General features: G+C 40.7%; 60 protein-coding genes and 1 pseudogene (2 of these 61 running past the window's edge). 26 read left to right on the top strand and 35 right to left on the bottom strand.

Annotated elements, in window-relative coordinates; translation table 11 throughout:
• The 4 genes in view from AN393_RS02655 to rsmS are tightly spaced (at most 49 nt apart) and all read left to right on the top strand, a layout consistent with a single transcriptional unit that may run on beyond the window.
• A protein-coding gene (locus AN393_RS02655; protein ID WP_055017232.1) for a primosomal replication protein crosses the window boundary here: on the top strand, positions 1-449 show its 3' portion. The gene continues 160 nt to the left of window position 1, outside the view; the window shows 449 of its 609 coding nt (coding positions 161-609); its start codon lies beyond the left edge, outside the window; it ends in the stop codon at positions 447-449.
• Positions 449-1,345 carry a histone deacetylase gene (locus AN393_RS02650; protein WP_055013925.1) on the top strand — a complete coding sequence of 299 codons (897 nt, stop codon included), beginning with the start codon at positions 449-451 and terminating at the stop codon, positions 1,343-1,345. The genes AN393_RS02655 and AN393_RS02650 overlap by 1 nt, the downstream gene beginning before the upstream one ends.
• A 49-nt stretch (positions 1,346-1,394) precedes the next feature.
• Positions 1,395-1,676 (top strand): late competence development ComFB family protein, encoded by a 282-nt coding sequence (locus AN393_RS02645; RefSeq protein ID WP_055013926.1) that lies wholly within the window; start codon positions 1,395-1,397, stop codon positions 1,674-1,676.
• Positions 1,660-1,812: a pleiotropic regulatory protein RsmS gene (gene rsmS, locus AN393_RS20015; protein WP_024033713.1), complete on the top strand. Its 153-nt coding sequence runs from the start codon at positions 1,660-1,662 to the stop codon at positions 1,810-1,812. The genes AN393_RS02645 and rsmS overlap by 17 nt, the downstream gene beginning before the upstream one ends.
• A 2-nt stretch (positions 1,813-1,814) precedes the next feature.
• Here the strand turns inward: rsmS and AN393_RS02640 are convergent, their stop codons facing one another.
• The gene (locus AN393_RS02640; protein ID WP_055017231.1) at positions 1,815-2,339 is read right to left on the bottom strand and encodes a hypothetical protein; all 525 of its coding nucleotides are present in this window, start codon (positions 2,337-2,339) and stop codon (positions 1,815-1,817) included.
• A 105-nt stretch (positions 2,340-2,444) separates the two neighbouring features.
• Here AN393_RS02640 and AN393_RS02635 point away from each other — a divergent pair, with 105 nt between their 5' ends.
• Positions 2,445-3,329 carry a DMT family transporter gene (locus tag AN393_RS02635; protein WP_055017230.1) on the top strand — a complete coding sequence of 295 codons (885 nt, stop codon included), beginning with the start codon at positions 2,445-2,447 and terminating at the stop codon, positions 3,327-3,329.
• 30 nt (positions 3,330-3,359) lie between these two features.
• Here AN393_RS02635 and AN393_RS02630 read toward each other — a convergent pair whose 3' ends face one another.
• The 3 genes from AN393_RS02630 to AN393_RS02620 are packed head-to-tail and all read right to left on the bottom strand — an operon-like array spanning position 3,360 to position 5,126.
• Positions 3,360-3,872, bottom strand: a complete 513-nt coding sequence (locus AN393_RS02630) for a CC0125/CC1285 family lipoprotein (protein WP_055017229.1) — start codon at positions 3,870-3,872, stop codon at positions 3,360-3,362.
• Between the two features lie 25 nt (positions 3,873-3,897).
• Entirely contained in the window at positions 3,898-4,638 is a 741-nt protein-coding gene (locus AN393_RS02625) for an anti-sigma factor (protein WP_055017228.1), read from the bottom strand.
• Positions 4,635-5,126: an RNA polymerase sigma factor gene (locus AN393_RS02620; RefSeq protein ID WP_055017227.1), complete on the bottom strand. Its 492-nt coding sequence runs from the start codon at positions 5,124-5,126 to the stop codon at positions 4,635-4,637. Before AN393_RS02620 ends, AN393_RS02625 begins: the two co-directional genes overlap by 4 nt.
• A 140-nt stretch (positions 5,127-5,266) precedes the next feature.
• Here AN393_RS02620 and AN393_RS02615 point away from each other — a divergent pair, with 140 nt between their 5' ends.
• Positions 5,267-6,613, top strand: coding sequence for a S8 family serine peptidase (locus tag AN393_RS02615; RefSeq protein ID WP_055017226.1), 1,347 nt, complete (start codon positions 5,267-5,269; stop codon positions 6,611-6,613).
• On the opposite strand, the gene AN393_RS02610 is transcribed toward AN393_RS02615, so the two are convergent.
• The 3 genes from AN393_RS02610 to AN393_RS02600 form a co-directional block, all read right to left on the bottom strand.
• Positions 6,597-7,550 carry a hypothetical protein gene (locus tag AN393_RS02610; RefSeq protein ID WP_055017225.1) on the bottom strand — a complete coding sequence of 318 codons (954 nt, stop codon included), beginning with the start codon at positions 7,548-7,550 and terminating at the stop codon, positions 6,597-6,599. The genes AN393_RS02615 and AN393_RS02610 overlap by 17 nt on opposite strands.
• Before the next feature lie 66 nt (positions 7,551-7,616).
• Positions 7,617-8,498: a hypothetical protein gene (locus tag AN393_RS02605; protein ID WP_055017224.1), complete on the bottom strand. Its 882-nt coding sequence runs from the start codon at positions 8,496-8,498 to the stop codon at positions 7,617-7,619.
• A gap of 136 nt (positions 8,499-8,634) precedes the next feature.
• A complete protein-coding gene (locus AN393_RS02600) occupies positions 8,635-10,872 on the bottom strand; it encodes an exonuclease domain-containing protein (protein ID WP_055017223.1) in 2,238 nt (745 codons plus the stop codon).
• An 89-nt stretch (positions 10,873-10,961) separates the two neighbouring features.
• Between AN393_RS02600 and AN393_RS02595 the strand changes: the two genes are divergently transcribed.
• Positions 10,962-11,456, top strand: coding sequence for a dual specificity protein phosphatase family protein (locus AN393_RS02595; protein ID WP_055017222.1), 495 nt, complete (start codon positions 10,962-10,964; stop codon positions 11,454-11,456).
• A gap of 350 nt (positions 11,457-11,806) precedes the next feature.
• Here AN393_RS02595 and AN393_RS02590 read toward each other — a convergent pair whose 3' ends face one another.
• Positions 11,807-12,226 (bottom strand): N-acetyltransferase, encoded by a 420-nt coding sequence (locus AN393_RS02590; RefSeq protein WP_055017221.1) that lies wholly within the window; start codon positions 12,224-12,226, stop codon positions 11,807-11,809.
• Positions 12,227-12,412: 186 nt separating this feature from the next.
• Between AN393_RS02590 and AN393_RS20505 the strand changes: the two are divergent.
• Positions 12,413-12,535, top strand: a pseudogene (locus tag AN393_RS20505) (protein phosphatase); the annotation flags it as partial.
• Between the two features lie 106 nt (positions 12,536-12,641).
• On the opposite strand, the gene AN393_RS02585 reads toward AN393_RS20505, so the two are convergent.
• Both AN393_RS02585 and AN393_RS02580 read right to left on the bottom strand, forming a co-directional pair.
• On the bottom strand, positions 12,642-13,043 hold the full coding sequence (locus tag AN393_RS02585; protein ID WP_055017220.1) for a hypothetical protein: 402 nt from the start codon (positions 13,041-13,043) through the stop codon (positions 12,642-12,644).
• 120 nt (positions 13,044-13,163) lie between these two features.
• Positions 13,164-15,611, bottom strand: a complete 2,448-nt coding sequence (locus AN393_RS02580; protein ID WP_055017219.1) for an SEC-C metal-binding domain-containing protein — start codon at positions 15,609-15,611, stop codon at positions 13,164-13,166.
• A 457-nt stretch (positions 15,612-16,068) separates the two neighbouring features.
• On the opposite strand from AN393_RS02580, the gene AN393_RS02575 reads away from it, so the two are divergent.
• Both AN393_RS02575 and AN393_RS20655 read left to right on the top strand, forming a co-directional pair.
• The gene (locus tag AN393_RS02575; protein ID WP_055017218.1) at positions 16,069-17,493 is read left to right on the top strand and encodes a sugar porter family MFS transporter; all 1,425 of its coding nucleotides are present in this window, start codon (positions 16,069-16,071) and stop codon (positions 17,491-17,493) included.
• A 100-nt stretch (positions 17,494-17,593) separates the two neighbouring features.
• Positions 17,594-17,716, top strand: a complete 123-nt coding sequence (locus AN393_RS20655; protein ID WP_268796309.1) for a hypothetical protein — start codon at positions 17,594-17,596, stop codon at positions 17,714-17,716.
• Between the two features lie 29 nt (positions 17,717-17,745).
• Here the strand turns inward: AN393_RS20655 and AN393_RS02570 are convergent, their stop codons facing one another.
• Positions 17,746-19,881, bottom strand: coding sequence for a TonB-dependent siderophore receptor (locus AN393_RS02570; RefSeq protein ID WP_055017217.1), 2,136 nt, complete (start codon positions 19,879-19,881; stop codon positions 17,746-17,748).
• 244 nt (positions 19,882-20,125) lie between these two features.
• On the opposite strand from AN393_RS02570, the gene AN393_RS02565 reads away from it, so the two are divergent.
• Positions 20,126-20,578 carry a DUF302 domain-containing protein gene (locus tag AN393_RS02565; protein ID WP_055017216.1) on the top strand — a complete coding sequence of 151 codons (453 nt, stop codon included), beginning with the start codon at positions 20,126-20,128 and terminating at the stop codon, positions 20,576-20,578.
• Between the two features lie 136 nt (positions 20,579-20,714).
• On the opposite strand, the gene AN393_RS02560 is transcribed toward AN393_RS02565, so the two are convergent.
• The 3 genes from AN393_RS02560 to AN393_RS02550 form a co-directional block, all read right to left on the bottom strand.
• Positions 20,715-21,191, bottom strand: a complete 477-nt coding sequence (locus AN393_RS02560; RefSeq protein ID WP_055013956.1) for an FKBP-type peptidyl-prolyl cis-trans isomerase — start codon at positions 21,189-21,191, stop codon at positions 20,715-20,717.
• The gene (locus AN393_RS02555; protein ID WP_235576182.1) at positions 21,192-23,615 is read right to left on the bottom strand and encodes a Lon protease family protein; all 2,424 of its coding nucleotides are present in this window, start codon (positions 23,613-23,615) and stop codon (positions 21,192-21,194) included.
• A gap of 77 nt (positions 23,616-23,692) precedes the next feature.
• Positions 23,693-24,151 carry a zinc ribbon-containing protein gene (locus tag AN393_RS02550; RefSeq protein ID WP_055013958.1) on the bottom strand — a complete coding sequence of 153 codons (459 nt, stop codon included), beginning with the start codon at positions 24,149-24,151 and terminating at the stop codon, positions 23,693-23,695.
• Positions 24,152-24,325: 174 nt separating this feature from the next.
• Here AN393_RS02550 and leuS point away from each other — a divergent pair, with 174 nt between their 5' ends.
• The 13 genes from leuS (at position 24,326) to lipA (ending at position 37,288) form a co-directional block, all read left to right on the top strand.
• Entirely contained in the window at positions 24,326-26,914 is a 2,589-nt protein-coding gene (gene leuS, locus AN393_RS02545; RefSeq protein ID WP_055017215.1) for a leucine--tRNA ligase, read from the top strand.
• Entirely contained in the window at positions 26,915-27,406 is a 492-nt protein-coding gene (lptE, locus tag AN393_RS02540) for an LPS assembly lipoprotein LptE (RefSeq protein ID WP_055013960.1), read from the top strand.
• Positions 27,406-28,443 carry a DNA polymerase III subunit delta gene (gene holA, locus AN393_RS02535; protein ID WP_055017214.1) on the top strand — a complete coding sequence of 346 codons (1,038 nt, stop codon included), beginning with the start codon at positions 27,406-27,408 and terminating at the stop codon, positions 28,441-28,443. Before lptE ends, holA begins: the two co-directional genes overlap by 1 nt.
• 11 nt (positions 28,444-28,454) lie before the next feature.
• Complete coding sequence (gene nadD / locus AN393_RS02530) at positions 28,455-29,090, top strand: nicotinate-nucleotide adenylyltransferase (RefSeq protein WP_055013962.1); 636 nt, start codon at positions 28,455-28,457, stop codon at positions 29,088-29,090.
• 54 nt (positions 29,091-29,144) lie between these two features.
• On the top strand, positions 29,145-29,462 hold the full coding sequence (gene rsfS / locus AN393_RS02525) for a ribosome silencing factor (RefSeq protein WP_024033760.1): 318 nt from the start codon (positions 29,145-29,147) through the stop codon (positions 29,460-29,462).
• Positions 29,463-29,498: 36 nt separating this feature from the next.
• Complete coding sequence (gene rlmH / locus AN393_RS02520) at positions 29,499-29,969, top strand: 23S rRNA (pseudouridine(1915)-N(3))-methyltransferase RlmH (protein WP_004585918.1); 471 nt, start codon at positions 29,499-29,501, stop codon at positions 29,967-29,969.
• A 9-nt stretch (positions 29,970-29,978) separates the two neighbouring features.
• A complete protein-coding gene (gene mrdA, locus AN393_RS02515) occupies positions 29,979-31,859 on the top strand; it encodes a penicillin-binding protein 2 (RefSeq protein WP_055017213.1) in 1,881 nt (626 codons plus the stop codon).
• Complete coding sequence (rodA, locus tag AN393_RS02510; protein ID WP_055013964.1) at positions 31,856-32,962, top strand: rod shape-determining protein RodA; 1,107 nt, start codon at positions 31,856-31,858, stop codon at positions 32,960-32,962. Before mrdA ends, rodA begins: the two co-directional genes overlap by 4 nt.
• Entirely contained in the window at positions 32,962-33,726 is a 765-nt protein-coding gene (locus AN393_RS02505; protein ID WP_055013965.1) for a septal ring lytic transglycosylase RlpA family protein, read from the top strand. Before rodA ends, AN393_RS02505 begins: the two co-directional genes overlap by 1 nt.
• A 308-nt stretch (positions 33,727-34,034) precedes the next feature.
• On the top strand, positions 34,035-35,195 hold the full coding sequence (locus AN393_RS02500) for a serine hydrolase (protein WP_004585914.1): 1,161 nt from the start codon (positions 34,035-34,037) through the stop codon (positions 35,193-35,195).
• A 179-nt stretch (positions 35,196-35,374) separates the two neighbouring features.
• A complete protein-coding gene (gene ybeD, locus AN393_RS02495) occupies positions 35,375-35,653 on the top strand; it encodes a DUF493 family protein YbeD (protein WP_055013966.1) in 279 nt (92 codons plus the stop codon).
• 19 nt (positions 35,654-35,672) lie between these two features.
• Positions 35,673-36,326, top strand: a complete 654-nt coding sequence (lipB, locus tag AN393_RS02490; protein WP_055017212.1) for a lipoyl(octanoyl) transferase LipB — start codon at positions 35,673-35,675, stop codon at positions 36,324-36,326.
• Entirely contained in the window at positions 36,323-37,288 is a 966-nt protein-coding gene (gene lipA / locus AN393_RS02485) for a lipoyl synthase (RefSeq protein WP_004585911.1), read from the top strand. The genes lipB and lipA overlap by 4 nt, the downstream gene beginning before the upstream one ends.
• Positions 37,289-37,372: 84 nt before the next feature.
• On the opposite strand, the gene AN393_RS02480 is transcribed toward lipA, so the two are convergent.
• Positions 37,373-38,650: a VCBS domain-containing protein gene (locus tag AN393_RS02480; RefSeq protein ID WP_055017290.1), complete on the bottom strand. Its 1,278-nt coding sequence runs from the start codon at positions 38,648-38,650 to the stop codon at positions 37,373-37,375.
• A 214-nt stretch (positions 38,651-38,864) separates the two neighbouring features.
• The gene (locus tag AN393_RS02475; protein WP_055013968.1) at positions 38,865-39,119 is read right to left on the bottom strand and encodes a hypothetical protein; all 255 of its coding nucleotides are present in this window, start codon (positions 39,117-39,119) and stop codon (positions 38,865-38,867) included.
• A gap of 161 nt (positions 39,120-39,280) precedes the next feature.
• On the opposite strand from AN393_RS02475, the gene AN393_RS02470 reads away from it, so the two are divergent.
• A complete protein-coding gene (locus AN393_RS02470) occupies positions 39,281-39,520 on the top strand; it encodes an RNA recognition motif containing protein (protein WP_055013969.1) in 240 nt (79 codons plus the stop codon).
• A 110-nt stretch (positions 39,521-39,630) separates the two neighbouring features.
• Here AN393_RS02470 and AN393_RS20395 read toward each other — a convergent pair whose 3' ends face one another.
• The gene (locus AN393_RS20395; RefSeq protein WP_162838338.1) at positions 39,631-39,783 is read right to left on the bottom strand and encodes a hypothetical protein; all 153 of its coding nucleotides are present in this window, start codon (positions 39,781-39,783) and stop codon (positions 39,631-39,633) included.
• 155 nt (positions 39,784-39,938) lie between these two features.
• On the opposite strand from AN393_RS20395, the gene AN393_RS02465 reads away from it, so the two are divergent.
• Positions 39,939-41,561: a M28 family metallopeptidase gene (locus AN393_RS02465; protein WP_055017211.1), complete on the top strand. Its 1,623-nt coding sequence runs from the start codon at positions 39,939-39,941 to the stop codon at positions 41,559-41,561.
• Positions 41,562-41,613: 52 nt separating this feature from the next.
• On the opposite strand, the gene AN393_RS02460 is transcribed toward AN393_RS02465, so the two are convergent.
• The 18 genes from AN393_RS02460 to pnp all read right to left on the bottom strand — a co-directional run.
• A complete protein-coding gene (locus AN393_RS02460) occupies positions 41,614-42,558 on the bottom strand; it encodes a PDC sensor domain-containing protein (RefSeq protein ID WP_055017210.1) in 945 nt (314 codons plus the stop codon).
• Between the two features lie 242 nt (positions 42,559-42,800).
• Complete coding sequence (locus AN393_RS02455; RefSeq protein ID WP_055017209.1) at positions 42,801-43,016, bottom strand: EF-hand domain-containing protein; 216 nt, start codon at positions 43,014-43,016, stop codon at positions 42,801-42,803.
• Between the two features lie 72 nt (positions 43,017-43,088).
• Positions 43,089-43,289, bottom strand: a complete 201-nt coding sequence (locus AN393_RS02450) for a hypothetical protein (RefSeq protein ID WP_055013973.1) — start codon at positions 43,287-43,289, stop codon at positions 43,089-43,091.
• 422 nt (positions 43,290-43,711) lie between these two features.
• Positions 43,712-43,924, bottom strand: coding sequence for a calmodulin-like protein (locus tag AN393_RS02445; RefSeq protein WP_004585903.1), 213 nt, complete (start codon positions 43,922-43,924; stop codon positions 43,712-43,714).
• A gap of 541 nt (positions 43,925-44,465) precedes the next feature.
• Positions 44,466-44,681, bottom strand: a complete 216-nt coding sequence (locus AN393_RS02440) for a TIGR02450 family Trp-rich protein (RefSeq protein WP_055017208.1) — start codon at positions 44,679-44,681, stop codon at positions 44,466-44,468.
• Between the two features lie 102 nt (positions 44,682-44,783).
• Complete coding sequence (locus tag AN393_RS02435; RefSeq protein WP_055013975.1) at positions 44,784-45,134, bottom strand: cupredoxin domain-containing protein; 351 nt, start codon at positions 45,132-45,134, stop codon at positions 44,784-44,786.
• A 10-nt stretch (positions 45,135-45,144) separates the two neighbouring features.
• On the bottom strand, positions 45,145-47,388 hold the full coding sequence (locus AN393_RS02430; RefSeq protein ID WP_055017207.1) for a heavy metal translocating P-type ATPase: 2,244 nt from the start codon (positions 47,386-47,388) through the stop codon (positions 45,145-45,147).
• A complete protein-coding gene (locus tag AN393_RS02425; protein WP_055013977.1) occupies positions 47,385-47,822 on the bottom strand; it encodes a MerR family transcriptional regulator in 438 nt (145 codons plus the stop codon). The genes AN393_RS02430 and AN393_RS02425 overlap by 4 nt, the downstream gene beginning before the upstream one ends.
• A 157-nt stretch (positions 47,823-47,979) precedes the next feature.
• Positions 47,980-48,477, bottom strand: a complete 498-nt coding sequence (locus AN393_RS02420; RefSeq protein WP_055017206.1) for a DUF2059 domain-containing protein — start codon at positions 48,475-48,477, stop codon at positions 47,980-47,982.
• A gap of 284 nt (positions 48,478-48,761) precedes the next feature.
• The gene (locus tag AN393_RS02415) at positions 48,762-49,094 is read right to left on the bottom strand and encodes a Na+/H+ antiporter subunit G (RefSeq protein ID WP_055013979.1); all 333 of its coding nucleotides are present in this window, start codon (positions 49,092-49,094) and stop codon (positions 48,762-48,764) included.
• A gap of 9 nt (positions 49,095-49,103) precedes the next feature.
• Positions 49,104-49,373: a K+/H+ antiporter subunit F gene (locus tag AN393_RS02410; RefSeq protein WP_055013980.1), complete on the bottom strand. Its 270-nt coding sequence runs from the start codon at positions 49,371-49,373 to the stop codon at positions 49,104-49,106.
• A complete protein-coding gene (locus tag AN393_RS02405; protein ID WP_055013981.1) occupies positions 49,367-49,903 on the bottom strand; it encodes a Na+/H+ antiporter subunit E in 537 nt (178 codons plus the stop codon). Before AN393_RS02405 ends, AN393_RS02410 begins: the two co-directional genes overlap by 7 nt.
• On the bottom strand, positions 49,903-51,420 hold the full coding sequence (locus AN393_RS02400; protein WP_055013982.1) for a monovalent cation/H+ antiporter subunit D: 1,518 nt from the start codon (positions 51,418-51,420) through the stop codon (positions 49,903-49,905). Before AN393_RS02400 ends, AN393_RS02405 begins: the two co-directional genes overlap by 1 nt.
• Complete coding sequence (locus AN393_RS02395) at positions 51,417-51,770, bottom strand: Na+/H+ antiporter subunit C (protein WP_055013983.1); 354 nt, start codon at positions 51,768-51,770, stop codon at positions 51,417-51,419. The genes AN393_RS02400 and AN393_RS02395 overlap by 4 nt, the downstream gene beginning before the upstream one ends.
• On the bottom strand, positions 51,770-54,562 hold the full coding sequence (locus tag AN393_RS02390) for a monovalent cation/H+ antiporter subunit A (RefSeq protein ID WP_055013984.1): 2,793 nt from the start codon (positions 54,560-54,562) through the stop codon (positions 51,770-51,772). The genes AN393_RS02395 and AN393_RS02390 overlap by 1 nt, the downstream gene beginning before the upstream one ends.
• Before the next feature lie 154 nt (positions 54,563-54,716).
• Positions 54,717-55,850 carry a hypothetical protein gene (locus AN393_RS02385; RefSeq protein WP_055017205.1) on the bottom strand — a complete coding sequence of 378 codons (1,134 nt, stop codon included), beginning with the start codon at positions 55,848-55,850 and terminating at the stop codon, positions 54,717-54,719.
• Positions 55,834-56,712, bottom strand: a complete 879-nt coding sequence (nlpI, locus tag AN393_RS02380; protein ID WP_055013986.1) for a lipoprotein NlpI — start codon at positions 56,710-56,712, stop codon at positions 55,834-55,836. The genes AN393_RS02385 and nlpI overlap by 17 nt, the downstream gene beginning before the upstream one ends.
• Before the next feature lie 141 nt (positions 56,713-56,853).
• Positions 56,854-57,671: the 3' portion of a polyribonucleotide nucleotidyltransferase gene (pnp, locus tag AN393_RS02375; RefSeq protein ID WP_055017204.1), read on the bottom strand. Its footprint extends 1,309 nt past the window's final position; only the last 818 of its 2,127 coding nucleotides appear in the window; its start codon lies beyond the right edge, outside the window; its stop codon occupies positions 56,854-56,856.

Genomic DNA, 57,671 nt, shown 5'->3' with positions numbered 1-57,671 from the left:
TAACTGACTACGTAACAGAAATTGAAGACGAAATTACCAGCTTACCACCCAGTGAACACCGCCATGCTTATGCTTATGCACTTGAGCGTATAGGTAATCAAGTACACGCTGTATTTAATGTTATTAAATCGACTCCTATTTGGGCAAAAGAAAACAAAAGCCAGTACAAACCTAGGCCAAAAAATACAGTTTATAAGCAAGCCGTAAAAAAAATTATGCAATCATCGCACGAGCTATACGACGAGCTTAAACAAAACCATGAGTTTGAACGACGCTTAGTGTTAATGATTGAAGAGCGCAAACTACAAATGGAAAAGGCTACCCCAGCGCAAGCACAAAAGCTTAATATGGAAATTTTAACCACGCATGCGCGTTTAGGGCGTTGCCGTAAAGCAATTTCGGCCACCGAAGATAAAATTCAACAAGTCGAAAAACAACAATTACGCTAATGCCGCTTTTTTACCACCCGCTCTACAGTGCTTTAACGCTTCCTGAGCGCCACCGTTTTCCTATTCAAAAATACCAAATGCTAAAAGCAGAAATAGAACGCTTAGGCTTTGGTACTACACAGTTTAATACACCAACCAAAGCAACGCCCGAGCAGCTCGCACTGTGCCATAGCCAAGACTACATAAATGATTTTTTAAACGCCACGCTCAGTAATAAAGCAATTAAAAAAATGGGTTTCCCGTATTCACGCGAATTAGTAGAGCGTACGCTGCTTTCAGTTGGGGCAAGTATTCAAGGCAGCGAATACGCACTAAAACATGGCTTTTGCGCTAATTTAAGTGGAGGCTATCATCATGCATATAGTGATTACGGCAGTGGCTTTTGTATTTTTAACGATTTAGCTGTGGCTGGCGCGCATTTAATCAACACAAACCAAGTCGATACCGTATTAATATTTGATTGTGATGTACACCAAGGCGATGGCACGGCTCAAATTACGCAACATAATAACGCTATTATTACTTGCTCTATTCATTGTGAGCAAAATTTTCCGCGCTTAAAGCAGCAATCCGATTACGACTTCGCTCTGCCTGCCAACACCTCAGACACCGAATACTTAACAACGGTACAACAAGCTCTCGAATTTTGCGTGCGTATTCATAACCCCGATATTATTTTATATAACGCAGGGGCTGATATTTACAAAAAAGACGAGCTTGGTCTATTTAATGTATCCCTTGGAGGTGTTTACAAGCGCGATCACTTTATACTCAATTTTTGTAAAGAGAACAATTTACCTGTTATGTGCGCGCTTGGTGGGGGCTATCAACGCAACGTAGAGTCGTTAATAAATGTGCATAAACAACTATTTAAAGCGGCTATCGATTTATTTTAGTGCTTAGTATACACTCAAATAAACGGACCCCATAAAAGGCGCTAGCACGATGCGACTGCACGACGACATACATAACTTTTACGAAAAAATTGTGGTTGAAGAGATCATTAAACGTAAACTAGATAAAGTTTACAGTGAAGATGTAATGGCCGATTTTTGTTGTACGGTGCTCAATCAACTTCCCCCTCGCTATATTCGCTACGATGTAGATATGGCATTTTATTTACCGCAAAGTGAACGTATTCACATGGAAGAGCGCGTACAAACCGCTATTGATGTAGCCATTACTCAAATTTCAAAAAAGAAAGACTTAAATGACCAGCCCACTTGATAACGCCCCTACACATGTAAAACTTGCGGTGGATTTAATTATGCTGCTGGAGCAGCACGAGGTTGCTCCAGAGGATGTATTAAAAGCACTCGAAATTGTAAAAAGTGACTTTGAGCAAAAACAAGCTACAGCTTAGCATTACTCTTTTGTTTGCACATCGTATTTAGTCACAGTGCCCTCGTGTTTGTTACAGTCTATTTTAATTTCGCCAAACGTGCGTTTTGGGGTAGTCGAGCGACGGCACGTCATTTTTTGTGCTTTACTACCATACTGGCTTATGTACAACGCAACGGTTTCGTCTATTTGTTGCTGTTGCGCCGAAGTAGCCGCGTTATAAAACGTATTGTATTGCGCCTGCCAACTTTCAACTCCAGCCTCTTTTGCAACCCCTAGCCACCCCATCCCCATGTTAGTGGATTGTGTTAAGTACTGCCCTTTTAAAAACATAAACGACAATGTGTATTGCGCACTTTTATAACCAAGCGCAGCAGGGTCTTTTAGGTACATAAAAGCTTGTTTAAAATCTCCTTTTTTATATGCTTTTATGCCGTTGTACTCATGTTTTTTCATGGTGGTGTCATCGTATAAATTAACAGGCGTAGACCCACAACCACTTAATAAACCCACTCCCATTATTGCTGTGATCAGTAAATACCGGCTCATGACTATTCCTTTTTTATTATTTTTATATGCGAGTACCGAATCTGGCTTACAGTTATTGCCAAGCCTGTTACTCTATAAATTAATTTGTATAATTAAAATACTATCATGAGCTTAGCAAGTTTACTTCGGTTATTTTTTCTGGCTGCAATTTGGGGCGCCTCATTTTTATTTATGCGAATGGCGGCAAATAGCCTAGGCCCAGCGGTGTTAATAGAATTTAGAGTCGGCTTTGCCGCACTCACCCTTTTTATAGTGGCGCTGTATTTAAAACGCCACTTGGCGTTTACTAAGCACACCAAGCACTTTTTTATAATTGGTGCGCTTAATTCTGCCCTTCCCTTTTTACTTTTTGCATACGCAGCGCAAACTATTAGCGCCTCTACTTTATCGATTTTAAATTCAACAACCCCTATTTGGGGCGCAGTGGTAGGTATTATTTGGAGTAAAATCAAACCGACTAAAAGTATGGTTTTAGGTTTGATGCTTGGTTTAATAGGCGTGGCAATTTTAGTTGGGCAAAATCATCTTGTATTAAATACTCATTCACTTATTGCGATTGCAGCAGCGCTAAGCGCCTCTCTGTGTTATGCCATTGCATCACATTATACAAAAAATGCCCCTAAGCTTGCACCGTTCGATAACGCACACGGCTCTATGTGGGCAGCCAGTTTTATAGTACTACCCCTTATACTTTTTATGCCTATTCGCGAAGTACCTAGTACCGACGTTATGCTTGGCGTGTTAGCCCTTGGCGTGGTGTGTACCGCACTTGCTTATATTTTATTTTTTAAACTTATTGACGATATAGGCCCAACTTCAGCTTTAACGGTCACGTTTTTAATTCCGTTATTTGGCATTTTTTGGGGGCATGTAATTTTAGATGAGCAAATAGGGCCAAATACGTTACTCGGCGCATTATTTGTTATTATGGGCACTATGCTGGTTACTGGTTTTTTACCACGAAAAAAGCACTTAGCTAAAACAAGCTAAGTGCTTATATCAAGAACTTTTACCAAACGCTTACTTTTGAGCCTTTTTGCTTAAATTTTCAATTAAGTCTTGAGCGCTATAGCTGTTATCGCTGGGTTTAATGCCTTTGCCCATTTTAATGTCAATCAGGGTGTGTACTTCTTTGCGTTTATCATTATTGCTCACTTGTACTCCTACGCTATTGCTCGGACGTACACGTGTTTCGCAGGTTAAAAAACCACAGTTTCGCTCATATTGCTGACTGTGTGATGCACTAATAGATGATGCGGGCGCTTGCGATTTAGACTCAACAAAGGTTTCTTTATTTGTTACAACAAACCAGTCGTAGCCTTGTGCTTGGGTAAGCTCAGCCGCGCGCAATAATGCATAGTCACCGGCATCGGCTACGTTGTTTGATACACTTTTAAACTCGACGCGGTATTGATCGTCACTAATTTTTTGCTCGCTATAACCTTGTGAGCCATTATTAGCTGGGCGGTAGTCGGGTTTTGATGCGCAACCCGCCATAAGTAAAATACTGATAATTAAAATAGATGTTTTCATCATTCACCTCGTTTTATAAAAACTATTATTGGTTTAACTGCCACTTTACACTAATTGCTTGCTGCTCTTGCGCTCTATCTAGTGGTGCGCCGCTGATCATGCTGTCTATAACAGCATCTAACTCATTGTTGTTAGACGCTGTTTGATATTGCGCGCCGTTATTACTTTGCTGCGCGACTGTTTGCGCTTTAATTTGCCAACCGCTTTGTGTTTTACAAGCAATGCTTGTTTGCGTTGTATTGTTTGAGCTTAGTGCATACTGCCTACAAAGCTCACCTTGCTGATTTTTAAAACTAAGCTGCGCGCTAAATACTGAGCCATCACTTTGCTCATATTTACCACTACTTAGCTGTGTATTAAGGGCTGAAGCTATGTTACTGGCTACTAAATTTTGCGACTCATTGGGTTGTAAGTAACTCGTCATTGCTATCCCAAATACCACGGCAACGCTTGCAGCTATTGCTAAGCTTTTATTAGCCGATTGCTTAACCTTTTGCCAAGGCGTTAACGTTACTACATTGCTATTTAACGTGTTTTTTGTTGTTGCTGTATCAAGCTTTGCAACCGTTTTAGCTAATGAGTCACTAAGGGGGGCGTCATCAATACTTGAAGCGTGCTCTTTCACGAGCATGTCTACTTCGCTTAGCTCTGCAAGTCGCATTACTAGTTCATCATCGGTTTCAAGGACTTTGCGCACTTGCTCCATTTCGTGCTCGCTGAGTTCTGAGTCTAAAAAGGCGCTAAGTGTTTCGTCGTTAATGTTCATACTTGCTCCTTTTTAAAGTCGGGTTTTATTAAATTATAAAGTGTACTGCGTGCGCGCGATAATTTACTCATTACACTGCCTATAGGTATATCGAGCGTTTGTGCGACTTCTTTATAGGCCATGCCCTGCACTGCCACCAGCGATACAATGGCCCGTTGCTCTTCGGGTAATTGCCCAAGTGCTGTATTTACATTTTTAAGCATTTGTTTATTTTCGAGTGTTTGGTGCTCATTACTTGTAATTGGCTCTGGTAATATATCGGCCTGAGCCGTATTTTGCCTTACTTTGCGTGAGCGGTACTCGTCTATCCACACATTACGGCAAATTTTAAACGCCCATTTAGCAGGCTCAACGTCATCCGGAATACCTTTTACTAATAGTTTTTCAATTGTTATTTGCACTACATCGTCTGCATCTGCTTTACTACCCGTTAGCGAATAGGCAAAGCGCCTAAGCATGGGCAATAAGGTTTTTAGAGTTTCGTTCATTGATTTTTACCCCTTTTATAAAGAAGACGATTCAAAAAAACATTTATTCCCAAATAATCAAAATAATTTGAATAATGAAATATTTCTATGTGTTAAACGTTAACTAAGCAGCATGATAAATTTAATAGAAGTAACCCACTATGAATATTAAAAACACACGCGTTAAACACATAATAGCCACTTCGCTTTGCGTATTTAGCGCAACGAGCTCAGCTAATATAGTAAAAGTTGATCAGGTGCTTGGGCAGTTAAACCCTATAGAGCAGCGTATTGAGCAAACTATAGAGCGAGCACAGCACCTGCCGCTTCCAGTGCCTGTACCACAAGTTTCGATTGATGAACTAAAAGCGCAGATAAGTGAGCCTATTAGCAGCTTACCTAATGTGCTTAACATTAATATAAATAGCCAAAACACTGCATTTGTTGAGGTAGAGCTTGAAAACGGCTTTAGAGCAATAGAGCGACAATGGTTATTAATGGCAAATAGCCAACAACTTAATGCCCTAAAGCAGCAAAATGTAACTATTGTGTCGGTAAAAAATTACAACGCACTTAATATGAGCTTAGTGCGCTTTAACGCACCCCAAGGTCTTAATTCTAAAAGTGAGTTATTAAAAGCACTTAACCTAGATAAGTCTGTAATACTTGACCGAAACCACATTTACCAAGCGCAAACAGGCGAGCCTACCTTAAAAGTAACGCAAAATAAGCCTATTGCGTCCTACTGCATACAAAGCGTAAAAATTGGCATGATCGACAGCGCCATTAATACCAAACACAGTGCATTTAAAGGCGCAAATATCACTACGCAAAGCTTTTTACCACAAGGATTAAGCTCGCCAAATTTACACGGCACCGCCATTGCAGGGCTAATTACAGGTAAAGGCGCAAAACTTAGCCCGCTTTTAGGCAGTGCCAAGCTTTACAGTGCCGAGGTGTTTTATAGGCAATCTGACTATGCACAAGGGGCTACATTATTTGCCATAGTAGAAGCACTTAACTGGCTAGTTAGTAATAAAATACCCGTAATAAATATGAGCCTAACAGGGCCAAATAACGCAGTTTTAGAAGCAAGTATTACTGCTGCAATAAAACAAAACGTGTTAATTGTAGCTGCTGCAGGTAACCAAGGGCCGGCGTCGCAGCCATTATACCCAGGTGCATATAAAAGCGTGATAGCGGTAAGTGCTATTGATGCAAATAACCAAATTTATAGGTGGTCAAATAAAGGTGATTACATAGACTTTGCAGCCCTTGGTGTAAATGTTGTTACAAGCCAAGGCAATGGAAAATTTGGTAGGGAGTCGGGTACGTCAATGGCGGCGCCGCATGTAAGCGCGGCATTAAGTTGTTTATTGTTAAAGCATGGTAATAATAAAACCAAAGCACTTAACGAGCTTACATCGCTGGCCGTCGATTTAGGCGAGCAAGGCAAAGACACCACCTTTGGTTATGGTGCCATTTACCCACCTAAAAGTGCACTTTAACTGACGCCGATAAAACCGACTGCGTATAGGTATTACTACTAAGCTTTGATTGATAATCGCCATATTCAGCCTCAGCTATGAGTGTTACGTGCTCAAACACAGCTAGGTTATAAAACGCATTAACTACATTTCGATGCTCATCTCGCGACGGTATTTGCTCAAAGAAATCATCCGTAGTTTGCTCATCGTAATCTTTATTTTGATAACGCCAGCCTGCCCCCACTTTGTTAGCCATATTAAAGGCCGTAAATTTGTGCGTAACTTTAGTAGTAAAACCGTAGCCGTTAAAGTCGTATTGGTTGTCGTCGGCGTTTTCTTTATCGGCACTTAGCGCTGCCATTAGCATGGTTTGACCATTATTTATAAAATGATAAAGCGCTACATCGCCGCCTACACCGTCGGCATTACGTGCTTTTGCAGTAGTAAAACGTTTAGCTTTGGTTTTTATGCTCATACGCAAATACGTATACGGGTTTAAAAAATGACCATAATAAACACTGGCTTGATTAAAATGTAAAAATGGTTCGCCATCTACATTTGCTTTTGCACCATCGTAACGACCCCCTACCTCATGGTTATTAAAGCTGTAGCTGCCATCTAAACCATATTGATGCAGGCCTAAATCGTATTGATCAAACTCATCGTAGTCTTGTTGTTCAAACTTATAGCTTGATGTTAATTTAGCGCCTTTGGTTAATTGCCATTTTGCATTAACACCGGCTGCGGTTTTTATGCCGCTGTCGCTTTGCGACGAAATATCGTCAAGTTCCTGGACAGAGAGCGCCGAGTTACTTAATACCCCAACTTCTGCATCTGCATTTACCTCGAGGCTGCTTTTAAAAGGTTTAGTTTGCTCAGGTGTTTTAACGTGGTTAGTTTGTGCAAGCACCGCTTGGGCACTAAAAACACACAATGTGGCGGTTATAACTGCTTTCATATTTATTCTCCAACAGGCCGAATAGGTTTCCCTATTCGGCATTTGTGCAAACACACTTAGGGCGTATTAAAGACCTAGGTCTAAATCGTTAGTAATGTTGGTTACTACTTCACTTGCGGTGCTAAGTGCTACATCGTTACTAATTTGATCTGTGACCGCCGCACTCACCTGCCCACTAACACTTTGCTGTACCGTGCTTTGTAAACTGCTAACCGTACTGTCTTGCACACTGGCAATTAGAGATTGCTGAACACTGCTTACTACTTCATTACTGGTATTAATTGCATCACCCACTTGCAGTGCAGAACTCACTGAGTTTGCAGCCGTATTAGTAATTGCTAACTGGTTTGTAAGCTCACCCGCATTAAGCGCATTTGTTGCATCAGCTTGTGTTACTGAATCGCTAGCGCTACTCATATTTGAAACTAAAGAGGCACCTGTTGATGTATCGGTAGTGCCTTCCTGTGCAGCTTGTTCAGAGGTAACAGAAAGTAATGATGACTGGCTCGCAGCGGCTGTTAAGTTACCCGCCGATGAGGTTAACTGCGCTGTTGTATCAAGCGCTGTATTAACTGTGGTATTGCTTGTGGCATTTAAAGACGAAGCCGATGCGTTCAATGAGTTATTTAAAGATGAGCCGGCAGATGCAACTAATGAATTTGCAGGCTCTACAGCCTCGCTGCTTTCTTGCGCTGGAGTTTGTGAATTATTAGCCGTTGAATCTGTATTTTGCGAGTCATCAGCCGTTACTTGTGTATCGTTAGATACGTTTGTGTTATTGCTACCACTGGCTGTTAAACCGTTTTGTGAAAACGAAATAGATGTAGCTGTTTGTTGCTGCGCCGACGTTGACTGAGATAGTTCAATATCAGCGGCGTGCACTGCACCTGTAAAAGTACACACACCGCTTAACATCATTACGCTTACAATTTTATTTAATTTAGTCATTGTTTTGTCCTCTAGTTTGTCGGATTGACATAAAGAAGACGATTTACAAAAACCCTTTATTCCAAAAACAAATAAAAATTTGTAGTAACGTTAATTAATTACTTAATTTTCATATTCTTAAATATAAGTTACTCGTTTACTGCGTGTGCGTTTCGCTGTTTTGGATCAGCAATAACAGCTCGGCAGTGGCGGTAGCATCGGCCAATGCGCGGTGATGGCTGGTTAAATTTAAATTAAAATGCGCGCTAAGGTTACCTAGCGAATACGACTTTAGCCCTTTAAACGCTTTGCGCGATTCAACCACGGTGCACATTTTTGGCATTTTAAAAAAGTGCCCTGCAACCTCGCATTCTTTTTTTATAAAACCGTAATCAAAGTTTACGTTATGGGCTACAAAAATACTGCCTGCGAGTTTATCTAGTAGTGGCTGTGCTATATCGGCAAATACAGGCGCGTTGTAAACCATGCCATCGCTTATGCCGGTTAGTTTAGTAATAAAGCTTGGGATATGGCGCTGCGGATTAATAAGTGTCGTCCAGGTATCTATTACTTTACCGTGCTGCACTTTAACAATGCCAATTTCGGTAATGCGGTTACCGCCTTTTAAGCCGCCCGTGGTTTCTATATCAACCACACTGTAAATACGGTTTGGGTCTACAAACCACTTAACTGCAGCAATATGTACTGTAAAACCTACATTTTTTAAATTATCAATAGTGGTAAGTTGGTTACGCCTAAGTTTATCGCCTGGGGCTTTTACCTCTTCAAAATGTACTTGGCCATTATTAATAACCATTAAATCGGGGTAGCCGTCTTTTAACTGTAAATAATGTTTGCTCATGGCCGTTAAGTGCGCAATTAACGCCTCAAGCGGGCTGTTTAAAATAAGCGCCTCTAGTGGCTCTAATAAATTGCTGCGCCATCTAAATAACCCATTGGGCTGCTCAAAGTATTGCGCGGCATGCTTACATACCAAATTAAGCAGCGCCTGATTAGTGCTAAAGCTTTTTAAACGTGCGTTAATTTGCGTGCTTTGTGCTTCATAAAAATTACCAAGCTGCAAAACTTGCGGGTAAATATCAAATTCATTACACGGCGGGTATGGCGACTCTATAAATAACTCGTGCCAAAATACTAAACCAAATAAGCTTTGCCATAAGGTGTTTTCGGTATTAAAAACCGTTAACCCTTTTGCGGTGTAATGCTCATTTACGCCTTGCTCTACATCCCCTCGGTAAATTTCGTCAATTTCAAGTACACATTGGGTGTCGGCTAGCATAGTGCTTAAGCGCGAACGCGTTTGTTTATTAAACTTACGCATTAAAAAGTCGTCCGCAAAGTACAGTAGGTCGTCGGTGAGCGGATTTTCTATTATTTGCTCTAGCTGCGCTTTTACCCACTCTTTATTACCTAAACGGTATTGCTCTCTTATTTGAATCTCTTGGGCTTCGGCGTAATCGGTGCAGTCTTCTAGTAGGCTAAAGGCAAGTTCGCTATTGGTATTTTTAAGTTGTTTATACAGCCTAACCAGCAGCTTGTTTTTAATATCGTGCGCTTGTGCACCGTTCGCCGGTTGCGCTAAAACTAAATGCGCAAGCTCGGTGTAAGGTGTTTTATCATCCAAGGTTTCAGCTTTTGTATTACCGGCTGTTTTGCCAATGTTTTTAAACGCTAAACGGTAACGGTTTAAAACATAATTAGATTGCGCCTCAGCGAGTGTATTAAAGCGCGACAAGCTCTCGCTGTGCCCTTCGCGGGTAGCGGTTAACCCTAAATCGCGCATAACAAAGCGGTTTTGATGATTTACATCGCCACTACTTAAGCGCCCTGCAAATAAAAACTCAAAATACTCGTAATAATCTTCTCGGTTATTAATGACATACTGGCTATATAAAGAGGCTAAATCATCTGCGCGCCCACTAAAAAATTGGCACGCAATAGTGACCAACTCCCCTTTAGCTGCGCTTTTTTTAAAGCTTACTTGCTCACTGTAATTACTGAGCAACTCCACCAGCATGGGCTTAGTTAAATGCGCTATAAGTAGCTTGTAATGCTGCGCGTTTGGCTCATATAAAATACCCGCTGTTTTTAGCGTATAAATAGCCTGATGCGGCGAGGTTATTTCTTCATAATTGAGCGATTGCGCCTGCACTAAATAAGGCTTGCGCGAATACACACGTGCCAACATGCATTGGCTTTGCTCATCAAGCTGGTTAATTTTACTAATAAATTGGCTGTGTTTGGGCTCAAGTAAATGCATACATTTACTTGTTACAAACTCAATAAGCTCTCTAAAATGCGCTAAATAGTATTTTGCTGGTAATTCTTTTTTCATAACATCGCCACAACTGTATATAAAAACAGTATCTAGCATTTGTGCTTATTATTCAATCTTAAACTTGCAACTAAAACACGCTATAGTGATCGTATAAAAGTAAATTCATTAAAAATAAAGGACTTACCATGAGCGCGCACCCGTACGATGTTTTATCACTCAATAACGGCGCAAATATTATTTTTACGCCTTGCCCTGGTACAAAAACACAAAACCTAGCGGATTCAATTGCCACATTAAAAGCCGCTGACACTCACATGCTGCTATCGCTTATGCCGCAAAAGGAGCTTGAAAAAAACAACGTAGAAAGCATTAATAGTGAGTGCAAAAAGCACGATATAACCTGGTTTCATTTACCTATAAATGACGACGAAGCACCCAAACAGCCTTTTACATCAAGCTGGAACACCCACAAAACCGACATACTTCAAGCCATACAGCAAAAACAAACCATTGCCATACATTGTAAAGGCGGCACTGGCCGCACAGGGTTGATGGCTGCACTTATTTTAAATTCGGCAGGTTACACAAAAGAAGAGGTATATAGCTTAGTACAAAGTATTCGCCCTAAAGCACTGACTATAGAGCTGCAAAAAGAGTACTTTAATAACTTTGAGGTATGAGGGAGAAACTGGGGAATATGTTAACGCTCATTCTTAGTTACCCTTTATAAGCTTAGCCACTTATTAACGGTAACTAATCGTAATTATGTAAACCAAAAAAACACCAAATAGGAATGAGCCAAAACCTGCAGGCCTAAATGTACTTTTAAATTTTTGAGCAGACCACATAGCAAATTGTCGATGACGGCAATTAAGTACACCTCACTCTCCTTAAAACTAATGCCTGCATAAGGTAGTCGCACTTTACTAAAGTTAGCTAAAGAATCGCGAAAGCTAAGTGCTTTGCGCCTCTTTGATACCAATCCGCTTAATTAAGTGAGCTGTTTTAAGGATTGGTAATACAGTTGCTATTAGACTTGAAAACTCATGTAGTAAAAACGATCGTCTTTTCTATCGACTGCAAATCCGATGCGGCTATATAACTTAAATGCAGGGCTACGCTGAAATACTTTGAGATCTATGAATTTGACACTTTGTTGACGAGCCACATCAACCACTTTAGCAATAACATGAGCACCATAACCTTTGTTTTGATAAGTAGCTGCAATTTGAATGTCGCGAAGCTGGCATCGCCCTTCTTCAAACGATAAGCGTACAACACCTATGTGTTCACCCTTACACAAAATATCAAAATTTTTAAGGTTTTTGGTAGCTTGATAAACGTCTTCTACATCCCAATCTACCGCAAACATTTCGTAATAGGGTTTCATATTGTTAAATGTTAAGTGTGCGGCAGCCTTTAAGTCCTTAGTAGCAACAAGCTCTAGCATCCATCTAGCCTCCAAAAAAATTAATACTCAAAAAACTAAGTAACCACTTTAATTGAATACGCTAAACTGCGCTATATATTACGCGTGTTAATTGGTTGTTTAGTTTTAGCCAGCTTTCAGGAGATATATTCAACTTTTAATGTATAAGAAAATGGGCAATATCCATATGACAGCACAGGGTTCACTGCACTTATTTTAAAATCGGCAGGTTATACAAAGGAAGAAGTGTACAGCTTAGTACAAGGTATTAACCCTAAAGCACTCACTATAGAATTGCAAAATGAGTACTTTGAGAGCTTTGGGGTGTAAGGCAGTGATTGGGTAGGATTTAGCACTATGAATAGTGTTAATAATATTTTTATGCTAGTTATAGATTAGCAGTTGATGGGATTAACCACTTGTTATGTTACCAACACTACAGGCACACCGTCGCTTCACCCATATGAATACAACGATATAAACTTTTTGTAGTATTATTTTTAAAGCTAGGGCTTTGGCAGACTTTATGTGGCTTACCTATTTTTGCCTTAATTTCATCTAAATGTTGCCATGTTTCCATCGCAACTCTGTCATGCACAGCTAAGAAGTAGTCTAGCTTTTCTTTCGTGTAATACTTAGCTAGCTCTTGCTTTGAAATGTACATTTCCAGTGCTTTTGACGAGTTGATAATTTGCAAATTGTCCTCGCAGGCCAAGGCTGTTCCCATTAATGAGCCTGCATTTTTATACCTACGCTCAACTTCAGTTTCATTTGTTACATAAGAACATGCGGATAAAAGTAGTAATGTTAAAAGAAAAAAACTCTTAACCTTTGCCATCGTATCTCCTTTTAACGCCGTTTTAAGCGGCAAATTGCTGTGGGCTAAAATAAGTGAGGCACGAACAAAAAGCCAACTGTAATTTGTTCAACTTGAAAACCTTTCTTATACGGGTTGATATCACGAGAGATTCAAATCAATACAGCACTTTTTATATTTTTTTCCACTACCACAACTGCATGGATCATTACGTCCTAGTTTACCTGCTTTCTGATTTCTCGACTTTTTTAAATTATTCGCTAACTCATTTAATCTATCTAGTTCCAAACTTGGTATTTCATCTATCGAGATATCACTCCATTCTACCTTTTCGAGTATTGATTCATTAGAATAAAATAATTCGATTACCAATCTAGTAGCATCATTTACAGCTAGCATAGCCGAGCGAGAGTGCTCCAAAACAAACGTTTCATTTCTAGGGAAACATGACTCTTGCCAGCAAAATACTGTTAACTTGACATCGCCATATAGTGAAAGAGGAAATGGACGTTGAGTTTCTTTTTGTTTCACTAACACTAAATCGATATTATCAATAATTGTTTTTCTACACTCTTCAGCGCAATCTAGTAAATAGCTCGAAATACGAGTTCTACCTTTTTGTTGATTGGTGGATAATACTTTTATTATTTCCATTAAACGCACAGGCATTTTTTGGATAAGTGGAGAAGCCAACTCGGGGTTATTAAGCTTATCAGCAAAATAATTATCTATATCTAATCTATAACCGTGGAAATTAACCCTTGTTTCAGGTGTATCTTTAATACTATTTGCATAAGAAACATAATTATTATGCTTTAGGTACATCCCTAAATGATCAAGTTCATCATCACTTTGGATCACTTCAGAAAGAAATGAATTCATTCTCTGCTCTAAGAAATGTATGAATATAAGTGGGTTAGTAAAAACGTCCGAATATACCCTTAGGTCATCAACAGATATAGACCATGTAGGGGTTTTACCCATTTCAATACCGATAGACTTTAAGTGCTGTATCTGAGCTGCTATTTCAGTAAAACTATCAAGTGTGACAGGCAAAATTGTTATTTTTCTATAGTCAGAATGGGAAAGAACACCAATTTCCCTATGATTTTCATCAAAGATCGAAACTGACGATTCACTCAATAAATAATCAACAAAACGTTGTGCCTGCATAGATGGGTTCAGGACTAATCCTTTTATTGATTTAACATAAGCAGGAAGATCATTTGCTGGCGAAGTATATGTAAAAGCTCCCGCTTTTACTTCAATAACAAATAAATGGTCATCATAGCTAACCAAGCCATCAGCTTCACACCATTCCATCCTTCCTTTTTTACCAACACCTGAGCGATAATAAACAGAGCGATATTCTTGAGAACCTGGAATAAGTTTATTTAAGTATTTAAATGGAAGTTCTTCAGAAATGTTCTTTTGTTTCTCATTCCAGTCAGCCTTGTAAAGAGGAGCATGAGAAAATATAACTCTTTGCATAACCCTATAGAAATTGTCAAAAAGGCTATTTAAATCGAAGCAATAATATTTACTATTTAACTTAACAAAAGGCCTTTTAAATACAGGCCAAATTCTTAATGGCCAACCTCGATATTCACCTTCAGCAAAAAACTCTGTATCCTCACCTCGACCGAAAGATAGTGAAGAAAGCAATTTTTCAGGGATATTAGTTACTTTAGCCACATCAAATAAATCAAGCCCTAATAACCGACCGCATATTTCTTCATTGCGGCTACCCCAGTTATTTTCATCGATAACTAACCGAAGGAATTCGCCAACATCTTCTCCCTCATCAAATTTTTCTCCTTGCATAATTCTATCTTCTGCACATGCCATAACTTCTTTTTGAAACAACTGCATGTCTTTCATGGCATTTCCCATGCCATACATTAATGAATCTTGTATTTTCATTAATTCAGAAATTAACTGTTTGGTACTTATTCCAAAATGTTCTTCAATTACACCTGAGTGGGTTAGCAAAAGGTCTGATAAATGAGCTTCTTGAAATTGATGATATCGTTCACCACGAACATTGCACCAATACATTTGCGTTTTGAAATAGAATTCTTCTTCATCCATATCTATATCAGGGTTTAATAATTTTCTTTTTGCTGTATGGCATATATGGTATTTACAATTAATTAGATTAAATAGTTCTTTAACAGCATTGTTTAGTTCAATCCAATCACTTTCAGATACTTCCGGTTTTAATGTTGAATTTGGTAAAACTGATACAATAATGCTCTGTAAGTAGTCAAGCATTCTTACCGATAGAACGTTCTCTGAATTGGTTTCAATTTCTGACTTTACCCCAATATGTAGCATTGCCATTTCAGTCCAAGCACGCTGTAAAATTGGCTCCGCGGGAAGCTCACTAACCATTAAAGATATTTTATCCACCAATTTATCAATCTGAATTACAATATCATCAAAATCACTAGCTAATTTCTTCTGCAAATCTACAAATTGATTTTCATAAAAATTAGACTGATAAATGGTTTTATCGCCAAATCTAGCCATCTTTAAAGGCCCAACTTGATAATACTCATCTGCTTTTACTTGTTTATTTTTTTTCATGAGGTGCTCACAGTTGGGGATTTAGAGTGCCCGTGGAATAACTTTGTCTACGACATTTGTCTTTTTATAAACTGATAATGTCCCTATATTCAATGCATTCACTTTAACCACCAAATAACCGCATGTAAACAATTACCTAACCTCCAATTAATTTATGTAATTGCAAAAACATACTTAAATGAACAGAGCATTGATATTGTTTCAAGAGGCACTATCCATACAAAGTACATTGTTTATTAAAATTCAGCCTGTGTTATTTAAAAGGCGCTACTTAACTTCAAAGTATTGAATCTAAAGTTTTTAAATTAATACCTTTAAATTAAAGCCCTTAAATTAAAACCTTAAAAACGGCTTAATTTATATTCGCCAACCCCTTTATACCCGCACAAGCATATTCAGCCATAGCACTTTACGATATTATGCTCCTTTATATTCAATTTAACTTTCAGGGCACATAATGACAACGCACACACCGCCTTCCCACTCAGCCAACACAGCTGAAAGCACCTCTCTTTTTTACGTAATTTTTATCTCTGCCGTGGCTGCTATTGGTGGCTTTTTATTTGGTTTTGACTCGGGCGTTATTAACGGCACGGTGTCGGCGCTCGGTAATGCATTTAATTCAAGCAGTGTGGCTACGGGGTTCAATGTAGCCTCGGTATTATTAGGGTGCGCCGTGGGGGCACTTGCAGCGGGGCCGCTGGCTGATAAGTTTGGCCGCCGTGCAATTATGATCATCACCGCAATTATTTTCGCCATTAGCGCGTTTGGTTCGGGCATTAGCGAAAGCTCGGCCGAGTTTATTTTTTACCGCTTATTTGGTGGGTTAGGTATTGGTGCGGCATCGGTATTGGCGCCAGCTTATATTGCAGAGGTTGCACCACCCGCGCTTCGTGGTCGTCTAGCCACATTACAACAGCTTGCTATTGTATTGGGTTTATTTGCTGCGTTTTTAAGTAACTATTTAATTGCTGATGCAGCTGGTAGTGCGCAAAATATTTTAATGCTTGATATAGCCGCTTGGCGCTGGATGTTTTGGGCTGAGCTGGTGCCTGCAATACTGTTTTTAGTGGGTGTGTTGTTTATTCCTGAGTCGCCTCGTTATTTAGTGGCGCAAGGTAAATTGGACGATGCAAAAACAGTATTTAGTAAAATTTCGAACGACAACCTTGATTCGCAAATAAGTGATGTTAAAAGCTCTTTGCAAAGCGATAAAAAGCCGAGTATTCGCGATTTATTTATTGATGGCAGTAAAAAAGTGCACCCGATTGTATGGGCGGGTGTTGCGCTGAGTGTGTTTCAGCAATTTGTAGGTATTAATGTGGTGTTTTATTACGGCTCTGAGCTTTGGCAAGCCGCTGGGTTTGACGAGTCGCAATCGCTATTTATAAATGTATTAGCGGGTACTACTAATATTGTATCGACCTTTATTGCTATTGCCCTAGTTGACAAAATTGGCCGTAAACCACTGCTATTAGTAGGCAGTGTGGGTATGTTTATAAGCTTAAGTGCGCTTACTTATATATTTGGCAGCGCAGGCCTCGATGAAGCAGGCAAGCTTGCACTTAGCGATAACATGGGTACGTTTGCGCTTATAATGGCTAACTTATTTGTGGTATTTTTTGGCTTAAGCTGGGGCCCTGTTGTGTGGGTGTTATTAGGTGAGATGTTTAATAACCGTATTCGCGGCGCAGCGCTTGCTGTTGCAGCAAGCGCACAGTGGATTGCTAACTTTGCCATTACCATGACCTTTCCTATTATGCTGGCTAACATTGGCCTTGCAGGTGCGTACGGCTTTTATGCGTTATCGGCACTTATTAGCATATTTTTTGTGGCTAAATACATTACAGAAACCCGAGGTAAAACACTTGAGTCTATGTAATCGACTTTAATATTTAATCATTCTAGCGTGCTAAATAGCCTAAAAACTTAACACAATAGGTATCATTCAAAATTTAATTAACCTGAGCTGCACATAAGAAATGGAACTAAATGCCCTTGCGGTGATCAGATCTTTCGACCAAGAAGGTATTGTGATCCCCTTCCCTATTACAGCTATTAACACAGTGCAAGAAGCGGCTAATTTTAATAGCGAAAAAAAATAAGCGCGAGATAAGCTCGCGCTTAAATTGCTTTAAAATTTATAGGTTACTTGGCCTACTATTTCACGTGGGCTGCCTGGGAAGTGGCCGTTACGCTCACTAAAGCCACTTACAGCGTATTCTTTATCAAAAATATTATTAAGATTTACGCTTAATAACACATCGTCAAAGCGAGTAGTCCAGCTCATATCAAATACGGTAAAGGGTTTTACTTTTTGGCCATCTTGGCTTATTTGCTCGCTTACGTAATTAGCACCAAATGCTATAGACGAGTCGATACTATCAAGCGCAAAGCGCGACCATAAACCAGCTTGGTGACGCGGCGCATTAGCAAAGCGAGTACCGTCACCGTAGGTGCTTGAAATGGTATCGCCCGTTACACCTTCAACAACTAGTGTATCGTTGTAGGCGTAGTTTGCGGTGAGTGTCCAGTACTCGGTTAAATCGCCCACCAGCGTTGTTTCAAACCCACGGCTTTCTACTTCACCAATATTTAAAAGCGCTGCAATGCCATCGCCCGCCCCCGTGTCGTCTGGGTTACTCATTACTACGTTTTCTTTATTAATTTGGTAAATAGCAAAAGTGCTCATAATTTTGCCATTAAGCCATTGGTTTTTCATACCAATTTCGGTTTGTTTACCGGTCTCTGGGGTTAAGTCACCCTCGCCTTCTACATCTTCTTGGTCGCCCGACGATGCGGGGTTAAAGCTTTCTGAGTAATTTATGTATACCGATGTATTTTCAACGGGTTGGTATGTAACAGCCACTCGCGGCGTTACATCGTTATCAGAGTAACTGTAACCAGTTTCTTTATTTAGCTCTTTAAAGTAATCGTAACGCAGGCCGGCAATCACGGTCCACTGATCGTTAATGCTTACAACATCTTGTACGTATACGCCAAAACGGTCGGTTTCAACACCATCGCGGTTCATGTCGGTAAGGTTATAAGTACTTGGGTCGGTTTCGCCGTAATTTAAGTCAAATATGTTTAAATTAGCCACGCCGTCTGCTTCATAGCGGGCGCGTAAGTAATCGTACTCGGTATCAACTATGTGGTAGTCGCCGCCAAATAATACTTGGTGTGTTAATTGGTCTTGCTCAAAGCTGTAAACAAAGTCGGTGGTTAAGCTTGTTTCTTCGTTGGCGCGGTATTGCTTACGGTATTCGCGTTTAATGGTTTCGTCATCAATGTTTGCTTCACCATCGCCGTTTACATCTACCCAGCTTTGCGACTCATGGTAGGCTTGGTCGCGTTCGTTATCCATGTAACGCAGTGTGCTACTTACAGAAAAATCAGCATTAAAGTAATGCTTTAGCTCAGCTTGCAGCACTAACGCTTCCATGTCTTGGTAATCAAATGCTTCATTTGCGTTGTAACTAGGGTCAACCAAAAAGTTGCCGTTGTCATCTACCGGTACACCACGTAAACGGTTACCGCCTAAGTCTTGTTTGATGTAATCAACAGTGGTGGTGAGCGTGGTTGAATCGGTTAAATCAAATAATAAACCACCGGTAAACTCACTGTTTTTTGAATCTGCATTATTACGAAAGCTGTCTTGCTCTTCGTAATAACCACCTACTCTGTATGCCATGGTGTCGGTTAAACCGCCGGTCATATCGAGTGATGCGCCGTGTGTGTTGTAATTGCCAAGCGTTAGTTTTAGCTCTTTACTATGCGTATAACTTGGCTTTTTAGTTACGTAGTTGATCATACCGCCAGGCTCACCGCCACCATATAACGCAGAGGCTGGGCCTTTTAATACTTCTACACGCGCTACATTAAATAATTGCGGTACACCAAAGCCCGAGTACGGGTCACCACGTACGCCATCGTAAAATACATTGGCATCATCTCTAAAACCACGAAAAGTAACACCCGAATAACTGTACTCGCTTACCCCAGCTATTGAGCGGTATAAATCGGTGATATCGCGCGCGGCTTGGTCAATAATAAGTTGCTCGGTTAATACCTGCGCAGATTGCGGTAATTTAATAAGATCTAAATCCGTTTTAGTCCCAATTTTACTTTCGGTTTCAAGGTAGAACTGCTGAGCGCGCCCTGTTACTTCTATTGTTTCAATTTCGTTATTTTGCTCGGCAAATGCCACATTAGAAAAAGCAGAAAAAGACGCAGCAATACTCAGCGCCAAGTATTTTTGGTTAAACATATTGATCCTGGAAAGAGGTGTATAAAACGCCGCGAATGATAACGACTATCATTACCATGTGCAATGCAAATAATTTCATATTCATCCTTATTTTTCGAATTAATCGCAACTAAAGTAGGTACTTAAAAATGTGTGTGCTGATGTTTTACACAAACCCCCTTTGCGCAGTGTTGAACCAAATAAAGAACTCAGATAGTGTGTATTTTTCATACGCTTTATAAGCCGTTTTTATGAGGAGCAAACTATGTTAAACCGACTAGTTTTAGGTATTATTTTACTATTACCCACATGCGTGGTGAGTGCCAATGACAGCTTAGTGCATTTTCAAAGTAATTATTCTGTAAAGGAAACGGCTAACCGTTTTGAAAAAATAGCCAATAGCAAAGGGATAACCATTTTTGCACGGGTAGACCATCAAAAAAATGCTCAAAATGTTGATATGGAATTGGCGCCAAGTGAAGTGATTATTTTTGGTAACCCAAAGGTAGGTACACCGCTGATGCAGTGCCAGCAAAGTGTGGCGATAGATTTACCGCAAAAAGTTCATATATCTCAAGATAATAATGGCCAAGTTTGGCTTGCCTATAATAGCCCCACTTATTTGCAAGAACGTCATAATATAAAAGGCTGCGAAGAAACACTTAACAAAATAGCTGTGGTACTTAATAAGCTTTCTATGGCAACGGTGGCCAAATAATTAAAGTGATACCAATGAACAATAATACTTAATTAAGCGAATAAGTATTAATATTAAATAACTTAAAATACACGTAATAAAAAACCCGCTGATAAGTTAGCGGGTTTTATAAAATTTATAACACTCAGCGCCTGAATTAAGACTCAATAGCCAAAAGCTCTACTTCAAAAATCAGCAGTGATGCAGGTGGAATACTGCCCACTCGCTTTTCACCGTAGGCTAACTGATGCGGTACATAAAATATGTATTTATCGCCTGGGCTCATAAGTTGTAAGCCTTCGGTCCAGCCTTTAATAACCTGATTTAAACCAAAGCTTATTGGCGTTTTACGCTCTACTGAGCTGTCAAATACGGTGCCATCTATTAACGTGCCATGGTAATGCACGTTTACTTTACTAGTAGGGTTAGGTGTATTTTCGCTTTCACCTTTGTGCAGCACTTTGTACTGTAGGCCTGAAGCGGTTTCTATTACGCCCTCTAATTTTGCGTTAGCGACAAGGTAGTCGGCTTCAATTTGCGCGTTAATGCCAGCTTGTTGCTTTGCTTTTTTACTATTTTGAAAAATTAAAAAACAAAATATAGCGATGATCACCGCTAAAATTATATTGATCATTTAGTGTTTGTCCTCATCTTCATCGGCTTCTTTATCTTCTTCGCTATCGCCATTAACTATGTCGGCTATGTCTTTTAAGCGTGCTAAAGCAATACCATTAACAGAACCCTCTGGGTATTGCCCGTCAATAATATCGCCTGCCTCAATATCCATTAATAAGTTAAGTGCTTGGTCTACCGTTTCTACTGCGTAAATATTAAATTTACCACGCTCAACCGCTTCAAGTATTTCATCATCAAGTACTAAGTTAACTTGGTTTGATTTAGGAATAATAACGCCCTGTTCGCCTGTTAAGCCGCGCATTTTACACAGCTTAAAAAAGCCTTCTATTTTTTCGTTTACACCTCCAATGGCTTGCACATCACCATGTTGGTTAATGGAGCCTGTAAGAGCAATAGACTGGCTAATAGGCAAACTGGTAATAGCCGAAATAAGCGCACATAACTCAGCCAATGAAGCGCTATCGCCATCTATATAACCGTAACTTTGCTCTATAGCTATATTAGCGCTTAACGTTAAGCTAAAGTGCTGGGCGTATTTGTTACCTAAATAACCGGTAAGTAGCATTACACCTTTTGAGTGAATTGCTTTACCTAGCTCGGCTTCGCGTTCTACATCTATTACACCATCGGCGCCAGCGTATACGGTGGCGGTAATACGCGCGGGTGTACCAAACGACGTATCGCCAATGTGCAGCACTGTTAAGCCGTTAACTTTACCAATGGCTTGGCCTTGTGTGGCAATAAGCGTGTGGCCTTCTTTTATATCGCTTAGCATGTTTTCGCTTATTTGGCCGGTGCGGTACTGCTTACCTTCAATGGCTTCATCAATATGATGCGCATCAATCAGTGTTTGCTTATCTTGCTTGGCGTAAAAGCTGGCCTCAGCCACCAATTCAAGTACATCGGCAAAACGCGCCGATAATTTATTATGGTGCTCTGCTTGGCGGTAGCTAAATTTAAGTAACCGCACCATGGCGGCCTCTGTGGTTGTGCACTTTAACGTTTGCTGGCAGTACTCACTCACTTTAGTAATAAATTGGTACTGAAGTTTATCGCTACTAGGTAAATAGTAATCAAAGTCGGCAAGTACTCTAAACAGCTCTGCAAATTCTTCATCGTACTCACCTATGGTGTAATACAAATCGCGCGAGCCTAATAAAATAATTTTTACATCAAGAGGAATTAATTGCGGGCGCAGCGTAAAACTGCTGCCTACGGAACTGTCTTGATATGGTAGGTCGTTTTTAATTTGGTGAGTTTTAAGCGAAAGCTTTAATCCATCCCACACTTGCGGGTTGGCCATCACTTTTTCGGCATCCATAATTAAGTAGCCGCCATTTGCACGGTGCAATGCACCAGGCTGTATAGAGCGGTAACTAGTTATAAGCGAGCCTTGCGATGTTGAATACTCAATTTTGCCAAATATATTGCCAAAGGTTGGGTTTGGCTCATACACCACAGGTGCGGCATCGTCTTCTTTAAATTCAACTAAAATGTTAGGCGCAAAAAAGTCGGTAAGCATGCCTTTACGATCAAAGTCTTCTTTGCTTTCTTCGCTTTCATCTTCGTCGTCTAGCCATTCAAGTACTGCGTCAATTATTTCTACGCGAATGTCTTTTAAGTAGCGCAGAACACCAATATGTGCAGCGTATTTATGCTCTAAATCTTTTAATAGCGGCTTAGTTGCTTGCTCGGCTGTGGCTTTTTTAAGGTTACGCTGTTTTTCTTTTGATTCGCGTTTCCAGCGTGGCAGCTCAATTAGCGCTTCAATTAAGGCATCTTCTAGTTTTTCTATTTTTTCAAAAAACTCATCGCGGAGCGCTTCATCTAGAGCGGCAAATTCGTTATCGCTTAACTGCCTACCATCAACTAAAGGTGCAAAACCTACGGCGTTTTTCTCTTCTATTAGCGCTACGCTTTGCTCAAGCGCCATTTCTTCTACTGCGGTGATAGCGCTGTCGTAAGCATCGTTAAACTCGCTCTCGATTGACTTTTTTTTGCGTTGATAAGCTGGGTTATCAAAAGCTGCCGGAAAGGTGTCGAGTACTTCATCTAAAAATGAGTCTATGTCGTCACTTAATTGCTTACTTTGCCCCGCTTGCATAAATAGCGCAATCGGCTCGCGGTGGTCGTCGTAGTTATTAACATACAACCACTCGTTAGGTGTGGGGCGATCTTTTGCGTGTTGTTTAAGTTTGTCTTTTACGAGTGTAAATCGGCCATGGGCGGCCTCACCCATTACATACACATTATAACCGGGTAAATCCATTCCTAATGAAAAGTCGAGGGCACTTTGGGCACGTTGTTGCCCTATAAAGGTAAGTTGCTCTGGGTATGGATTGCTCATACACGTGCTAACGTGATTAGTAGAAATGCTCGGAGCGAGCTGTGAAACAGATAATGGCAGCAGTTTTTTCGTCATTCTAACTTCTTTTTGTACCAACATACTCGCTGGCTTTGGGCGTATTAAGTGGCCTACAAGCCACTTAATACATATATTTAGGGTTGTAATGCCTTACGGCTAAAATAAATACCATCACATTCAATGCACGGTGTAATTTGTGTAGCGTGATAAATATCAAAACTATGGGTGCAATTCTTACATACTAATGTGCCCATGGCTATCCATTCGCCAGCGTGGTACACCCCATTGTGCTTAAAATCTTGGCTAAGAGACTGCCATTCAAGCTGGGTTTTGTCTTCTATGTGCGAAAGTTCATACCATAGCGACTCTTTAAGCTCTTGCCATGCAAGCGAATTATAGTGCGATTCGTTTTCTTGAACGTGTTCTATGTCACGCTGCAAATAACTTTTATAGAGTCCGTATTTTTCTTTTCCTAGGTTTTTAAGTGCTTGCTCAGATTCAACAAATCGGGTCATTGCATCTTTTACTTCGTGATCTTTTACATCTTTTAACCACGTGGTGAGCTCGTTAAGCCATGTTTTATAATCTGCCATTTTATACTCCATCAAAATCAAGGGCGTGTTGGCCTTTAACATAGATAAGTATAGGTTAACCTGCACTGAAAGTGTGATTTTAACAAAACCGTGCTTATACGCTGTGATTAGGCTTTTATTTGGGGTATCCTATCGGCAATTTTTTATTAGTTTGCAAGAAGTCTGGAATCATAGATGCAAGAGCAATATAACCCGCAAGACATAGAGTCAAAAGTCCAAAGTTACTGGGAAGAAAACCAGGTATTTAAAGTCACCGAAGATGAGAGCAAAGAAAAGTATTACTGTCTTTCTATGTTCCCGTACCCAAGTGGCCGACTGCATATGGGTCATGTGCGTAATTACACCATTGGTGATGTTGTTTCTCGTTTCCAGCGCCTGCAAGGCAAAAACGTAATGCAACCAATGGGTTGGGATGCGTTTGGTTTACCTGCAGAAAACGCCGCTATCAAAAACAAAACAGCGCCAGCTAAGTGGACATACGAAAACATTAATTACATGCGTAACCAACTTAAGCAACTAGGCTTTGGTTACGACTGGGATCGTGAAATTGCAACCTGTCACCCAGAGTATTACAAGTGGGAACAATGGTTTTTCACTAAGCTTTACGAAAAAGGCCTAGTGTATAAAAAAATGTCGACGGTTAACTGGGATCCGGTTGATCAAACTGTACTTGCTAACGAACAAGTAATAGATGGCCGTGGTTGGCGCTCTGGTGCAGTGGTTGAGCAAAAAGAAATTCCACAGTGGTTTATTAAAATTACCGACTACGCACAAGAGCTTTTAGACGATTTAGACAAGCTAGAAGACTGGCCTGAGCAAGTTAAAACCATGCAGCGCAACTGGATTGGTCGCTCTGAAGGGTTAGACATTGAGTTTACACGTACCGACAACAACGAAAAGTTTAGCGTATACACTACGCGCCCAGATACCTTTATGGGTGTAACTTACCTAGCCGTTGCCGGTGGCCACCCTATTGCACAAGAAGCCGCTAAAAACAGCGATGCAATTGCAATGTTTGTTGAAGAATGCAAAAACACCAAAGTTGCCGAAGCAGACATGGCCACAATGGAGAAAAAAGGCATTGCAACCGGCTTTTACGCGACTCACCCATTAACGGGCGAGCAAGTACCAATTTGGGTTGCTAACTTTGTATTAATGCATTACGGCTCAGGCGCGGTTATGGCAGTACCTGCACACGACCAACGCGACTATGAATTTGCCACAGCATACGGCCTAGACATAAAACAAGTAATTGCACCGGTTGAAGGCTCAGAGCTTGAAGTAAATTTAAAAGAAGAAGCATTCACTGAAAAAGGCGTGTTAGTTAATTCTGGCGAATTTGATGGCCTTGATTTTGAAGGTGCATTTAACGCGATTGCCAGTGTGCTGGAAGTACTAGGTGTTGGCAAGCGTAAAGTTAACTTCCGCTTACGCGACTGGGGTGTTAGCCGCCAGCGTTACTGGGGCTCACCAATCCCAATGCTGAGCGATGAAGACGGCAACGAATTAGCCGCCACCGAAGAAATGCTGCCAGTACGTTTACCAGAAGATGTAGTAATGAATGGCGTTACTTCGCCAATTAAAGCAGACCCAGAATGGGCAAAAGCAACGGTAAATGGCGTACCTGCAACACACGAAACAGATACCTTTGATACCTTTATGGAGTCGTCTTGGTACTATGCACGTTACTGTAGCCCACGTCATGACGAAGGCATGCTAGACCCAGCAGCAGCTAACTACTGGCTACCAGTAAACCAATACATAGGTGGTATTGAGCACGCTATTTTACATTTATTGTACTCACGTTTTTTCCATAAGTTATTACGTGACTTTGGTTTAGTAAATTCAGACGAGCCATTCGATCGCTTACTTTGTCAGGGCATGGTACTTGCCGAAACGTTCTACCGTAAAGATGAAAAAGGCGGTGACGTATGGATTTCGCCAAGCGATGTAAATACCGAAACTGACGAAAAAGGCCGCGTAACGAAAGCATGGCACAAAGAAGATGGTGAACCTGTGTTCTCATCGGGCATGAGCAAAATGTCTAAGTCTAAAAACAACGGTATAGACCCACAAGAAGTAATTGCTCAATACGGTGCAGATACTGTGCGTTTATTTATGATGTTTACCGCACCACCAGAGCAAACGCTTGAATGGTCAGACTCAGGCGTAGAAGGCGCGCACCGCTTCTTAAAACGTATTTGGAAATACGCAGTAGATGTGAAAACAGTTGGCTACCAAGCTCTTGATAAATCAGCGCTTAGTAACCCACAAAAAGTACTGCGTCGTGAGCTACATAAAGCCATTGCAAAAGTGAGCGATGATATTGAGCGTCGTCAAACGTTTAACACTGCAATTGCTGCCATTATGGAGCTCTCAAATAAGTTATTAAAAGCGCCGTTAAACGATACGCAAGATGTTGCCATTGCTAACGAAGCTTTAGAAGCCCTACTTATTATGCTTGCGCCAATTACACCGCATTTATCACACCAGTTATGGCAAGATCTTGGTAAAGAGGGCGACATTTTAGATGCAGCATGGCCTAAAGTTGATGAGTCTGCCCTTGTTGAAGATGAAAAATTAATCATCGTACAAGTAAATGGCAAACTACGCGCTAAGCTAACTGTAGCCGCCGATGCCACACAAGAGCAGGTAGAGGCACTTGCGTTTGCTGAGTCTAACGTAACTAAATTTACTGATGGTGCAACCATTCGTAAAATTATTTACGTACCGGGTAAACTACTTAATGTGGTAGCTAACTAAATGGTTAGCTTTAACACCCTTAAAAACACATTAGCCTTAGTGCTAATGTGTTTTGTGTTATCTAGCTGTGGCTTTCATTTAAAGAAAGCCTCTAGCCTGCCTGATAACCTTAAAACGCTTACACTTAAAGGTGATGATGAAAAATCATCGTTATTTTTAAACCTTGAAAAAGAGCTTAAAGCCAGTAACGTAGAACTGACGCCTTCGGCTAAAAATGTTGCCCAGCTGTACTTACGCAAAGAAAGCATTGAGCGCCAAACCTTATCGTTGTTTCAAAATGGTCAGGTGGCTGAATACGAGCTTGCCTACGGGGTTAGCTATGTTGTTAAACGCCCGGGCGAGAAAGCCATTGAAAAACGCTTTGAGCTTTATCGTAACTACCAAGACGACCCCGATCATGCGCTTGCAAAAGCAAAAGAGCTTGAGCTGCTTATTAGCGAAATTCGTCAGCAAGCCAGTCGTCGTATTGTTAGAGAGCTGTCGCAACTATAATGCGCTGTTATGCTAATCAGTTACCGAGTGAATTAAATAAAGGTTTAAAACCTTTTTATTTAGTGTTTGGTGAAGAACCGTTTCAAGAAGCGCAATGTGTGCAGCAAATACGCAACACGGCAAAAGCCCAAGGCTTTGATGAGGTAATAAAATTTACCCTAATGCAAGGGTTTGATTGGCAAGAAATTATAGCTCAATATCAAAGCATGTCTTTGTTTAGTGCGCGCACTATTATTGAGCTTGATTTAAACCAACAAAAACCTGGCACCCCAGGTAGTAATGCCTTTAAAAAAATAGTCGATTTAATCAATCCCGACACCATTTTAATTGTAAAAGGGGCTAAAGCCAGCCAAGACGTACAACGTGGCGCTTGGTTTAAAGCGCTCGATAAACACGGTGTATTTGTACCGTGCTACCCGCTTGCAGGAAACCATTTAAAACGCTGGTTAGATGACCAAGTAGCGCGCCTTTCTCTGAATATGCAAAACGAAGCAAAACTGAGCTTAATTAACGCCACCGAAGGCAATTTGTTAGCGTGCTTTCAGGAGCTCGAAAAGCTCTCGCTACTGCATGGTAATGCCTTAATAACCCAGCAACTAGTGATGCAAGGGCTATTAAATCAAGCCAAGTTTGATATTTTTGACTTAAGCGATGCCCTATTAAATGGTCACGCCAAGCAAGCAATTAAAGTACTTAATAAACTGGCCAGCGACAACACCGAAGTGGTGAGTATTTTGTGGGCTATAAATAAAGAGCTCACCAGTTTGCTTACTATTCAGCAAGGGCTTTTAAGTGGCGAGCCTATCGCACAGTTATTTAAAAAAAATGGTATTTGGAAAAACCAGCAAGGCCCAGTGCAAAATGCGATTAACCGCTTAAATATTAATACCCTTGAGCAAATAAGCAGTGAGCTTGCACTGTTTGATTCAAGCTACAAACAAGGTAACTTAATTGCGCCTTACCAAGCGCTTGCCCATATTTGTATTAAGTTTTGCCAGCCGCTTGATATTCCAATGCCTTGCCACGCACTTAACTAAAGATTTTTAACATGATTGCAATTTTTGGCGGCACCTTCGACCCTGTGCATTTAGGCCACCTCAATATGGCCTCGCAGTGTGTAAATACATTTAACTTATCTACGTTATATTTTATGCCCTGTGCTCTACCCGCGCACAAAGCTGCGCCGGGTATAACTACAGCGCACCGTATTAACATGCTCAATGCCGCTATAGCCCCTTACCCTCATTTTGCACTTGATTTAAGAGAGCTTAATCGTAGTGGGCCCTCGTATTCATTGTTGAGTTTACAAGAACTAAGAGCAGAGCACCCAGATACGCCCATTCTTTTTTTAATGGGCATGGACTCGTTTAATAACCTCGACAAATGGTACGAATGGCAGGCCATTACACAGCTTTGCCATATTGTTGTATACCAACGCCCGGGGCAAACGTGTAACCCAAATAAAGCGCTTAAAAGCTATATCAGCAATGCCCACACTGAAGCGCCACAGCAACTTGCCACACACAACTTTGGTAAGCTTTATTTTTTACCGGGTGAAACCCTTGATGCCGCCTCAAGCACTATTCGAGAGCAATTAAAAAAATCCAATAAAAATAATGAACTATTACCCGAACCTGTCAGTCACTACATTAAGCAACACCAGCTTTATCAAAGTGATGATTAAAACCCCCTAGCATGTTAAAATGCACGCTATTAAATTTAAAATTGAGACAATACCTTGGATTCGAAACAACTACTTGCCTTTGCACTAGACAAAATTGACGATATGAAAGCACGCGACGTGGTACAACTTGACGTACGTGACAGCTCAGACATTACCGATTACATGGTTGTGTGTTCGGGTACTTCTAAGCGTCATGTGCAATCAATTGCTGATAACGTAGCAAAAGAAGCTCGCCACGCTGGCGAAGAACCTTTAGGTTACGAAGGTCAAGACGAAGGCGAATGGGTACTGGTAGATTTAGGTGATGTAGTTGTACACGTGATGCAAGATCACGCACGTAGCTATTACGATCTAGAAAAACTGTGGGGCTAAGCGCCACTCTTTTTTAATTGAGCTTGGAAGTATTACGTGAAAATACAAATGATTGCCGTTGGCACAAAAATGCCAGCGTGGGTGGAAACCGGATTTGCAGAGTACCAACGCCGTTTTCCTAAAGATATGGCGCTTGAGTTAATAGAAATTCCGGCCGGTAAACGCGGTAAAAATGCCGATATTAAACGCATTTTACATACCGAAGGTGAAAAAACCTTAGCCGCTATTCCAAAAGGTAATCGTATTGTTACTCTAGAAGTAACAGGTAAACCACTTGATACTCACCAGCTTGCTAAAAATATGGAAAAATGGCAGCTCGATGGCCGCGACGTTAGTTTGCTTATTGGTGGCCCTGAAGGGTTAGCCCCTGAGTGCATTGCCGCCTCTGAGCAAAAATGGTCGTTATCTAACCTAACGTTGCCGCACCCTTTAGTGCGTATTATTGTTGCCGAAAGCCTATACCGAGGCTGGAGCTTAAATAACAACCATCCTTATCATCGCGAGTAACGCCTTGTTATGATTAAGCAAAGACCCACAATACGCGACCATTCCGCTGAGGCAAACCTATTTGCACGGCGCGCATTTGTGGGTTTTATTTTTGTTTTAGGCTTAGTGGCAATTTTGCTCTCTAACCTCTATACCATTCAGGTAAAAGAACACACCGACTATCAAACCCGCTCTAACGATAACCGTATTAAAGTCATTCCTATTGCGCCGAACCGTGGCCTTATATACGACCGCAACGGTGTACTGCTTGCTGAAAACAAACCCGTTTATAACCTTGAGGTTATTCCTGAAGACGTCGACGATTTAGCTGAGTCACTCGAGCAAGTTAGCAAAATAATTACGATTACCGAGCAGCAAAAAAAAGACTTTATCGATGATATAAAGCATACACGCCGCTTTAAGTCGCAAGTACTAAAAGCCCGCTTAGATGAAACTGAAGTGGCCAAGTTTGCGGTTAACCAGCATAAATTTCCAGGTTTTAGTATTGAAGCCCGCCTTGCTCGCTTTTACCCGTATGGCGATACACTCACCCATGCACTAGGCTACGTGGCAAAATTAAACCGCAAAGAACTTAATAAACTAGAACAAGAAGACCAAGCCACAAATTACCGTGCTACACATGATATTGGAAAGCTTGGTATAGAAAAGTATTATGAGCAGCTTTTGCATGGCCAAGTAGGCTCTCAACGCGTTGAAGTAAATAACCGCGGCCGTGTTATTCGTACATTAAGTATGACCCCCCCGCAGCCTGGCAGCGATTTAGTACTTACCTTAGATATCGGTTTACAACAAATAGCCCAACATGCGCTTAAAGATATGCGCGGCGCGGTTGTAGTAATGGATGCCAAAGATGGCGGCGTATTGGCACTTTATTCAAACCCAAGTTACGACCCTAATTTATTTGTGCACGGTATTAGCAGTAAAGATTATAAAGCACTGCTAAACCCCGACCGCCCCCTTATTAACCGTGCCACTCAAGGGCGCTATGCACCGGCTTCCACAGTAAAACCCCATATGGCCATACTGGCACTTGAAGAAAACATTGTCAGTGAAAGTACTTCAGTGTGGGACCCTGGTTTTTTTCAAATACCCAATGTTGAACATAAATGGCGCGATTGGAAACGCTGGGGCCATGGCCACGTAGATGTTTACAAAGCGATTGAAGAGTCGTGCGACACTTACTTTTACGATGCAGCATACCGCTTAGGCATTACAAAAATTAGTAATTTTATGGCCCGCTTTGGCTTTGGTGACTTATCCGGAATAGACATACACGAAGAAACCACGGCCATATTGCCCTCAAAAGAGTGGAAAGAAGGCCGCTTTAAAGAGTCGTGGTGGCGTGGCGACACGATTTCCGTAGGGATTGGGCAAGGCTACTGGACAGCCACCCCCATTCAAATAGCTAACGCGACTAATATATTGGTTAATAAAGGCATAAACCACCCGCCGCATTTAGCGCAAGTGGCTAAAAAAGAAGACCAAGTGACGCAAATTAATAACGAAGAAAAGCCGCCAGTGGTACTTAATAACCCAGATAACTGGCGTATTGCGCTCGATGCGATGCACAATACCGTGAAAAAAGTAACAGGGACTGCGCACCGTGCATTTAAAGGCGCTAATTATGATCCGGCGGGTAAAACAGGTACCGCGCAAGTAGTGAGTATTGCCCAAGGTGAGCGTTACGATGCCAAGTCATTAAAAGAACGCCAACGCGATAACGCGATTTATATTGGTTTTGCTCCGTATGACGACCCTAAAATTGTGGTTTCGATTGTAGTTGAAAACACCGGTGGCGGCAGCTCGGTGGGTGCCCCAATTGCACGTGAGCTAATGGATTATTATTTTGCAGCTAACCCAATAGAACTTGCTAGGAATACCGCGCAATGACCGTACTTCATAACAAGCGCTCTATATGGATGCGCATGCATCTAGACTTACCGTTACTGATTGCTTTATTACTCATGATGGCTGGCAGTATTACTATCGTATATAGCGCAAGCGGCCAAGATTCAGCCATGATGATCCGCCATATTACCCGTATGGGTGGCGCTATTATAGGCATGATAGTGCTTGCTCAGTTCTCTCCCGCGACACTTAAACGCTTAGTGATCCCCCTTTATTGTGTTGGGTTACTCATGTTGGTCGGCGTATTGCTATTTGGCGTGAGCTCAAAAGGTGCTCAGCGTTGGTTAAATTTAGGCATTACTCGTTTTCAGCCCTCAGAGCTCATGAAACTGGCTGTCCCTATGATGGTGGCTTGGTATATTGGCCGAAATCAACTCCCCCCTCGCCCGTTACACCTAATTATTGGCTTTGTCATAGTGATGATGCCTACCTTATTAATCAAAGAACAGCCCGACTTAGGCACCTCAATTTTAATTGCCAGCTCAGGAATATTTGTGTTGTTTTTATCCGGTTTAAGCTGGCGTTTAATTGGCTTTTTAAGCTCGGTTGTCGCACTGGCTGCATGGCCATTTTGGCACTACGGTATGCACGACTACCAAAAGCAGCGGGTATTAACGTTTTTAGATCCAGAGAGCGATCCGCTTGGCTCGGGGTATCATATTATTCAATCTAAAATAGCTATCGGCTCTGGCGGCATAGAAGGTAAAGGTTGGCTTCAAGGCACGCAATCACAACTCGAATTTTTACCAGAGCGCCATACCGACTTTATTTTTTCGGTATTAAGTGAAGAGTTTGGCTTATTTGGTGTGTGTGTTTTATTGAGCCTGTACTTATTTATTATTGGTCGAGGTTTATACATTGCGGTAAACGCGCAAGATGCGTTTGGCAAATTATTGGCCGGCGCCCTAACCCTCACCTTTTTTGTATATATTTTTGTAAATATAGGCATGGTATCGGGGTTGTTGCCTGTTGTAGGTGTACCTTTACCCCTTATTAGTTATGGCGGCACCTCTATGGTGACGTTAATGGCCGGATTTGGCATTATTATGTCAATTGCGACAGATAAAAGGATGCTTTTAAAATAATGAATAAGCCTACCCAGCTGTTATTTATTTCAGCCTTAATATTTATATTAAGCGCATGTAGTAGCGGCTCTAATAGTCGTTATCATATGGAGCACGATGCCGCACCACTTCGCGCGCCAACCGCACTTGAAATGCAAGATGCCGTTGTGGTGGATGTTAAAAAAAGTGCCAGTGCAAGTCGCCCCTACGAGGTATTAGGCAAGCGTTATACGCCAATGCTTGATGAAAAAGGGTATACAGAAGAAGGGATCGCTTCGTGGTACGGCCGTAAGTTTCATGGTTACCACACCTCAAACGGTGAAATTTACGATATGTTTGCCATGAGCGCTGCGCATAAAACCTTACCCCTGCCAAGCTTTGTACGCGTTACTAATATTGCCAACAATAAATCGGTGATTGTACGTGTAAACGACCGTGGCCCGTTTCATGATGACAGAATAATAGATCTTTCGTACGCTGCTGCTTATAAATTAGGCTATCACACTCACGGTACAGCCAAGGTTAAGCTAGAGGCGATTACGCTCGACAGCATTCCTGCACGTAAAACATATATACAGGTAGCTGCGGGTAGTACGCTTAGCAATATAGAAGCATTAGCTTCTACATTACGCCTGCAATATCAAGTGCCTACTAATATAGTAAAAGCAGACAACATATATCGTTTGCATTTGGGCCCGATTAAAGATGCCCAGCATGCACAAGACGTATTAAAAAAATTAAAACAAAACCAATTTCAAAACGCGTTCTTGCTTTACACTCAGTAAGACTAATAACTAAACCATCCCAAGGTGCAAATTAAGCGTTGCGCAGGGGCTTAAATCTAGGTGTTACTTTTTAAATGGTTGGCCCTTTTAAAAAAACATTACAGAGAGTAGGTGCTAGTAAAACGTGCTTAGTGTTGGTTTAAAAACGTTTAAGACTAGGTTATTGATTTAAACAATGGAGTGACTATTATTGACAATCAATGCCTTGCCTAAGTAATTTTTAATACCAACGATGCTCGCATCTTGGGCTAGTTTGGGTATAAGATGGACATAACGCGAATTTTTAACTTTAACCATTAATGAGTATGATGAAATCAATTAAACATAAAATCCTCAAAGGTGTATGCGGCTTAGTTTGCACAGCCGCCGTATTTTCAGCCAGCGCCCAAATTATTCCGGCACCACCTCAAATTAATGCAAAAGGTTATTTTTTAGTAGACTTTACAACCGGTAAAGTTATTGCTGAAGGCGAAGCTGATACAAAGCTAGCCCCAGCAAGCTTAACTAAAATGATGACCAGTTATGTAATTGGTACTGAAATTAACGCCGGTAACATTGCGCCAACCGATATGGTTACAGTGAGCGAAAAAGCCTGGGCTAAAAACTTTCCTGAATCGTCAAAAATGTTTATTGAAGTCGGCAAGCAAATAAGTGTTGATGAGCTTAACCACGGTATTATTATTCAATCAGGTAATGATGCGTGTGTAGCCATGGCCGAGCACATTGCAGGAAGCGAAAGCGCATTTGCTGATTTAATGAATGCCCATGCTGCTAAATTAGGCATGAGCAACAGCCACTTTATTAATAGCCACGGCCTAGATACAGATGAGCATTACACTACCCCACGTGATATGGCAACGCTCGGCGCTGCACTTATACGTGATGTACCTGATGAATACGCACTTTATAAGCAAAAATCGTTTACGTATAACGGCATTAAGCAATATAACCGCAACTCTTTGTTATGGGATGAAAGCCTAGATGTTGATGGCATTAAAACGGGTCATACATCCGAAGCTGGATACAGCTTAGTAACGTCTGCGACTAAAAACGACATGCGCTTAATTGCGGTAGTTATGGGCACATCAAGCGAACGCGCACGTAAAGTAGAAAGCAAAAAGTTACTTAACTACGGATTTCGCTTTTTTGAAACAATTACACCTTACAAAGCCGGCGACAGCTTTGCAGAACAACGTATTTGGATGGGTAATAAAGAAAATGTATCGTTAGGTATTTTAGAAGATACACCAATTACTATCCCACGTGGTCAACATAAAAACCTTAAAGCTAACTTTGAGCTAGATAATACGCTTGAAGCACCACTAGCTAAAGGCACTAAAGTAGGTACCTTATTCTTACAACTAGAGGGTGAAGACATTGCACAATACCCACTGGTTACACTTGAAGAAGTGGAAGAAGGCAGCTTCTTTAGCAAAATTTACGACTACTTACGTTTACAAATTATGTAAACGTAAAAATAACCCGACAATCGTTGGGTTGTTAAACAAAGCGCCTCTGTTATGAGGCGTTTTTTTTTGCTTGAAAAATGCTAGAATGCGCCCCATATATGCAACACTGCTAATTGCCTATCTGTATTAAGCTTCGTGCTTTGCATAGAGTCCACACTTTTGTATGAGGAGTCACCGTCGTGGTTCAACCTGTTAAAAATACTAAATTTGATGAGTACCTTGAGTACCCATGTCCGTTCACGTTTAAAGTTATGGGTTTAGCAAACGTAAACTTAACGGAGCAAATTTTAGCAAAATTACAACCTATTGCCCCTGGTGACTACGCACCAAAAGTAAAGCCAAGCAGTAAAGGCAATTATGAATCTGTTACCTTAGTGGCTACGGTTACCAGCGGTAAGCATATAGAAGAAATTTACAACGTGATCAGCAGCATTGATGACGTACGCCACATGCTTTAAGCCATAGTTGAGACTTATCGTGAACGAAAATACGTTAATCGTACGCCAACTAGGCCGCCAGCGTTACATGCCAATTTGGCAAAAAATGCAAGCCTATACCGACACCCGTGATGACAGCTCGCCAGATGAAATTTGGCTTGTAGAGCACGAGAGTGTATTTACACAAGGCCAAGCAGGTAAAGATGAGCATTTACTTGCCCCCGGTGATATAGAAGTCATTAAGGTAGACCGTGGCGGGCAAGTTACTTACCACGGCCCTGGCCAACAAATGATGTACGTATTATTTAATTTGCGCCGCTTAAAAATTGGCGTGCGTGAGCTTGTTACGTGGCTTGAAGAGTGCATTATTGATACCCTTAGCGAGTATAATATTAAAGCCTATGCAAAAGCCGATGCACCCGGTGTGTACGTAAACGACAGTAAAATTGCATCGTTAGGATTACGTGTTCGTCGTGGTTGCTCGTTTCATGGATTAGCATTAAATGTTAACATGGACTTAAGCCCGTTTTTACGCATCAACCCATGCGGTTATGCCGGCATGAACATGGTGCAAACGAAAGAATTAAACGGTCCTCAAAACTTAGCACAAGCAGGTGAAGGGCTAGTAAAACACATGATAAAGAAGCTTAATGCAACACAGGTTAAGCATACTGAAGGGTTTGAAAACGAATGAATAAACCAGTCAAAATGGAACCAGGTGTAAAACTACGCGACGCAGAAAAAATGGCGTTGATCCCCGTTAAAGTTTTACCAACAGAAAAAACTGAAATGTTGCGCAAGCCAGAGTGGCTTAAAATCCGCTTACCAAAATCAACAGAGCGTATTGATGGTATTAAACAAGCAATGCGTAAGCACGGCTTGCACTCTGTATGTGAAGAGGCCTCGTGCCCTAACCTTTCTGAGTGTTTTAACCACGGTACTGCTACCTTTATGATTTTAGGGGCTATTTGTACTCGTCGTTGCCCATTTTGTGATGTTGCCCATGGTCGTCCATTAAAACCTGATGCAGCAGAGCCTGAAAAGCTTGCACTAACAATTAAAGACATGAAGCTTAGCTACGTGGTTATTACCTCGGTTGACCGTGATGATTTACGTGATGGCGGCGCACAGCACTTTGCCGATTGTATTCGCGAAATTCGTAAGCACAACCCAACCATTACCATTGAAATTTTAGTACCTGATTTCCGTGGCCGTATGGACCGTGCACTGGAGATTTTAATTGAGACACCACCTGATGTGTTTAACCACAACCTAGAAACAGCGCCGCGTTTATACAAACTTGCGCGCCCAGGTGCCGATTATAAATGGTCATTAGAGTTACTTCGTCGCTTTAAAGAAGCGCATCCAGAAGTTAAAACCAAATCTGGCTTAATGGTTGGTTTAGGTGAAGAAATTAGCGAAATTGAAGAAGTACTGCGCGACTTACGTGCGCATAACGTAGATATGCTTACCGTTGGCCAATACTTACAACCTTCTAAGCATCACTTGCCAGTTAAACGCTACGTGCCACCAGCGGAATTTGACGCATTAAAAGAATACGCTGATGAAATTGGCTTTACGCATGCAGCCTCTGGCCCATTTGTTCGTTCCAGCTATCACGCTGACCAACAAGCTGCAGGTAAAGAAGTAAAATAATTACTTTTTAAAACGCATTAAAAAAGCCCTTAGCAATTAATTTGCTAAGGGCTTTTTTCATACTAAATTATAAATCACTGCAAATCACTGCGCTAAAACGCCTTTTTTAATCACAAAATCAGCAAACCGTACTTGTTCTTCATCAGCGCGAAGGCTATCGGTTTCGACTATTGAACGATAGATACCCCATTTAGGACGGGCAAAGTCATCATCGCTAAAGCCACGCCACATATCTATGTTTTGCTCGCTAATGCTAAATAGCTCTTCGTTGTCACTTAAGCGCCTTAGGGTCATTTCAAATTGCCCCGCTTCACTAAAAGTGGCTTGTACGAATACTGCTACCCATTCATCAGTAATAAGTGACCAGTCAGTTTCGATCAAGTTTTTATCAAGCCCCGTGCTGTTACCGTTTTCGTCAAAGCCTGCGCTATAACGTACTTGCAACTGATCACCTGTACTGTTTTTTTGTGCCCCAGAGAGCGTAATAATAGGCTGGTCGTCGTTGCCATTGGTATTATCGTTGCTGTCATTGCGAGCTTTTATTTGAAAAAAATGACTGAATTTACTACTTAGCTCAAGTTCGCTAGAGACTTTAAACTTCCAATAGTACTGTACTGTTTCGTCTTTAAACGCTAGTGTTTCTGCGGGTGATTTGTCATATGATTTAATTTCGTTGCGCTGGCGGTCGGTTGCGCCTTTGTCTTTATCTTGGTCTTCATCGCGATGCGCTAAAAATACAAAGTGGTTACCTACTATTGAGTCAGTATCTTCAATAATATGCACAACATCTTGATGATTTCCGCTGTACATATCAGGTGATTCTATTGACCCTTCTCCAAACACATTTTCTATTAGTGTATAAGCAGTTACCCCTGTATTTTCGCCATCGGCATTGAGGGTTGTTTCTTGCGTTACTGTAAAATCATCACCCCGTGCAGTGCCTATAATGGTGATAGACACTTTCGCTTCGGTGCCATCTGCCGATGCGACGGTTATTTCATCAAGTAAGGTTTCATTTTCGTTTAGTGCAATCACAGCGGCATGGTCGCTATTAAGCATATATGACCAATTCCCATCCTCAGCTAAGTTAAATAAACCATAAACTGTCGTGGTATTACTTTGTGCTTTAAATACTGCTTCGCTGGCTTGTGCATCGGTTATAGATAACGCTCCTGTTATTGCAATATCACGAGTGTTTTCAATACTTACAGCCATTTCACCACTAATTACTGCAGCGCTTTGTGCGACTACCGATGCATTCACAGGCTCACTTTTTGATCCTGAGCTACCGCACCCTACAGCTAAAATACCCAAAGAACAAACAGAAGAAATAGTTAAAACACGCAAGCCAAATTTCGACATAAACAACCAACCCAAGTTAATGGTAAGTAAATAAAGTAAAATATAACTTACCAATTATTTGTTTTAATAACTAGATCTTTATTACCGGAATAACGAAATCGGTTTTAACTTAATAAGGAGATAACTTGATTTTAGCAGTATACTTGGAAGGGTGGCTTTATTGGACAAGGAAGGTACAAAATGAAAAAGCCGATTATCTACCGGCTTTTATAAGTTAACCTTCACAAGTAGCTAATTTAAAACCACTAACATGTGATGACCTATTTGCAACAGAGTTGCGAGCCCATTCAGCTTTACTTCTAATGTCTTGCAAAATTTTTGCAGATTGACACTCTTTATATGTTTTATGATAACTAATAGCATTTGTTTTATCAGCGTTTAGCAAAACAATAGTATCATTATTTGAACTTGTGGTGGAATTACAAGCTGTTAACAATAAAGCAGAAATACAAACTAGTACTTTTATCATAATCGTCCCTCTTAATTTAAACTTATTTTTAATTTAGTATATTTTTTATGCATTGTAAATATTTGCTCTTTTCTCCCAAATTAAATAAAAGGCTAAATAAAATTAGGTTAAAGGCAAGTTACTTGAGATAATCCACAGCGAACCCCTTATTTAGGTTATATATGAAATTATTAGTTCGTAATTTGTCTCGCGCTACCACAGAGCAAGACCTTCGCACGTTGTTTGCAGCACACGGTAAAGTAACTACCTGTAACTTGGTGCTTGATAAAGAGACTGGTTTATCAAAAGGCTTTGCCTTTGTAGAAATGCCAAATGACATAGAAAGTAGAGGCGCTATTAAAGCTCTTAATCAAACAAGCGTTGATAAAAGCAAAATTCGCGTAAAATACGCAGATGAATAATTAGCTACTTGCTATATATGATTAAAACCAGCTATTTGCTGGTTTTTTACGTTTTAAGGTACGCTATAGGACAGATTAATATTAGCGCGACGCTTTAAAACATTAATCGCCTAGGGTGCCGCTTTTTTTATACTAATTGTACCTAACACTACAAAGGATGCAGCTAAAGCAAAAAACATCGCTTGCTGTGCGAGCAAAGCTGCTGCAAAAAATGCTACACCGCTGCCTATAAACAGGTATCCGCTTTTTTTAGATTGGTTCATTGTGTGTGCTCCATTTATTGTTGTTGATTATTTATACACCCCATACCAAATATTTTCAATTTTTCAAAAATAGAACAGGCAAAGTGATAAATATTCGACTCAAATTAATGCATCCTTTATATTAAAAGCCAATTTTAAAAACTATTCAGAAAACTATGGCATCATCTCTTTTAAAAAGCGCTAGCCTAAGCCTGCTAGTCGCTCTCTTTGGTTGCTCTGAACCTGCAAGCGAGCATTCTTCTTTAGAAAATACCCCAGACGTTAGCCTAAATAACGTTAAACAGCATATAAAAACGCTCGCCTCTGATGACTTTCAAGGTCGTGGTCCACTTACCCATGGTGAAGTAAAAACAGTGGGTTACTTGAGCGAGCAATACGAAGCAATGGGTTTAACTGGGGCCTATAATGGCAAGTATTTACAGCCAGTAAAAATGGCCATGGTCACGGCTAATCAAAACATGCAATTACAGGTAGGCGACTTAAAGTTTAAAGCAGGTAACGATTTTACCGCCCGCACAGAGCAATTACAGCCACTAATTGATGTACGAAACTCTGACATTGTATTTGTGGGCTACGGTATTAATGCCCCCGAATACAACTGGAACGATTACGAAAACATTAATGTTGAAGGTAAAACCGTTATTGTATTGGTAAACGACCCAGGCTTTGCTACACAAAACGATGCGTTATTTGCAGGTAATGCTATGACCTACTACGGCCGCTGGACTTACAAATACGAAGAAGCCGCACGCCAAGGTGCCAAAGCGGTATTTATTGTGCACGAAACGGCCCCTGCTGCTTACCCTTGGGGTGTGGTTGAAAGTTCAAACACGGGGACTAAATACACCCTAATGGACAATAACCTAAACGCCTCTAAGCTCCCTGTTATGGGTTGGCTAACACTTAATACTACAGAGCAAATTTTTAATGCCGCACAGCTTAACTATGAAAATTTAAAACAAAAGGCTTTAAGTGATGACTTTAAAGCCACAGCGCTTAATTTAACAGCCAACCTTTCATTTAAAAATGAAGTATCGCATGCCAAATCACATAACGTGGTTGCGCAAATTACGGGAAGCGACGCCCCTAATGAGTACGTGGTAATAGGTGCGCATTGGGATCATTTTGGTACCAAACAAACCGACAGTGGCCCTAAAATTTATAACGGCGCAGTAGATAATGCTTCTGGCACAGCGGCAACACTTGAAATTGCCCGCATTATGAATCAAATCCACCAGCAAACACCGTTTAAGCGCTCTATTTTATTTGCTAATTTTACCGCTGAGGAAACTGGCCTCATTGGCTCACAAGAGTTTGCAACCGGTGGTGTTGTGCCCACTAAACAAATGGTTGCTCTATTAAATATTGACGGGATGAACGTGTTAGATGGCACTGATTACATTTTGCAATACGGTAAAGATTTATCCACCCTAGAGAGCTACCTAGCAAAAGCCGCAAAAGCACAAGGTCGTGTTGTTAAAATGGACCCTCGCCCGCAAAACGGTTTGTTTTTTAGATCGGATCATTTTTCTTTAGCTAAGCAAGGTGTGCCGAGTTTATTGTTTATGAGCCTTGGCGATACCGACCCTGATTACATTGCGCAAAAATACCATAAAGAAGCCGACGATTACTCGCCGCAATGGTCATTAGGTGGTGTGAAACAAGACATAGAGCTTATTGTTGATATAGCCACAAAACTTGCCAACAATGGCGATTGGCCTACATGGACGAGTGACTCAGACTTTAAAACAAAGCGCGAGCAAGATAAGGCGCATTAGTAAGCAATGTTTAAAGCTAAATAGCAATTATACCCATCGTATTAAAATCCTCCTACTTGGAGGATTTTAATTTTGAGCGCGCCCGCATTAGTAAGGTTTCGGCTTTAGCACCTAAATACACATAAATAGCCAATGCGATTAAAAGCCCTACCACCGCAAGCATCATCGCAATGGCCGGTAATAAGTATTCAGCTTGCCCGAGCGCCGCTTTAAACATGGTTAATAGCGCCTCAATAGATATTGCAATTAGCACGGTAGATATAAACCGAGTAATTGTGCGCCGTGTAGATGAGTGCCTAAATATATCCTTATGCATTAAAATCTCTTCTTCGAGAATGGTTTTTCCTAAATCAAACACGGCCAACGCTAAAGTAATATATATAATAATGCTAAAGGGCTCAAGGGGATCAGAGGCTGAGTCAAAGTGGGTTAATAATGCATATATATCGTTAAATACGATGCTCAGTAAAAAGAGTACCAAAGTAAATAAACACGCCACAATCACCCCATAACCCGCTTTAAAATAAGGCGAAATACCAGCACGCGCGCTGTCTCCCATTACAAACTCAATTAACTGGGTTAAGCATACGTCTAGCACTAAATAATGCTGCTGGTTAATTGGCTTTTTCAGCTCTTTAATAGCCGAAATACATAAATGATTAGTTGCGATAGAAATATACGGATCGGTAAAGAACACCGAGTCGGTTTGTTTAGATTGTAAAAAGTAAGGGCGCTCACTTAAATCTTGCTGATTACCTTGCTCGGCTAATTTTTTATAGGCACGCTTAAAGCACACATTATTGCCTTGCTGAAGCCCAGATTCGTTTAAACAATATTGCAGCTCTAAAAAGGGATATTGCTTTACTAAAAAACGCGTATCTCGATTTTTGTTAAGCCCATCTTCAATACTCATTAAAATAGAGTCAAGCAAGCTGTGTATTACTTGCTCATACTCATGGTAGCGCTCAACGCTACTTATATAACTCATTCGCGCCATAATTGTTTACTCACTCAGTTGCTCTAGCGTTAACTAAGCAAGTTTAAAACCACTTAAATATATTATTTAAAATCAATAGCTTATTAATTAACATAATTGAAATTGCACCCTTTTGGTGATAAAACGGCATTTATATTTTATTCGGCGCACAAAAAAGCAGCTAAGTATTAAATACTTAGCTGCTTGGTGAGTATGATCTTTAAACGTTTGGTTAGTGCGTAAACCTACGTATGCGCCTAATTTTATTGTACCTTTGAAAACTCTTGCTGAGAAAGCTCACCATTTCCATCTGTATCTAACTTATCAAATAGCTCAATTAACTGAGCATTAGCCTGTGCTTCTGATTTGCTAATAACGCCATCGCTGTCGGCATCAAAAGAGTTAAAATCTACCGCAGCAAAGGCTGCTGAAGATGATAAAAGAGCAACAAGTGCTAGCGTTTTATTTACTGTTTTCATAATCGTTCCTTAGGCATAATACCCAGATTAAGGGTGAGAAATCCTTTTCGAAGATCCATTAAGAGGTAATTGTTAATATTCAAAAAAGTCATTTTCGGTAACGCCATTTCGGCTTTGCATATTTAATTGCTGCATTATTTGTTCTGCTGAATGATCACTTTGGTTTGCTAAATCACCTTCGCCTTGCATAGGTGTTTTAAACTCTGTATTTGCCAATACCACCGATGATGACACCAAGGTGATAAGTACAAATGTTGTTTTGAGCTTAGTCATAATGTAATCCTTCAATAATATGCATTACCTGTATAAATTTGCGCTGAGGTGGTTACAATTCACTTCCTTGTTATTCTTTTTAATAGGCTCCCTTGCCTATTTAGGTTGTCTTTGGCAACTCAGAACTATGCTTACACCACAGCGCATTAACCGTCTGCGCTTGTAAAACCTTTGCTTAAAAAAGTTTACCGTTTGTGTTGGTATCAAACTTTGCAAATGTGCCAGAAAATACCAGCGCTATTGCAAGCAAAGTTGGGTATCGCTTTTAAATAACGATTCCTTCGCTATGCGTTTATAATAAAATGCCCTGTGTATTACACTGTCCTTGTTATTCTTTATGGTAAGCTCCCTTGCCTACTTAGGTTGTCTTTGGCAACTCAGAATTAACGTGCCACTGGGCGTTAACTACTCAAAGCACTCACTTATGCTTTGTCGAACTCACTCTTAGATAGCTCGTTGTTTTTGTCAGTATCAAGTTTTGTAAACTGACTCATTAATTCAGCATCAGCAGATGCTTCTAACGGACTTAATGTGCCACTGCCATCTTTATCGAGTGTGTCAAAATCAGTTACTGCAAAAGCCGCTGATGAAGAGGCTAAAGCCATTAATACCAATGTTGATTGTGCCTTTTTCATAATGAAATCCTTCATAGGGTTGGTGGTGTAACCAATTAACGTTACCCACGTTTTGCTTAATACAGCTTAGTTATTACAACTTCAGTGCCATCTTTTATTTTTAATTGATAAACAATGAGTTACATGAAAAGTGCATGTATAGATGAAGTTTCGAGAGGTATTTTGTTGCTTTTTAGCAACAACTAGATGAGCCAATTACTATAAACCTTTAAAATCAATAATTTATAATTTATAAAAAAGCCACACATGAGCTAAAGGCTAACTAAAAACATAATGTGGGGAAGTTTAAGAATAAACTAGAGCTGAACAGCTTAATTAAAACAATTAAACACTATAAAACCTAAATTATAAGCAATTGAAATATAATAATATTTGCAAAGTATTGGTGTTTATTTTCTAAAAGCACGGCAAGCCTGTAAAAAACAGGCATTTGTTGCCAAATGGCGAATTTAGTAAAAAACAGGGATCAAAAAAAGGATGCGCATAGCATTTATTTGGGGATAACAAATTGGCGTTTTTTTAAAGTATAAAAACAATTTAACTACTTCCACCCTTGACGCCATTTTTGAGTGTCTTTTAAATCTCGCCAGCGTATTGGGTACTGATTTTTAGAAAACACCGACTCGGTAATACATTCAATTACATTACCTTCTTCATCGTATTCTACTTCTACAATTATAAAGTGTTTTTCTTTATTAATAGCTGGGGTAGCAGTCCACTTACTGTTTAGTAATTTTTTAGGGTTTAAGTTATTCATTAAATAATCTAATTTTCTTTAAATAACAGTAATACGACATAACCCGTTGTTTAGCTCAACAAAAAGTTAGGCCGTATTAATGTTACTTCAGCAACTTAGTGGTTAGGCAGCGATTAACTTACCTTTATACATTTTCATTTGGCATTGAAAGTCATACTCACCTGCTTTGAGTGCAGGCAAAGTGATTTTATTCTCTCCCATTGCAAGGCTTTCACTTACATCAAGCTGCGGAAACACCACCGTTTCGGTGCACGGTGCACTGTCTTTTCTATCAAATGTAAGTGTTACTTTTTTATTGGCAGCCACCTTTATATGGCTTGGTTGATAAACGCCGTTATCTACTATTATGGTTTGCGTATTGTCATTACTGTGTATTTGCTTTGGCTTATAAAGCCAAAACCAATAAATAATGGCCACAATTAATACTGCACCCAGTAAATTTATGATTAACATTATCGACTCCTCAGCGCTTATTAGGTTTATAAAAACGCAAGCGATTAGCATTGGTGACTACTGTCAGTGATGAAAGCGCCATAGCTGCGCCCGCCACTACAGGATTTAGCAGCACACCAATAAAGGGATACAACACACCGGCAGCAATAGGAATGCCCGCAACGTTATAAATAAAGGCACCAAACAAGTTTTGTTTAATGTTTTTAATTGTTGCGCTGCTAATGGCAATAGCATCGGCAAGACCATGCAGTGAGCCACGCATTAAGGTAATATCGGCGCTTTCTATGGCTACATCTGTACCTGTGCCAATTGCAAAACCGACATCTGCTTTAGCAAGCGCGGGGGCATCATTGATCCCATCTCCCGTCATACCTACAATTTCGCCTTGCTGCTGGCGTTTAGTAACTTCATTTACTTTATCCTCTGGCAACACTTCTGCGATAAAATCATCAATACCTACTTTTTTAGCCACAGCGTGTGCAGTCGCCTTGTTATCGCCAGTGAGCATTACTAGATGAATATCTTTATTTTGCAGGCGCTTAATTGCCTGTACTGAGTCTTCTTTTAGCGGATCCGCCACCGCGATTAAGGCCATTAGTTGATTATTACAGGCAAAGTACATCGGGGTTTTTGCATCATTTGCAAAGGTATGTGCTTGCTCAAAGGCCTCATCAACAGCAATCTTGTATTTATCCATAAGCGCTTTATTGCCAAATAACAATGTTTGCCCATTCACCACTCCACTTACACCTTTACCGGTAATCGCATCAAAGTCAGTCGCTTTACTCAAGGTGACGTTTTGTTTTTTAGCGTGCTGCATAATAGCCTCTGCCAGAGGGTGCTCAGAGCTACTTTCGAGGCTTGCAACTAATTGCATTACGTTATTTTCATCTGCGTTATTAAACGTTACAACATCTGTTACCTGGGGTGCACCTTGGGTGATGGTGCCGGTTTTATCTAAAATCATGGTAGTAATTTTGGAGGTAGTTTGCAGTGACTCGCCATTGCGAATTAATATGCCAAACTCGGCGGCTTTACCTATTCCCACCATTACCGACATAGGCGTTGCTAAACCCAGCGCACACGGGCATGCAATAATCAGCACGGTGGTTAACGCTACCACCGCATAAGCAATTGAAGGGGCTGGACCAAAATTTAGCCATGCAAGGGCTGCTAATATCGCAATTATCATTACTGTGGGCACAAATATGCCTGAAATAACATCGGCTAATCGCCCTATTGAAGGCTTAGAGTTTTGCGCACGTTTTACCATATTTATAATATTGGCAAGGGTTGTTTCTTGGCCTATATGTGTGGCTTCAAATAATAATGTGCCGCTTTTATTAATGCTGCCAGCAACTACTTTGTCGCCGGTTTGTTTACTCACAGGCATAGGCTCACCCGTGAGCATAGATTCATCTAATCTGCTGCTACCTTCGAGCACATCACCATCTACCGGGATTTTTTCGCCTGGGCGTACCCGTACATGGTCGCCCTTTTGCACATCACTAATGTCTATATCTTGCTCTTTGCCGTCGCGTATTACACGGGCTGTTTTTGCTTGTAAGCCAATTAAACGCTTAATAGCCTGCGAAGTACGTCCACGCGCTTTCACTTCAAAAGCCAAGCCTAAACTAATTAACCCAATTATCATTGAAGAAGCTTCAAAATAAACGTGCCTTGCAACCTCAGGTAGTAAGCTAGGCGCAAGTACAACACACATTGAATATAACCACGCAGTGCCCGTTCCGAGGGCAATAAGTGTATCCATGTTAGCACCATGATTTTTAAATGACTGCCACGCGCCTTTATAAAACTGCTTACCTGCTACAGCCATAACGACAAACGTGATAATACCGACCACACCCCAAGCTATGCGCTGGTTAGTGGTTGTCACGCTCATATCAAAAATAAGCCCATAAATCATAAGCGGCACGCCCACACCTAAAGCCAGCATCATGTTGCGCATTAGCTTTTTGTAATGTGCCTCGTCTGACTTGGCTTTTTCATCAAGCGCATCTTGCTCTGATGTGTTATCCATAGGTTTTGCGCCATAACCTATATTTTCAACGGCGCTAATTAATGTGCTTTGCTGCGCGCTGCCCTCTACGCGTACCGTGCGATCTGCAAAGTTCATTTCTACATTGTTTGCGCCTTGCACACTATTAAGGGCTTTTTCTATTTTGGCTACGCAACTGCCACAATTAGCCCCTTCAATAATAAAGTTTTGCTCTGTTGTTTTATTGCTACTCATTGCACATCTCCGCTTTTTTCTTGCTCTGCAAGAGGGTCAACAAACGTCTCTATTAAGCTACACACATCACTTACAACAGCACCGTCTGCCGATGTTTCCCACTGCTTTAACGCCGCCTGCATACGCACTCGTAATTTAAGGGTTTCTTGAAACAAGGCTTCGGTTTCTTCTAAACGCTTTGCAATAATTTGCCGTGTAAGTGGGCATGGGCAATGCCCTTGTTCTGACTCTCCAATGATATGCTGTATATCTTTAAGGGAAAACCCGAGCTTTCGGGCGCTTATAATAAACTTTAAACGTTGGCGGTCTGCTTTTGTATATTGTTGATAGCCGTTACTTTGGCTCCGTGCGGGCGTTAAAAGACCTATCCGTGTGTAGTGACGAACTGTATCAGGCGTTACACCCATTAACGTCGCTAATTGCTTAACATACATAATTTAGCCCCCTTAGATTTTAGAGCTCAATTGTAAACCTATGTGTGACACACAGGTCAATAGAGGGGCCACATTAAAATATAATTAAAAAATTACTGGAGCTGATAAAATAAAAGCGCGCTAATGAGCGCGCTTAAAAAGAGGCAGTGCAAAGAGATTAATTTTCTTGTTGGCGAGAGACTTTTAGCTCTTCACTTAGCTCACCGGCTATTTCCTGAATTTTTGGCATCGCACCTTGTACTAAGCTTTGCGACATTTGCATTGACTCTTGCATTACTACAGGCATTTTTTGAAGAATTTTTTGCCCTGTTTCAGTTTTATAAAACGCCAGCATGTCGGCAATTTCTTGCTCGTTAAAATGTTTGTCGTATACGTTAACCATCATCGGCTGCATTTTTTTCCAGCTCATTTCGGTTTTAAGTACATTGGTCATATCTGCATAGTATTTATCAAAAATAGCTTGCTCAGAGGGCTTAACACCCATTTGCGCAGACATGTTTTTCATCATGCCCTCAACTTGCCCGTACATTGAGTCAACCATAGCATCCATGTTCATCACGTTTATCAGCTCATCTATTTTTTGCTGCTTAGTGGCCTCGTCAGCCAATACGCTGCCAGAAAATATAAGTAACGAAAGTAATAGTGCCTTAGCCATTGTCATATCCTTAAACATAAAAAGTAAGACCATACTCACATGATTTATATCAATCCGCAATAATACTTAATCATTTTCGGGGCGAAACGTGTTGCTGCATAGATTAAAAAATCTTTTTAGAACAACTAAATAGAGAGTTTTTGCCTAGTTATCAATGCGCTTTTCCAACCTCAGAGCAAATCACTTAAAGCTAATGAGTAAAAAATAGTTCGTAAATGCGCATGCCCATACTAAAAAGGCCAAATAAAACATGTTTATTTGGCCTTTTTATGAATGTCCTAGGGCTAATCGTCTTCTACGTTATCGAGCCCTTTTGTACCTTCTTTAGCTTTAAGCTTATGATGAATTGCTGATTTTATTAACATATACCCACTAATCGGGGCGGTAATTAATAAAAACACGGTAATCAATATCTCTTTGACACTAAAGCCGTGCCCTGAATTCGCAAAAAACACCATTGCTGCAATAAGTATACTTGCCATGCCTAAGGTTGTTGCTTTAGTTGGTCCATGCAATCGCATGTAAAAGTCAGGCAATTTAATCAAGCCTAATGAACCAATTAAAATAAACAGCCCACCAAACAATAACAGTATGGATACAACCCATTCGCTTATCATTTTAAAATCCTATTCAATTATGTCGCCACGCAGTAAATACTTACACACAGCAACTGTACTAATAAAACCAAGCATAGCTATTAGCAATGCGGCTTCAAAATACAGGCCTGTGCCCATGCTAATACCGTATAAAATAATTAATGCAATGACGTTTATATACATAGTATCCAGCGCCAAAATACGGTCTGGGACCGATGGGCCTATAATAAGTCGCCATAAATTTAGTAATAGCGATAAGCCAATCATAGAAAAAACAATGAGTAATACAGTATCTAGCATTGAAAAATCTCCTTTAGGGGAGCTTCGTAGCGTTGTTTAATTTGTTTGATAAGTGCCTCTTCGTCTTTTAAATCGAGTACATGTATAAGTAAATAACGCTGTGTGGGCGTTTCACCTTCGTTAAGCGATTCTGGGATAGGGTACACTTCGGCACTTACTGTACCCGGTGTGAGTGATACACAACTGGCAAGAATCGTAATCGGCATATCATGGCTCAAATCTATAGGGACTTTTACAAAAGCAGGGCGTAATTTTTTAGCCGGACCCACTATTAACAAGGCCACCTGTAAATTAGCCACTACTATATCGTAAAGAACGATAAGTAATTGTTTTAAAGCCAACCCAGGTTTTAGTATTAGTGGTTGTGGGTCACGTAATGAAAAACTCAATAAGGGTATAAATATCGCTAAAAACGTTGCTAATACCAAGTGCCCTGGCGATACACTATTATTGAGTAGCAACCAGATTACAAATAAAAAGAAACTACGAAACGGCGTTGGCAACCAACGATAACGGGCTTGTAATCTCATTACTTCCCTCCTCCCATTACGGCATTAATACCACCATTAATGTCATGCAGTTGCGTAGCAGCACTGAGCATATAATCGCTGATAGGACCACCAAAAATAACTAACAATGGGGAACATGCCAATAACCCGACAATTATTAAAATTTGTAATGGGTGGGCATTAACGCCATCAGTACTTTCGCCTTTCTTTGCTTTTCGCTCCCAAAACAAACTAGTGCCAGCACGCGAAAGTGCAACTAATAAAACAAAACTAGTAATTAAATAAACAGGCCAAAATAGTAAGGCTTGCTCGCTATTCAAGGTTGTTTTGAGGATCCAAACTTTTCCAACAAACCCCGATAGAGGTGGCATTCCTACAACGGTTAATACAGCAATTACAAAGCACGCCCCTAACAAATAGGGTTGACTTACAGCGCGGCCAGCAACAAGTCTATCCCCTACTTTCCCTCTTTGTGTGGCAATTAAATCAGCTAATAAAAACAGTGCAGCACTGACTAGAGTAGAATGTACTAAATAATAAAGCAGTGCAGCTGTTGCTGTGACGTTTTGCAAGGCAATTAGAGCAACTAACGTGCCCACTGATACAACTACTAGATTTGCCGTTAACTTGCGTAAATCTTGTGCTGCCATTACACCAATTCCACCAACCACTATGGTGGCAATAGCTAAGCCCCATAACCAAGTTTGCGCCATATGCTCAAGCTCGCCGGCTTGTTCACCAAATATAACGGTATAAACGCGCAACATAGCGTATACGCCTACTTTGGTCATAATCGCAAACAACGCAGCAACGACAGGTTTTGCACTTGCATAGGTATTAGGTAACCACAAATGCAAAGGTAATAGCGCACCTTTTAAAGCAAATACAACTAACAATAGCAAGCCACCCGCTTTGGCTAAGTAAACATCGTCCCCTGTTAGCAGCGATACTTTTTGAGCCATATCGGCAATGTTTAATGTACCCAGTACGCCGTATAAAATACCCAACCCAATTAAAAATACGCTCGAGCCAACTAAGTTTAATATTACATATTGAAGTGCGGCGCGCGTATTTTGCTTATCACCTGCGTGCATAAGTAATGAGTATGAGGCAATAAGGAGTACTTCAAAAAATACAAATACATTAAACAGATCGCCTGTTAAAAATGCGCCATTTACACCTAATATTAAAAAGTGTACTAAAGGATGAAAGAAATTACCTTTAGCATCATCACCTGCACAGCCATATAAAATGACTCCCATTCCTAAAAAGGATGTAAGTGCAACCAATAAAGTAGAAAGCATATCGGCAACAAGTACTATGCCAAAAGGCGCTGACCAATTACCAATTGCGTATACATTGATACCACTGTTATACACATGGATTAGCAGCATTGCACTGGCGATAAACGTGGCCACCGCCATGACTGATGAGGCAATACGACGAATTCGTAAGCTTTTACCACATGGCGGCAAAAGCAATATGACTGCTGCCAGCATAGGTAACAGAATAGGCAAAGAGCTTAAATGTTGAATCATTTTTGCTCCTTGCTATCGGCCGTGCTTTTTATTATTTGCCCATCAACATGATCGCTACCCAAATCGGCTCTACCACGTATTGCTAAAATAACCACAAATGCAGTCATAGCAAAACCGATTACAATGGCGGTTAGCACTAAAGCTTGAGGCAACGGGTCTGCATAATCAGTGCCTGTTCCAAGCACGACTGCTTTATTTATGGTTAAACGACCTGCAGAAAATAAAAATAAATTCACTGCATATGAAATCATAGTAAGTCCAAGCACCACTGGGAACGTACGCGCCCTAAGTAGTAAGTAAACACCACAACTCACTAACACTCCAACGCAAGATGCGTACAATAGCTCCATTAAATATTTACCTCTTTTTTCTGGGTATCTGCTGTCATGTTGCCAAGGCTTGCTAATATCATTAATGTAGCTCCAACTACTGTTAAGTATACGCCCAAATCAAACACAATCGCACTTGCAAGCTCTGTTTTGCCAATAAATGGAATATCAAAATAATCAAACCACGTTGTTAAAAATGGCCTATCGAAGAACCAGCTGCCTACACCAGTAAACAAGGCAATACCAATACCCGAAGCGATGATTTTGCGATAGTTAACTGCAAAGCGCTCACTTATCCAAGCTGACCCATGAGCCATGTACTGCAATATAAAGGCAATCGACGTTACTAAACCTGCAATAAAGCCACCGCCAGGTAAGTTATGACCTCGTAGGAAAATATAAGCCGATACTAATAATGCAAGCGGTAATAAACTATGCGAAATACTGGCAAGTAGTATAGGGTGGCGTTCGCGCGCCCAAGGTCGCCCTTCACCATCACTTGCAGGCATAAATAGAGGAATACGCGACAGCACTTTAAATATTCCCAATGCTGCAATACCTAACACCGTGATCTCACCCAAGGTATCAAAGCCCCTAAAATCGACCAAAATAACGTTTACTACATTCGTACCGCCACCGCCTGTTTTAGCATTAGCGATAAAGAAATCAGATATTGATTCAAGCGGTCGTGTAAGAAGTGCATAGCAAATACTTGCAACAACTACACCTAATGTTGATGCAATGCCTAAATCTCGTAATACCCTAAGTGAACTAGACTCTTTAGGTGTATGCTGAGGTAGGAAAAACAATGCTAGCATTAGTAAAATTACGGTGGCTACTTCAACGGTGAGTTGCGTAAGCGCTAAATCAGGGGCAGAAAAACGAGTGAACGCAACTGACACCATAAGCCCCACAATAGAAATCATTAATAAAGCAACTACACGAGAACGATGCCAAATAACCGTAGCCAATGCGCCAATAATTAATAACCCAGCGCCAATAGCATTGTGCACATCGACAGGGATACTCGCCATACTGCCGGCTAACTGTTGCATCTCAAACAATGGCCACCCCGCACACAATAGCACCACCGCCAGCATTACAAAAATGTAGCGCTGCAATGAGCCGTTTTCGATGCTACTTACTCTGTTTTGAGACCAATTAATAGCCTTAAGGACAATTACCTCAAACGTTTTTTTAGCATTAAGGGGTGGTAACGAGGCTTGAAATTGAAATAAGTATTTGCGGTTAATATAAATAAATAAACCGCCCACCACAGCCATGGCACTCATCAATAAAGGAAGGTTAAAGCCATGCCAAATAGCCAGTTCGTACTCTGGAACTTGTTGACCAAGGACAGCCAATGATGCGGCATGTAAAATTCCATCAACAGAGAAGTGTGGAAACATACCTACAAGCACACACAGCACAACCAGCACTTCAATTGGCAATCGCATATAACGTGGAGCTTCATGTGGTTGGCGTGGTAAATCTATGGGGTCGCCGTTAAAAAATACATCATGGATAAAGCGTGAGGAGTACGCCACAGAGAGCGCTCCTGCAATGGTCGCTAAAACCGGGATTAACCACGACATAGAGCCCAGCACTTGTTGATGTAAGGTTTCGGCAAAAAACATTTCTTTAGATAAAAAACCGTTGAGCAATGGCACACCCGCCATTGAGGCTGCTGCGACCATTGCGAGTGTTGCCGTGTAAGGTAAATACCGCCACATACCGTTAAGCTTACGCATATCACGCGTACCCGTTTCGTGATCGATTATACCCGTCGCCATAAATAATGAGGCTTTAAAAGTGGCATGATTAATAATATGGAATATTGCCGCTACAGTAGAGAGCTCAGTATCAAGGCCCAGTAACAACGTAATTAAACCTAAATGGCTAATGGTTGAGTATGCTAACAGGCCCTTTAAATCGTGTTTGAACAACGCGATATAAGCACCAAACAAAAGCGTTGCTAAACCAGTCAAACCCACCAGTAAAAACCATGTATCTGTGCCTGAAAGCACAGGATGAAAACGCGCTAATAAAAATATACCTGCTTTTACCATCGTCGCAGAATGCAAATACGCGCTTACTGGAGTTGGGGCTGCCATAGCGTGAGGAAGCCAAAAATGAAATGGAAACTGTGCCGATTTAGTAAATGCACCTAGCAAAACTAATACAAGTGCAGTTTCGTATAAGTCATGAGATTGCACAATTGCCTTGCTAGCTAAAATTACATCCAGGTCGTAACTACCAACAATATCGGCCACTAACATTAAACCTGCCAGCAATGCTAAACCACCGGCACCGGTAACAGCTAGTGCCATACGCGCGCCCTTTCGCGCTTCTGTTTTATGCCACCAATAGCTAATTAATAAAAATGAGCTAATGCTGGTTAATTCCCAAAACAGCCAAAGTTGAATAACATTGTTAGACATAACAATGCCTAGCATGGCCGTCATGAACAACAATAAGTAACTATACAGCTTAGCTAAGGAGTCGTTTTTACTCAGATAGTAACGTGCGTAGGTAATGACCAGTATGCCTATGCCCAAAATCATAAACATAAACAGTAGGCTCAAGCCATCAAGACGAAATGATAAATCCAGCCCAAGTGCGGGGATCCACGTTACAGCATAACGAATTGTTTCACCTGCTAAAATAGCGGGAGTGTGGTATAGCGTAATACCTAAAGCTGTTAAAGGCGCAAGCACAGTCACAGCTGCAGCTTGCGTACGGGATAGTTTGCCGGTGCATGAAGAAATAACACTGCCAATTAAGGATAACAAAGGTATCCAGAGCAAAGTCATAATGTAGGGCCTTTTATAATCATAAGTTTATCCTTACGTTTTATACATCACGAAAAGATGCTTTTACTGTCTGTTTTTAAACGACATTAATACGTACAGTTATACTTATAAACAGCCATTTTGTCTATAGATAGCAAGCCTATTCGATTTAATTTTAATCAAGGGTTAAGGTTTCTTGTTGTTGTATTTGTTTCTGCCACAACGCCCTGTACCTCTTTGATAAACCTAGTTGTTGATACTGCATAATAGACCAATCCTTACTGGGCTTATATGCTACGCCCCCTTGCTGGCAGCTCTCACTTTGGTGCCAACCTGTGGGAGGCGGCTCGCCCTGTGAAATATATAAATTAGGCGCAACATAACCTTGCTTTAAACATAGCCACTTTTGTTTGCTCTGCGGGAGCGTATATTCATCTTCAAAACCGCTAAAATGCATAAGCTCATGTAAAAAAACATGATAGTTAGCGCTGGTACTTAGCTGCATTTGTTTGCCCATAACATTAGCCGTACCGTTTTTACTCATTATCACACTGTAGTCAAACTGTTTTGCAACCTTGCCTCTCAAAGCTTTATTTTTCCATTTACAGTTGGCCATAGAAAGTGTGTTTTTACACTCCAATGCGCCAGCGGCGTAAACCGGTTTGCTAAAGCAAAACACCCCTTTTTGCGGTTCGGGTACTTTATTAAATTGTTTAGTGAAGCTTTGTAATTTATAAAGTCCTTCGCGATGAACGCCTATCATAACGACATTGTAGATACAGGAGCTATTACTAGCCGGTAAGGTATTTAAAGCCGTGAACCCAAGATCATTTAAAAAAGCGTTTGGGATGCGTTTGTAATGATTTGAAGTATGAAGTGCTAAGTGGTTATACGCATCCCCTTTGGGCAATAATTCTTGCTGCTTTAATAATAGTAAATCGTCCCAGCGTGCTCGTGCCAAGAGAAGATTAGCTAAATCCTGTCGCTGGGCGTGGGTAATGTAAGTTATACTTTGTAGCCAAAATAACTTAGCTTGCTCGTTTTTATTTGTTTTTATCAGCTTTAAAGAATAATTGTATTGGGCTGATGGGATGTTTTCACGTGCTAAAAAGCCCAAGGTTAATCTGGGAAGATGCGCGATATTATTTGAAAAGTAGCGAGGGAATTGCCAATAGCTTTGCAGCGGATCAGCCTTCGTATTAAGTACATGCCAAAAACCAATACTGCTTAAATGGTTGCTAGAGCCCGCAATAAGCAGGCTAAATAGCAAACCACTTAAATAACACAGGTATTTAACTAGCGTCTGCACCAGCCATAAGCTCAAGCTCTAAACGCGCATATTTATATTCAATAAACTCATGCACATTAGTGGATAATGCCAATCTAAAGTAATCCGCAGCTAAGTACTGCTCGCCCGCTGCTTGGTGCATTTTGGCTAAATAAAAATACGCCTCGCACAAACGCTGTGCGTATTCTTGCTCAGATTTAACACCTTCGCTAATACCCGATAAAAACGTATGCTCACTCATATCGCCAGTATAAAGCGAAATTAACTGATACGCCCACTGCGATTCATCAAGTGCTGCGGCATTTGTTTTAAGAGCGGCTAATGCTTGTTGTTTATCCTCTTGCGACTGTGCAAGGTAAAGCCATAGCACTCGGTAAGGATCGTTTGGTGATCGCGCTAAAAACTCATCAAAGTCACTTTGCGCCAAGTTTGCTCTTTCACCATAATACAGTGCAATACCACGGTTTAAATAAGCGTATTCATGCTCTTCATTAAGCTCCAAGGCTGAGTCAAAAAACTCATACGCTTTTTCGTATTGCTGCATTAAAGTATGCTGAATACCTAAAAAGTTATACACCTCAGCTAAATCAGGCTTTAGTTTTATAGCGCGGTTAAAATCAATGCGCGATAACGTGGTCATTCCTAGGCTATCAAATAATACCCCACGGTCATAATAAAGCTTAGCTTGTTGCTCGGTACTTAAATCGGCTCTATTTAATAGCTCAGAGTAACGTGCAATCGCAATTTCGCTTCTAAAGTCGGATGCAAGGGGTGCAGTAAAAGGCACATTAACAATCGGCGTAGGTTTTGATTCAGTCGTGGTTTGGCAAGCGCTTAAAGACAAAATAGCAAAAGATGCCAAAGCTAAATGTTTGAGTATCATTAAAATCCTTAATACCAAGATATATCGCAATAAAAATAAGACAGACCTTGTCTAATAAGGTTTCATTAAAGCATAAAAAAAGGGGCTAAACAGCCCCTTTTTTATTATCCCGCGTATATTAAACGGGTTAAAGTTTAGCAATTATGCGTCTTTTGACTCATCAGCTGCAGGAGCTGCTGATTCCATTGCTTCTTTAATGCTTAGACGTACACGGCCTTGGCGGTCTACTTCTAATACTTTAACTTTAACTTCTTGACCTTCACTTAAGTGGTCAGTTACGTTGTTAACACGCTCTGTGCTGATTTGAGAAATGTGCACTAGGCCATCTTTACCAGGAAGAATGTTTACAAACGCACCAAAGTCAACAATACGTACCACTTTACCAGTGTAGATAGTACCTACTTCTAGTTCTGCTGTTAATTGCTCAATACGTGTAATTGCGTTTTGCGCGCTTTCACCGTCTGTTGCAGCAATCTTTATTGTACCGTCATCTTCAATTTCAATTGTTGTGCCTGTCTCTTCGGTAAGTTGACGAATTGTAGCGCCACCTTTACCAATTACTTCAGCAATCTTCTTAGCAGGAATTTGCATAGTGTAGATGCGAGGAGCAAACATTGATAATTCTTCAGAAGGAGCAGAAATCGCTTCATCCATTACACCTAAAATATGTAAACGTGCCGCTTTTGCTTGTTTAAGCGCAATTTGCATGATTTCTTGTGTGATGCCTTCAATCTTGATATCCATTTGTAGTGCAGTGATACCGTTAGTAGTACCTGCAACTTTAAAGTCCATGTCACCTAAGTGATCTTCATCACCTAAGATATCTGAAAGAACAACAAACTTCTCATCTTCTTTCACTAGACCCATCGCGATACCCGCTACAGATGCTTTAATTGGTACACCCGCGTTCATAAGTGCTAGTGACGTACCACAAACAGATGCCATTGAAGACGAACCGT

This window comes from Pseudoalteromonas sp. P1-25 (genome assembly GCF_001401805.1).
Lineage (GTDB): Bacteria > Pseudomonadota > Gammaproteobacteria > Enterobacterales > Alteromonadaceae > Pseudoalteromonas.
This window is presented reverse-complemented; position numbering and strand designations above follow the sequence as displayed.

What these genes read in the sequence shown, in the direction of transcription:
- AN393_RS02650 (WP_055013925.1), top strand. Translation starts at nt 449, where the DNA reads ATGCCGCTTTTTTACCACCCGCTCTACAGTGCTTTAACGCTTCCTGAG.
- AN393_RS02645 (WP_055013926.1), top strand. Translation starts at nt 1,395, where the DNA reads ATGCGACTGCACGACGACATACATAACTTTTACGAAAAAATTGTGGTT.
- rsmS (WP_024033713.1), top strand. Translation starts at nt 1,660, where the DNA reads ATGACCAGCCCACTTGATAACGCCCCTACACATGTAAAACTTGCGGTG.
- AN393_RS02640 (WP_055017231.1), bottom strand. Translation starts at nt 2,339, where the DNA reads ATGAGCCGGTATTTACTGATCACAGCAATAATGGGAGTGGGTTTATTA.
- AN393_RS02635 (WP_055017230.1), top strand. Translation starts at nt 2,445, where the DNA reads ATGAGCTTAGCAAGTTTACTTCGGTTATTTTTTCTGGCTGCAATTTGG.
- AN393_RS02630 (WP_055017229.1), bottom strand. Translation starts at nt 3,872, where the DNA reads ATGAAAACATCTATTTTAATTATCAGTATTTTACTTATGGCGGGTTGC.
- AN393_RS02625 (WP_055017228.1), bottom strand. Translation starts at nt 4,638, where the DNA reads ATGAACATTAACGACGAAACACTTAGCGCCTTTTTAGACTCAGAACTC.
- AN393_RS02620 (WP_055017227.1), bottom strand. Translation starts at nt 5,126, where the DNA reads ATGAACGAAACTCTAAAAACCTTATTGCCCATGCTTAGGCGCTTTGCC.
- AN393_RS02615 (WP_055017226.1), top strand. Translation starts at nt 5,267, where the DNA reads ATGAATATTAAAAACACACGCGTTAAACACATAATAGCCACTTCGCTT.
- AN393_RS02610 (WP_055017225.1), bottom strand. Translation starts at nt 7,550, where the DNA reads ATGAAAGCAGTTATAACCGCCACATTGTGTGTTTTTAGTGCCCAAGCG.
- AN393_RS02605 (WP_055017224.1), bottom strand. Translation starts at nt 8,498, where the DNA reads ATGACTAAATTAAATAAAATTGTAAGCGTAATGATGTTAAGCGGTGTG.
- AN393_RS02600 (WP_055017223.1), bottom strand. Translation starts at nt 10,872, where the DNA reads ATGCTAGATACTGTTTTTATATACAGTTGTGGCGATGTTATGAAAAAA.
- AN393_RS02595 (WP_055017222.1), top strand. Translation starts at nt 10,962, where the DNA reads ATGAGCGCGCACCCGTACGATGTTTTATCACTCAATAACGGCGCAAAT.
- AN393_RS02590 (WP_055017221.1), bottom strand. Translation starts at nt 12,226, where the DNA reads ATGCTAGAGCTTGTTGCTACTAAGGACTTAAAGGCTGCCGCACACTTA.
- AN393_RS02585 (WP_055017220.1), bottom strand. Translation starts at nt 13,043, where the DNA reads ATGGCAAAGGTTAAGAGTTTTTTTCTTTTAACATTACTACTTTTATCC.
- AN393_RS02580 (WP_055017219.1), bottom strand. Translation starts at nt 15,611, where the DNA reads ATGAAAAAAAATAAACAAGTAAAAGCAGATGAGTATTATCAAGTTGGG.
- AN393_RS02575 (WP_055017218.1), top strand. Translation starts at nt 16,069, where the DNA reads ATGACAACGCACACACCGCCTTCCCACTCAGCCAACACAGCTGAAAGC.
- AN393_RS20655 (WP_268796309.1), top strand. Translation starts at nt 17,594, where the DNA reads ATGGAACTAAATGCCCTTGCGGTGATCAGATCTTTCGACCAAGAAGGT.
- AN393_RS02570 (WP_055017217.1), bottom strand. Translation starts at nt 19,881, where the DNA reads ATGTTTAACCAAAAATACTTGGCGCTGAGTATTGCTGCGTCTTTTTCT.
- AN393_RS02565 (WP_055017216.1), top strand. Translation starts at nt 20,126, where the DNA reads ATGTTAAACCGACTAGTTTTAGGTATTATTTTACTATTACCCACATGC.
- AN393_RS02560 (WP_055013956.1), bottom strand. Translation starts at nt 21,191, where the DNA reads ATGATCAATATAATTTTAGCGGTGATCATCGCTATATTTTGTTTTTTA.
- AN393_RS02555 (WP_235576182.1), bottom strand. Translation starts at nt 23,615, where the DNA reads ATGACGAAAAAACTGCTGCCATTATCTGTTTCACAGCTCGCTCCGAGC.
- AN393_RS02550 (WP_055013958.1), bottom strand. Translation starts at nt 24,151, where the DNA reads ATGGCAGATTATAAAACATGGCTTAACGAGCTCACCACGTGGTTAAAA.
- leuS (WP_055017215.1), top strand. Translation starts at nt 24,326, where the DNA reads ATGCAAGAGCAATATAACCCGCAAGACATAGAGTCAAAAGTCCAAAGT.
- lptE (WP_055013960.1), top strand. Translation starts at nt 26,915, where the DNA reads ATGGTTAGCTTTAACACCCTTAAAAACACATTAGCCTTAGTGCTAATG.
- holA (WP_055017214.1), top strand. Translation starts at nt 27,406, where the DNA reads ATGCGCTGTTATGCTAATCAGTTACCGAGTGAATTAAATAAAGGTTTA.
- nadD (WP_055013962.1), top strand. Translation starts at nt 28,455, where the DNA reads ATGATTGCAATTTTTGGCGGCACCTTCGACCCTGTGCATTTAGGCCAC.
- mrdA (WP_055017213.1), top strand. Translation starts at nt 29,979, where the DNA reads ATGATTAAGCAAAGACCCACAATACGCGACCATTCCGCTGAGGCAAAC.
- rodA (WP_055013964.1), top strand. Translation starts at nt 31,856, where the DNA reads ATGACCGTACTTCATAACAAGCGCTCTATATGGATGCGCATGCATCTA.
- AN393_RS02505 (WP_055013965.1), top strand. Translation starts at nt 32,962, where the DNA reads ATGAATAAGCCTACCCAGCTGTTATTTATTTCAGCCTTAATATTTATA.
- AN393_RS02500 (WP_004585914.1), top strand. Translation starts at nt 34,035, where the DNA reads ATGAAATCAATTAAACATAAAATCCTCAAAGGTGTATGCGGCTTAGTT.
- lipA (WP_004585911.1), top strand. Translation starts at nt 36,323, where the DNA reads ATGAATAAACCAGTCAAAATGGAACCAGGTGTAAAACTACGCGACGCA.
- AN393_RS02480 (WP_055017290.1), bottom strand. Translation starts at nt 38,650, where the DNA reads ATGTCGAAATTTGGCTTGCGTGTTTTAACTATTTCTTCTGTTTGTTCT.
- AN393_RS02475 (WP_055013968.1), bottom strand. Translation starts at nt 39,119, where the DNA reads ATGATAAAAGTACTAGTTTGTATTTCTGCTTTATTGTTAACAGCTTGT.
- AN393_RS02470 (WP_055013969.1), top strand. Translation starts at nt 39,281, where the DNA reads ATGAAATTATTAGTTCGTAATTTGTCTCGCGCTACCACAGAGCAAGAC.
- AN393_RS20395 (WP_162838338.1), bottom strand. Translation starts at nt 39,783, where the DNA reads ATGAACCAATCTAAAAAAAGCGGATACCTGTTTATAGGCAGCGGTGTA.
- AN393_RS02465 (WP_055017211.1), top strand. Translation starts at nt 39,939, where the DNA reads ATGGCATCATCTCTTTTAAAAAGCGCTAGCCTAAGCCTGCTAGTCGCT.
- AN393_RS02460 (WP_055017210.1), bottom strand. Translation starts at nt 42,558, where the DNA reads ATGGCGCGAATGAGTTATATAAGTAGCGTTGAGCGCTACCATGAGTAT.
- AN393_RS02455 (WP_055017209.1), bottom strand. Translation starts at nt 43,016, where the DNA reads ATGAAAACAGTAAATAAAACGCTAGCACTTGTTGCTCTTTTATCATCT.
- AN393_RS02450 (WP_055013973.1), bottom strand. Translation starts at nt 43,289, where the DNA reads ATGACTAAGCTCAAAACAACATTTGTACTTATCACCTTGGTGTCATCA.
- AN393_RS02445 (WP_004585903.1), bottom strand. Translation starts at nt 43,924, where the DNA reads ATGAAAAAGGCACAATCAACATTGGTATTAATGGCTTTAGCCTCTTCA.
- AN393_RS02440 (WP_055017208.1), bottom strand. Translation starts at nt 44,681, where the DNA reads ATGAATAACTTAAACCCTAAAAAATTACTAAACAGTAAGTGGACTGCT.
- AN393_RS02435 (WP_055013975.1), bottom strand. Translation starts at nt 45,134, where the DNA reads ATGTTAATCATAAATTTACTGGGTGCAGTATTAATTGTGGCCATTATT.
- AN393_RS02430 (WP_055017207.1), bottom strand. Translation starts at nt 47,388, where the DNA reads ATGAGTAGCAATAAAACAACAGAGCAAAACTTTATTATTGAAGGGGCT.
- AN393_RS02425 (WP_055013977.1), bottom strand. Translation starts at nt 47,822, where the DNA reads ATGTATGTTAAGCAATTAGCGACGTTAATGGGTGTAACGCCTGATACA.
- AN393_RS02420 (WP_055017206.1), bottom strand. Translation starts at nt 48,477, where the DNA reads ATGGCTAAGGCACTATTACTTTCGTTACTTATATTTTCTGGCAGCGTA.
- AN393_RS02415 (WP_055013979.1), bottom strand. Translation starts at nt 49,094, where the DNA reads ATGATAAGCGAATGGGTTGTATCCATACTGTTATTGTTTGGTGGGCTG.
- AN393_RS02410 (WP_055013980.1), bottom strand. Translation starts at nt 49,373, where the DNA reads ATGCTAGATACTGTATTACTCATTGTTTTTTCTATGATTGGCTTATCG.
- AN393_RS02405 (WP_055013981.1), bottom strand. Translation starts at nt 49,903, where the DNA reads ATGAGATTACAAGCCCGTTATCGTTGGTTGCCAACGCCGTTTCGTAGT.
- AN393_RS02400 (WP_055013982.1), bottom strand. Translation starts at nt 51,420, where the DNA reads ATGATTCAACATTTAAGCTCTTTGCCTATTCTGTTACCTATGCTGGCA.
- AN393_RS02395 (WP_055013983.1), bottom strand. Translation starts at nt 51,770, where the DNA reads ATGGAGCTATTGTACGCATCTTGCGTTGGAGTGTTAGTGAGTTGTGGT.
- AN393_RS02390 (WP_055013984.1), bottom strand. Translation starts at nt 54,562, where the DNA reads ATGACTTTGCTCTGGATACCTTTGTTATCCTTAATTGGCAGTGTTATT.
- nlpI (WP_055013986.1), bottom strand. Translation starts at nt 56,712, where the DNA reads ATGATACTCAAACATTTAGCTTTGGCATCTTTTGCTATTTTGTCTTTA.